This is a genomic window from Kocuria marina (genome assembly GCF_000786655.1).
Lineage (GTDB): Bacteria > Actinomycetota > Actinomycetes > Actinomycetales > Micrococcaceae > Kocuria > Kocuria marina_A.
In genome coordinates this window covers 57,672-115,342 of record NZ_JROM01000055.1, presented here as the reverse complement: position 1 = coordinate 115,342, position 57,671 = coordinate 57,672, and the positions used below count along the sequence as shown (strand labels likewise).

51 protein-coding genes (1 of these 51 only partly in view) are annotated in these 57,671 nt (G+C 70.3%); 30 read left to right on the top strand and 21 right to left on the bottom strand.

Annotated features, from left to right (window positions below):
• Positions 1-42: 42 nt before the first annotated feature.
• Entirely contained in the window at positions 43-600 is a 558-nt protein-coding gene (locus tag AS25_RS11965; RefSeq protein WP_253270574.1) for a hypothetical protein, read from the bottom strand.
• A 106-nt stretch (positions 601-706) separates the two neighbouring features.
• On the opposite strand from AS25_RS11965, the gene gatC reads away from it, so the two are divergent.
• Genes gatC through gatB form a run of 3 tightly spaced genes read left to right on the top strand, consistent with a single transcriptional unit; the run spans position 707 to position 4,112 of the window.
• Positions 707-1,003, top strand: coding sequence for an Asp-tRNA(Asn)/Glu-tRNA(Gln) amidotransferase subunit GatC (gene gatC, locus AS25_RS11960; RefSeq protein ID WP_035965365.1), 297 nt, complete (start codon positions 707-709; stop codon positions 1,001-1,003).
• Positions 1,004-1,005: 2 nt separating this feature from the next.
• Positions 1,006-2,607, top strand: coding sequence for an Asp-tRNA(Asn)/Glu-tRNA(Gln) amidotransferase subunit GatA (gene gatA / locus AS25_RS11955; RefSeq protein ID WP_035965363.1), 1,602 nt, complete (start codon positions 1,006-1,008; stop codon positions 2,605-2,607).
• Positions 2,607-4,112, top strand: a complete 1,506-nt coding sequence (gatB, locus tag AS25_RS11950; RefSeq protein WP_035965362.1) for an Asp-tRNA(Asn)/Glu-tRNA(Gln) amidotransferase subunit GatB — start codon at positions 2,607-2,609, stop codon at positions 4,110-4,112. Before gatA ends, gatB begins: the two co-directional genes overlap by 1 nt.
• Before the next feature lie 87 nt (positions 4,113-4,199).
• On the opposite strand, the gene AS25_RS11945 is transcribed toward gatB, so the two are convergent.
• Positions 4,200-5,522, bottom strand: a complete 1,323-nt coding sequence (locus AS25_RS11945; protein ID WP_084118192.1) for a CapA family protein — start codon at positions 5,520-5,522, stop codon at positions 4,200-4,202.
• Between the two features lie 194 nt (positions 5,523-5,716).
• On the opposite strand from AS25_RS11945, the gene AS25_RS11940 reads away from it, so the two are divergent.
• Positions 5,717-6,556 carry a hypothetical protein gene (locus tag AS25_RS11940; protein ID WP_035965464.1) on the top strand — a complete coding sequence of 280 codons (840 nt, stop codon included), beginning with the start codon at positions 5,717-5,719 and terminating at the stop codon, positions 6,554-6,556.
• 161 nt (positions 6,557-6,717) lie between these two features.
• Here AS25_RS11940 and AS25_RS11935 read toward each other — a convergent pair whose 3' ends face one another.
• The 3 genes from AS25_RS11935 to AS25_RS11925 form a co-directional block, all read right to left on the bottom strand.
• Positions 6,718-6,996, bottom strand: coding sequence for a DUF1540 domain-containing protein (locus tag AS25_RS11935; RefSeq protein WP_035965361.1), 279 nt, complete (start codon positions 6,994-6,996; stop codon positions 6,718-6,720).
• A 287-nt stretch (positions 6,997-7,283) separates the two neighbouring features.
• A complete protein-coding gene (locus AS25_RS11930) occupies positions 7,284-7,583 on the bottom strand; it encodes an AzlD domain-containing protein (protein ID WP_035965360.1) in 300 nt (99 codons plus the stop codon).
• 1 nt (position 7,584) lies between these two features.
• A complete protein-coding gene (locus tag AS25_RS11925) occupies positions 7,585-8,292 on the bottom strand; it encodes an AzlC family ABC transporter permease (RefSeq protein WP_035965359.1) in 708 nt (235 codons plus the stop codon).
• A 111-nt stretch (positions 8,293-8,403) separates the two neighbouring features.
• On the opposite strand from AS25_RS11925, the gene AS25_RS11920 reads away from it, so the two are divergent.
• The 7 genes from AS25_RS11920 to AS25_RS11890 all read left to right on the top strand — a co-directional run bounded on the left by AS25_RS11920 (position 8,404) and on the right by AS25_RS11890 (position 16,841).
• Positions 8,404-10,428 (top strand): S9 family peptidase, encoded by a 2,025-nt coding sequence (locus AS25_RS11920; RefSeq protein WP_035965356.1) that lies wholly within the window; start codon positions 8,404-8,406, stop codon positions 10,426-10,428.
• Between the two features lie 102 nt (positions 10,429-10,530).
• Positions 10,531-12,438, top strand: a complete 1,908-nt coding sequence (gene typA / locus AS25_RS11915; RefSeq protein ID WP_035965354.1) for a translational GTPase TypA — start codon at positions 10,531-10,533, stop codon at positions 12,436-12,438.
• 50 nt (positions 12,439-12,488) lie between these two features.
• Entirely contained in the window at positions 12,489-13,346 is an 858-nt protein-coding gene (locus AS25_RS11910) for a PIG-L family deacetylase (protein WP_253270573.1), read from the top strand.
• Complete coding sequence (locus AS25_RS11905; RefSeq protein ID WP_253270572.1) at positions 13,343-13,828, top strand: hypothetical protein; 486 nt, start codon at positions 13,343-13,345, stop codon at positions 13,826-13,828. The genes AS25_RS11910 and AS25_RS11905 overlap by 4 nt, the downstream gene beginning before the upstream one ends.
• 62 nt (positions 13,829-13,890) lie before the next feature.
• Positions 13,891-14,214: a ferredoxin gene (gene fdxA, locus AS25_RS11900; protein ID WP_035965353.1), complete on the top strand. Its 324-nt coding sequence runs from the start codon at positions 13,891-13,893 to the stop codon at positions 14,212-14,214.
• A gap of 4 nt (positions 14,215-14,218) precedes the next feature.
• Positions 14,219-15,364: a succinyldiaminopimelate transaminase gene (gene dapC, locus AS25_RS11895; RefSeq protein WP_035965352.1), complete on the top strand. Its 1,146-nt coding sequence runs from the start codon at positions 14,219-14,221 to the stop codon at positions 15,362-15,364.
• Positions 15,365-15,539: 175 nt separating this feature from the next.
• Positions 15,540-16,841, top strand: a complete 1,302-nt coding sequence (locus AS25_RS11890) for a citrate synthase (protein ID WP_035965351.1) — start codon at positions 15,540-15,542, stop codon at positions 16,839-16,841.
• 196 nt (positions 16,842-17,037) lie between these two features.
• Here AS25_RS11890 and galE read toward each other — a convergent pair whose 3' ends face one another.
• Positions 17,038-18,054 carry a UDP-glucose 4-epimerase GalE gene (gene galE, locus AS25_RS11885; protein ID WP_035965350.1) on the bottom strand — a complete coding sequence of 339 codons (1,017 nt, stop codon included), beginning with the start codon at positions 18,052-18,054 and terminating at the stop codon, positions 17,038-17,040.
• A 112-nt stretch (positions 18,055-18,166) separates the two neighbouring features.
• Positions 18,167-19,138 carry a 2,3,4,5-tetrahydropyridine-2,6-dicarboxylate N-succinyltransferase gene (dapD, locus tag AS25_RS11880; RefSeq protein ID WP_035965348.1) on the bottom strand — a complete coding sequence of 324 codons (972 nt, stop codon included), beginning with the start codon at positions 19,136-19,138 and terminating at the stop codon, positions 18,167-18,169.
• Positions 19,139-19,252: 114 nt separating this feature from the next.
• Between dapD and dapE the strand changes: the two genes are divergently transcribed.
• The 4 genes from dapE to AS25_RS14405 all read left to right on the top strand — a co-directional run bounded on the left by dapE (position 19,253) and on the right by AS25_RS14405 (position 23,069).
• Positions 19,253-20,356: a succinyl-diaminopimelate desuccinylase gene (gene dapE, locus AS25_RS11875; RefSeq protein WP_035965347.1), complete on the top strand. Its 1,104-nt coding sequence runs from the start codon at positions 19,253-19,255 to the stop codon at positions 20,354-20,356.
• A gap of 121 nt (positions 20,357-20,477) precedes the next feature.
• Complete coding sequence (locus AS25_RS11870) at positions 20,478-21,449, top strand: LOG family protein (protein ID WP_084118205.1); 972 nt, start codon at positions 20,478-20,480, stop codon at positions 21,447-21,449.
• Positions 21,446-22,720, top strand: a complete 1,275-nt coding sequence (locus AS25_RS11865) for a putative hexosyltransferase (protein WP_253270571.1) — start codon at positions 21,446-21,448, stop codon at positions 22,718-22,720. The genes AS25_RS11870 and AS25_RS11865 overlap by 4 nt, the downstream gene beginning before the upstream one ends.
• 181 nt (positions 22,721-22,901) lie before the next feature.
• On the top strand, positions 22,902-23,069 hold the full coding sequence (locus tag AS25_RS14405; RefSeq protein WP_064846068.1) for a DUF3117 domain-containing protein: 168 nt from the start codon (positions 22,902-22,904) through the stop codon (positions 23,067-23,069).
• Between the two features lie 72 nt (positions 23,070-23,141).
• Here AS25_RS14405 and crcB read toward each other — a convergent pair whose 3' ends face one another.
• From crcB to AS25_RS11850, 3 genes are read right to left on the bottom strand one after another with little or no spacing between them, the layout of a single operon-like run.
• Positions 23,142-23,513, bottom strand: coding sequence for a fluoride efflux transporter CrcB (gene crcB / locus AS25_RS11860; RefSeq protein WP_035965345.1), 372 nt, complete (start codon positions 23,511-23,513; stop codon positions 23,142-23,144).
• Complete coding sequence (locus AS25_RS11855) at positions 23,510-23,941, bottom strand: fluoride efflux transporter FluC (protein ID WP_035965344.1); 432 nt, start codon at positions 23,939-23,941, stop codon at positions 23,510-23,512. Before AS25_RS11855 ends, crcB begins: the two co-directional genes overlap by 4 nt.
• Positions 23,938-24,570 carry an O-methyltransferase gene (locus AS25_RS11850; protein ID WP_035965341.1) on the bottom strand — a complete coding sequence of 211 codons (633 nt, stop codon included), beginning with the start codon at positions 24,568-24,570 and terminating at the stop codon, positions 23,938-23,940. The genes AS25_RS11855 and AS25_RS11850 overlap by 4 nt, the downstream gene beginning before the upstream one ends.
• A gap of 316 nt (positions 24,571-24,886) precedes the next feature.
• Between AS25_RS11850 and AS25_RS11845 the strand changes: the two genes are divergently transcribed.
• Complete coding sequence (locus AS25_RS11845) at positions 24,887-25,504, top strand: hypothetical protein (RefSeq protein ID WP_156960986.1); 618 nt, start codon at positions 24,887-24,889, stop codon at positions 25,502-25,504.
• Positions 25,505-25,550: 46 nt separating this feature from the next.
• The gene (locus AS25_RS11840; protein WP_035965338.1) at positions 25,551-25,910 is read left to right on the top strand and encodes a sec-independent translocase; all 360 of its coding nucleotides are present in this window, start codon (positions 25,551-25,553) and stop codon (positions 25,908-25,910) included.
• A gap of 197 nt (positions 25,911-26,107) precedes the next feature.
• Here the strand turns inward: AS25_RS11840 and AS25_RS11835 are convergent, their stop codons facing one another.
• The 3 genes from AS25_RS11835 to AS25_RS11825 are packed head-to-tail and all read right to left on the bottom strand — an operon-like array spanning position 26,108 to position 29,248.
• Complete coding sequence (locus AS25_RS11835) at positions 26,108-27,295, bottom strand: P-loop NTPase (protein ID WP_035965337.1); 1,188 nt, start codon at positions 27,293-27,295, stop codon at positions 26,108-26,110.
• A complete protein-coding gene (locus tag AS25_RS13920) occupies positions 27,292-27,957 on the bottom strand; it encodes a DUF1003 domain-containing protein (RefSeq protein ID WP_052160962.1) in 666 nt (221 codons plus the stop codon). Before AS25_RS13920 ends, AS25_RS11835 begins: the two co-directional genes overlap by 4 nt.
• Complete coding sequence (locus tag AS25_RS11825) at positions 27,950-29,248, bottom strand: magnesium transporter MgtE N-terminal domain-containing protein (protein WP_035965335.1); 1,299 nt, start codon at positions 29,246-29,248, stop codon at positions 27,950-27,952. Before AS25_RS11825 ends, AS25_RS13920 begins: the two co-directional genes overlap by 8 nt.
• Before the next feature lie 181 nt (positions 29,249-29,429).
• On the opposite strand from AS25_RS11825, the gene AS25_RS11820 reads away from it, so the two are divergent.
• Complete coding sequence (locus tag AS25_RS11820; protein ID WP_052160961.1) at positions 29,430-30,521, top strand: YflT domain-containing protein; 1,092 nt, start codon at positions 29,430-29,432, stop codon at positions 30,519-30,521.
• A 160-nt stretch (positions 30,522-30,681) separates the two neighbouring features.
• On the opposite strand, the gene AS25_RS11815 is transcribed toward AS25_RS11820, so the two are convergent.
• Positions 30,682-32,289 carry an aminopeptidase P family protein gene (locus AS25_RS11815; RefSeq protein WP_035965456.1) on the bottom strand — a complete coding sequence of 536 codons (1,608 nt, stop codon included), beginning with the start codon at positions 32,287-32,289 and terminating at the stop codon, positions 30,682-30,684.
• Positions 32,290-32,484: 195 nt separating this feature from the next.
• Between AS25_RS11815 and AS25_RS11810 the strand changes: the two genes are divergently transcribed.
• The gene (locus AS25_RS11810) at positions 32,485-33,336 is read left to right on the top strand and encodes a PHP domain-containing protein (protein WP_035965333.1); all 852 of its coding nucleotides are present in this window, start codon (positions 32,485-32,487) and stop codon (positions 33,334-33,336) included.
• Between the two features lie 71 nt (positions 33,337-33,407).
• Here AS25_RS11810 and AS25_RS11805 read toward each other — a convergent pair whose 3' ends face one another.
• The 5 genes from AS25_RS11805 to AS25_RS11785 form a co-directional block, all read right to left on the bottom strand.
• Positions 33,408-34,283, bottom strand: coding sequence for a DNA-methyltransferase (locus AS25_RS11805; RefSeq protein WP_035965331.1), 876 nt, complete (start codon positions 34,281-34,283; stop codon positions 33,408-33,410).
• On the bottom strand, positions 34,284-35,942 hold the full coding sequence (locus tag AS25_RS11800; RefSeq protein WP_035965330.1) for a DEAD/DEAH box helicase: 1,659 nt from the start codon (positions 35,940-35,942) through the stop codon (positions 34,284-34,286).
• A 301-nt stretch (positions 35,943-36,243) separates the two neighbouring features.
• Positions 36,244-36,477, bottom strand: a complete 234-nt coding sequence (locus tag AS25_RS11795; RefSeq protein WP_035965329.1) for a DUF3107 domain-containing protein — start codon at positions 36,475-36,477, stop codon at positions 36,244-36,246.
• A gap of 90 nt (positions 36,478-36,567) precedes the next feature.
• The gene (locus tag AS25_RS15465; protein ID WP_035965328.1) at positions 36,568-37,248 is read right to left on the bottom strand and encodes a TetR/AcrR family transcriptional regulator; all 681 of its coding nucleotides are present in this window, start codon (positions 37,246-37,248) and stop codon (positions 36,568-36,570) included.
• A gap of 39 nt (positions 37,249-37,287) precedes the next feature.
• On the bottom strand, positions 37,288-38,604 hold the full coding sequence (locus AS25_RS11785) for a glutamyl-tRNA reductase (RefSeq protein ID WP_035965326.1): 1,317 nt from the start codon (positions 38,602-38,604) through the stop codon (positions 37,288-37,290).
• Positions 38,605-38,738: 134 nt separating this feature from the next.
• Between AS25_RS11785 and hemE the strand changes: the two genes are divergently transcribed.
• The 8 genes from hemE to hemL all read left to right on the top strand — a co-directional run bounded on the left by hemE (position 38,739) and on the right by hemL (position 47,768).
• Positions 38,739-39,908, top strand: coding sequence for a uroporphyrinogen decarboxylase (hemE, locus tag AS25_RS11780; protein WP_035965325.1), 1,170 nt, complete (start codon positions 38,739-38,741; stop codon positions 39,906-39,908).
• Positions 39,905-41,392 (top strand): protoporphyrinogen oxidase, encoded by a 1,488-nt coding sequence (gene hemG / locus AS25_RS11775; RefSeq protein WP_035965323.1) that lies wholly within the window; start codon positions 39,905-39,907, stop codon positions 41,390-41,392. The genes hemE and hemG overlap by 4 nt, the downstream gene beginning before the upstream one ends.
• A gap of 118 nt (positions 41,393-41,510) precedes the next feature.
• A complete protein-coding gene (hemQ, locus tag AS25_RS11770; protein ID WP_035965322.1) occupies positions 41,511-42,227 on the top strand; it encodes a hydrogen peroxide-dependent heme synthase in 717 nt (238 codons plus the stop codon).
• A 1-nt stretch (position 42,228) separates the two neighbouring features.
• Complete coding sequence (locus AS25_RS11765; RefSeq protein WP_035965321.1) at positions 42,229-43,434, top strand: ferrochelatase; 1,206 nt, start codon at positions 42,229-42,231, stop codon at positions 43,432-43,434.
• On the top strand, positions 43,431-44,375 hold the full coding sequence (hemC, locus tag AS25_RS11760; RefSeq protein ID WP_035965320.1) for a hydroxymethylbilane synthase: 945 nt from the start codon (positions 43,431-43,433) through the stop codon (positions 44,373-44,375). Before AS25_RS11765 ends, hemC begins: the two co-directional genes overlap by 4 nt.
• The gene (locus tag AS25_RS11755) at positions 44,372-45,343 is read left to right on the top strand and encodes a uroporphyrinogen-III synthase (protein WP_084118190.1); all 972 of its coding nucleotides are present in this window, start codon (positions 44,372-44,374) and stop codon (positions 45,341-45,343) included. Before hemC ends, AS25_RS11755 begins: the two co-directional genes overlap by 4 nt.
• Before the next feature lie 16 nt (positions 45,344-45,359).
• On the top strand, positions 45,360-46,367 hold the full coding sequence (gene hemB, locus AS25_RS11750) for a porphobilinogen synthase (RefSeq protein WP_035965317.1): 1,008 nt from the start codon (positions 45,360-45,362) through the stop codon (positions 46,365-46,367).
• Between the two features lie 81 nt (positions 46,368-46,448).
• Positions 46,449-47,768 (top strand): glutamate-1-semialdehyde 2,1-aminomutase, encoded by a 1,320-nt coding sequence (gene hemL, locus AS25_RS11745; protein ID WP_035965316.1) that lies wholly within the window; start codon positions 46,449-46,451, stop codon positions 47,766-47,768.
• Positions 47,769-47,934: 166 nt separating this feature from the next.
• On the opposite strand, the gene AS25_RS11740 is transcribed toward hemL, so the two are convergent.
• A complete protein-coding gene (locus AS25_RS11740; protein WP_084118204.1) occupies positions 47,935-48,702 on the bottom strand; it encodes a 3'-5' exonuclease in 768 nt (255 codons plus the stop codon).
• 315 nt (positions 48,703-49,017) lie between these two features.
• On the opposite strand from AS25_RS11740, the gene AS25_RS11735 reads away from it, so the two are divergent.
• The gene (locus tag AS25_RS11735; RefSeq protein ID WP_052160960.1) at positions 49,018-52,665 is read left to right on the top strand and encodes an ATP-dependent DNA helicase; all 3,648 of its coding nucleotides are present in this window, start codon (positions 49,018-49,020) and stop codon (positions 52,663-52,665) included.
• Complete coding sequence (locus tag AS25_RS11730; RefSeq protein ID WP_035965315.1) at positions 52,662-56,156, top strand: ATP-dependent helicase; 3,495 nt, start codon at positions 52,662-52,664, stop codon at positions 56,154-56,156. Before AS25_RS11735 ends, AS25_RS11730 begins: the two co-directional genes overlap by 4 nt.
• On the opposite strand, the gene AS25_RS11725 is transcribed toward AS25_RS11730, so the two are convergent.
• Positions 56,099-57,361 (bottom strand): macrolide 2'-phosphotransferase, encoded by a 1,263-nt coding sequence (locus AS25_RS11725; protein ID WP_084118203.1) that lies wholly within the window; start codon positions 57,359-57,361, stop codon positions 56,099-56,101. The genes AS25_RS11730 and AS25_RS11725 overlap by 58 nt on opposite strands.
• Before the next feature lie 83 nt (positions 57,362-57,444).
• Between AS25_RS11725 and nudC the strand changes: the two genes are divergently transcribed.
• On the top strand, positions 57,445-57,671 hold the beginning of the coding sequence (nudC, locus tag AS25_RS11720; RefSeq protein ID WP_035965314.1) for an NAD(+) diphosphatase. The gene runs 748 nt beyond the window's last position; the window shows 227 of its 975 coding nt (coding positions 1-227); it begins with the start codon at positions 57,445-57,447; the stop codon falls past the right edge of the window.

Below are 57,671 nucleotides of genomic sequence, written 5' to 3'. Positions count from 1 at the left end.
GTGCTGACGGGTCGTCCCGTCGGGGGAGGCGATGTCCGGGTCTCAGTCACGCACCGCGAACAACCACGGATCCGCTCGATCCGTGTGCGGATCGCCAAAGTTCACGAACGTGCGGCCCTTGGCCTCCACGACATTGTATTCCTGGATAACTTCCAGGCTGAGCCGTTCGCGGTGGGCGACCTCCACGATCACCGCGGTGGCACCGGAGCGGTCCGGGAGGGTGGCGGGGTAGGCCAGTGCGGCGACGAGCAATCCGGAGGCCTTCTCGCGCGCGATGTCCCGCAGTTCGGCCAGCACATCCTGGGGGGCCAGATCGTTCACGCGAGACGGGTCCACCGAATCCAGTTCGAACTCCCCGTCCTTGGCGCCGGTGACCAGGAAGGCCGGGAATGCTCCGTACTGGCGCACCTGTTCCTCCACGACCGCCTGGACGTGGCTCAGTGCGGTGTCCACGGTCTCCACGGCGGAGTCCGAGACCCACTGGCGCCACGCGTTGTCGTGATCCGCGCGGGCGCGCGCGGCGTCCGCCCGGGTCATCCGGGAGGTGCCCTTGGAAGGCGTGGAGCGGCGTCGTGATGAACGGGCGGAGGACTGAGCCACGAAGTGGGACCCCTTCGGGAGATCGGCGGGAGAACGGGAGTGCTGAGTCCAGGGTAGGCGCTCGCTAGACTGGATCGGAACCAATCAGCGAATACCAGGAGCATGCATGTCTGCGATCAATCGCGAGCAGGTGGGGCACCTGGCCGAACTCGCGCGCATCGAGATGTCGGACGAGGAACTGGCCCGTGTGGCCGGTGAACTCGATCTCATCGTCGAATCCGTGGCCTCGGTCAGCCAAGCCGCCGGGGACGACGTCCCCGCCACGAGCCACCCCCTGCCGTTGCACAACGTCTTCCGCGAGGACGTGGTGGGGGAGACCCTCACGCAGGAGGAAGCCCTGAGCAACGCACCGGACAGCCAGGACGGCAAGTTCCGGGTCCCGGCGATCCTGGACGGGGAGTGAGCATGAGCGAGCGCATCGTAGAACTGTCCGCCGCGGACCTCGCGGCCAAGCTGGCCTCCGGTGAGGTCTCCTCGGTGGACGCCGTGACCGCGCACCTCGAGCAGATCGAGGCCACGGACGGCACCCCGCTGGACGCCCAGGACCGCTCGCGCGGGACCGACGGGCTGAACGCGTTCCTGCACCGCAACCGCGAGGAGGCCCTGGACGTGGCCCGTGGTGTGGACGAGGCACGCGCCAAGGGTGAGCAGTTGCCCGAGCTCGCGGGTGTGCCCGTGGCGGTCAAGGACCTCATCGTGACCAAGGGCCAGCCCACCACGGCGGCGTCCCGGATGCTCGAGGGTTGGATGAGCCCGTACGACGGCACGGTGACCCGCAAGCTGCGTGCGGCGCGCATGCCCATCCTGGGCAAGACCAACCTGGACGAGTTCGCCATGGGTTCGTCCACCGAGCACTCGGCGTTCGGTCCCACGCGCAACCCGTGGGACCTGCGCAAGATCCCGGGCGGTTCCGGTGGCGGTTCCGCCGCCGCGGTCTCCGCGTTCCAGGCGCCCCTGGCCCTGGGCACGGATACCGGTGGCTCCATCCGCCAGCCCGCGGCCGTGACCGGCACGGTGGGCGTCAAGCCCACGTACGGTTCGGTGTCCCGTTACGGCGTGATTGCCATGGCGTCCTCGCTCGACCAGGTGGGCCCGTGCTCCCGCACGGTGCTCGACGCCGCGCTGTTGCACGAGGTCGTGGGCGGTCACGATCCCGCCGACTCCACTTCGCTGACGGATCCCGTGGGCTCCTACGCCCGCGCCGCGCGCGAGGGATCTGCCGAGGGCGGGCTCAAGGGGCTGCGCGTGGGCGTGGTCCAGCAGCTGAGCGGCGAGGGTTTCCAGGCCGGTGTGCAGCAGCGCTTCGAGGAGTCCCTCGAACTCCTGCGCGCCGCGGGCGCCGAGATCGTGGACGTCCAGACGCCCAACTTCGAGTACGCGCTGGGTGCCTATTACCTGATCATGTCCTCGGAGGTCTCCTCCAACCTGGCCAAGTACGACGGCGTGCGCTTCGGTCTGCGCGTCACTCCCGAGGGCACTCCCACCATCGAGAAGGTCATGAGCGCGTCCCGCGCCGCAGGCTTCGGGGACGAGGTCAAGCGCCGGATCATCCTGGGGACGTACGCGCTGTCCGCGGGGTACTACGACGCGTACTACGGTTCCGCGCAGCAGGTGCGCACGCTCGTACAGCGCGATTTCGCGGCGGCGTTTGAGAAGGCGGACGTGCTGATCTCGCCCACCGCGCCCACCACCGCGTTCGACATCGGGGGCGTGGACGAGTCCGCGGATCCCATGCAGATGTACCTGAACGACATTGCCACGATCCCCACCAACCTCGCGGGGATCCCCGCGATCTCCCTGCCGGGCGGCCTGGCACCGGAGGACGGGCTGCCCGTGGGGATCCAGTTCATGGCACCGGCGCGCGAGGACGCCCGCGTGTACCGCGCCGGGGCCGGTCTGGAGCGGTTGCTCACCGAGCAGTGGGGCGGGCCGCTGTGGCGGGAACGCGCCGACGTGACCGCCACCGTTCGTGACTTTGCGGCCACTGCCGCGCAGGGAGGCAAGTGATGAGCCAGGACGTGCTGTCCTTCGAGGAAGCCCTCGAGCGCTTCGACCCCGTCCTGGGGTTCGAGGTGCACGTGGAGCTGAACACCAAGACCAAGATGTTCGATGCCGCCCCCAACACCTTTGGGGACGAGCCCAACACCAACGTGACCCCGGTGTCCCTGGGGCTGCCCGGCGTGCTGCCGGTGGTCAACGGCAAGGCAGTGGAATCCGCGATCAAGCTCGGTCTCGCGCTGAACTGCTCGATCGCGCAGAAGTGCCACTTCGCACGGAAGAACTACTTCTACCCGGACACCCCCAAGAACTTCCAGACCTCGCAGTTCGACGAGCCCATCGCGTTCGACGGGCACCTGGACCTCGAGCTGGAGGACGGCACGGAGTTCCGCGTGGAGATCGAGCGCGCCCACATGGAGGAGGACGCCGGCAAGCTGACCCACATGGGCGGGGATGCCGGGCGGATCCAGAACGCGCAGTACTCCCTGGTGGACTACAACCGCGCAGGTGTGCCGCTCATCGAGATCGTGACCAAGCCCATCGTGGGTGCGGGGGAGCGGGCGCCGGAACTGGCCCGCGCCTACGTGGCCGCGATCCGCGAGATCGTGAAGAACCTCGGCATCTCGGACGCCCGCATGGAGCGCGGCAACGTGCGCTGCGACGCGAACGTGTCTCTGATGCCCAAGGGCGCCACGCAGTTCGGCACGCGCTCGGAGACGAAGAACGTGAACTCGCTGCGCGCCGTGGAGCGCACCGTGCGCTACGAGATCCAGCGCCACGCCGCCGTGCTCGCCGCGGGGGTGAAGGTCACGCAGGAGACCCGCTTCTGGCACGAGGACACCCGGTCCACGACCGCGGGGCGGCCCAAGTCGGACGCGGACGACTACCGCTATTTCCCCGAACCGGACCTGGTGCCCGTGGTGACCACGGCGGACTGGATCGAGGAACTGCGCGCGAGCCTTCCCGAGCCCCCCGCCGAGCGCCGCAAGCGGCTGAAGGCGGACTGGGGGTACACGGACGAGGAGTTCCGCGACGTCGTCAACGCGGGTGTGCTGGACGAGATCGAGCAGACCATTGCCGCGGGCGCCTCCGCCGCCGTGGCGCGCAAGTGGTGGATGGGTGAGATCGCCCGCCTCGCCAAGCAGCGCGAGGTCGAGATCGCGGACCTGCCCGTGACCCCGGCCCACGTGGTCGAACTCAACGGGCTGATCGACGGCGGCAAGATCAACGACAAGCTGGCCAAGAAGGTCCTCGGTTTCGTGGTCGAGGGTGAGGGCACCCCGGCGGAGATCGTGGAGTCCCGCGGGCTCGCGGTCGTCTCCGACGACGGCGCCCTCACCGCAGCCGTGGACGACGCCATGGCCCAGATGCCGGACGTGGTCGAGAAGATCAAGGGCGGCAAGGTCCAGGCCGTGGGCGCCCTGATCGGACCGGTCATGAAGGCCACGCGCGGCCAGGCGGACGCCGGACGCGTGCGCCAGATCATCCTGGGGAAGCTCGGCGTGCAGGGCTGACGCCCCCCGTCACGAGCACGGAGAAGGCCGGTTCCGGGACCCTCACGGGGTCGTGGAACCGGCCTTCTCTCGTGGACGTTCCGCCGCTCAGTCTTCCGTTTCCTCCGCGACCCGCCACTCCCGCAACCCGTTCGCCGTCGCCGAGTCCGTGGTGATGATCCCCGCGATGCGCTCGCGGATCTGCCGGTCCTCCTGCGGGGAGCGGCACACACCGTTGGGCTGGTCCGAGGCCGTGGAGCACCACTGGAACCGGCCGTCCTGGGTGTTGGAGCTCGGTGCCCAGGCCAGGTCGCTGACCCGCCACCCGCCGTCGTCCCCGCGCGCGAACTGGAAGCGCGTGATCAGACCCTGGTTGTTGTTCTCGTACGCCGGGGATGTCTCCGTGACGGTGTTGCCCAGTCCGTAGACGATCCACTTGCCGTTGTAGTGCTCGATGGGCTGCACGCTGTGCGAACCGTGACCGTACACGGCGTCGAACGCACCGGAATCGATCAGCGAGTGGGCCGTAGTTTTCTGGTCGGCGTCGGCGTCGTCCTGGTACTCGATGATCGAGTGCATGGCCGCGATCACCACGTCCGCGCCCTGCTGGCGCGCCTTCTTCGCCTGCGCCACGGCGCGGTCGATATCCTGTCGCGCGGGCTGCGGCTCCTCGGCGGGGTCCCGCAGCCGGTCCACCTGCCAGTCGTGCTCCGCCCGCTGGCCGTTGAGACTGTTGGTCCCGGTGACCACGGCCACGGTCCCGGCCGGGGTCTCCAGCAGCATGGGCTCCTCGGATGCGCGCTCGGAAGTGTACGAACCGGTGTGCTTGAGGCTCGCCTCGTCGAGGGTCGCCAAGGTCCGGTTCACGCCCTCGGTGCCGCGGTCCACGGTGTGATTGGTCGCGGACGTGCACGCGTCGTAACCCGTGTTCTTGGCCGCCACGGTGATCTCCGGCGGCACACTGAAGCTCGGGTAGGCCGAGTAGGGCCCACCCTTGGGCGCCACCGGGGTCTCCATCTCGCAGATGGCCACGTCGGCCTGGTCCAGGTACGGCTTCTGACCGGCCAGCAGCGGGTCGAAGTCGAAGTGTCTGCCTTCATTCATGGCCGGGTCCACCGCGAAGTTGCGCCACAGGCCTTCGTGCAGCAGGAGATCACCGGTCATCGCCACGGTGAAGCACGCGTCCTCGGGACACTCCGGGCCCTTACCGGGCTCGCTCGCACGGGCCGTCTCGCTCGTCGCCCGGCTGGTGGCGGACGACGTCGCTGCGCCGGGATCCTGCCCCGCGTCCTCCTGGGCATCCCCGCCCGAGGCCCCGCACCCGGAGACCAGCAAAGCCACCCCGGTCAGTGCCGCGGCCCCGGCGATCCGCGGCGAGCGTGATCGTCGGGCGGCGCGGGATGAACGGGGTCGGAGGGGTAGGGGAGGCATGCTGCGATGCTATCGCACACGTCCGTGATATGAATCACCTCCGTTTAGGTCATAAAAATCTGACCAAATTCGTCGCAAACCCTTCCGTCCACCTTTTTGAAAGGTTAGGCTTTCCTAAGTTTTGCGGATCGGGTGCGGTCGGGATGTTCTCGGCGGGCCCGGTGGGATTGGTCACAACGGAAGCGGGGACGATCGTGGGTCGAACCGACAACGGTGCACAGCTCGGGTACGTGGGCGTGCCGGGGCGAGTCGTGTCACTCGCGCACCGCATGCTCGCGGGCGCGGGCCGAGCGAACGTGGTCGCCTACCGCCTCGAGGGTCAACCTACACTGCCGTGCTTGGCGCACGGGTTCGTGCCGGACGGCCGGATGGTCATGGCCGCGGCTCCCCACCCCGATGTCGCTGCGCTGACCCCGGCGGGGCAGACCGTGGACGTGCGCGTGGACATCGCCAAGTTCGCTCCGGACCCCTCCGTACGCATCGTGGCGGCCAGTGCACACTTCCTGGCGGGTCTCGAGTGGCTGACCCCGGGCGAGACCGACGAACTCCTCATGGCGGGGGAGTTGCCGGAGCTCGTGGCGACCGTGGCCGACACGGCGTCCGGGCGACTCGCGATCGTCTCCACGGCACGGGTCGTGGTTCATGACGGTTCCGGTGCCACGCCACTGAGCGTCGACCAGGTGCGGGCGTTCGGCCGCGAGCTCGGGGATTCCATGGCCGCGGTGAACACCGAAGTCGTGGCCCTGGACGCCGCGGTGTCCGTGGATCCATTCGATCTGGCCGGGATGTGCGATGCCGCGGAGAACGGATGGATCCCCGCCCACCTGCTCACGCGTAAGCCCTCGAGCGGCGGGTGCGCTCACACCCGGAATCGGGATTTCGTGGTGGACGTGGATCTCACCGGGGTCACGGTTCTGCGCGAGGGTTCGACCGCTACCAGCGTCTACTTCGTCCCGTTCCATCGTCCGACGTCGTCCGCGCAAGACCTCGCCGACAACCTCGCATCCCTGCTGGGCACCCCCGCCGCAGCGTGACACTGCGCCGGTACCCCAGCGGCAGCGTCACACCCCGAGGCCGTCCGGCGGTCGTGTGAACCTGCCGGGGCTCGATCAATCGTTGCAGACATGAGAGGACCGCGAGTCGCATGACTCGCGGTCCTCTCATGTCTGCAGTTGTTACTCGGTGAGCTCCGCGATCAGCGGGCTTCGTAGCTCGCGCAGTTGGCGTCCGCAGTGACCTCGATCGAGGAGGCGGTGCACAATAGGTCCTTGTTGTGTACGCACTCGAGGCGCTGGCACGCGCCCACCTGGCCGTTGGCGGTGGGCAGGCCACCGCGGGCGTCGAGCGAGATGAACGTGGTGCACGAGGCCTCGGAGCCCTGGCCGCCCACCGTGATGGCGGGGGCGGTGCAGCCGTTGTCGTTGAAGGCGCAGCCGGTGGCGGTGCAAGCGGAAACAGCGGTGAGAGTGGCCATGATCTTCTCCTGTGATTCGGGTGGTGCTCTGATCGTCGGATGAACTGATATGAACACTACGGGTGTTTTTCGGGGCGCGCCAGTAAGTTGACCCTTATGGTAAAAGGTCGTTACCTAATTCGGGTTAGGTACGCCTGAGTTTGTTGAGGGTGCACTCACCGGAATAGGGAAATGATGTTTGCCCTAATGGTGCGGCCTCACCCCTAGCTCCGTGCCGCCCGTGTGCATCCACCCACGGGCAGTGGGTTGCCGCGGGTCGACGTGTTATCCGGTTTATCCCCGGCAATTCACAGGAATAAACCGGACAGCGAATACGCCGCGAATCCCGCGATGAATGCGATCAGGAAATTCTTGCTCACCACATTCACGATTACGGAAATCACCGCCGCGAGAATCAATCGGCTCAGCTGCACCCCGGAATCGGCCTCCAACAATGTGTAAGCGACCAGGATCAGCATGAGTCCGGCGGGCAGGAGGGCGGAGATCTCCCGCAGGTCCTCCCGATCGCGGAACCGGTGGGCCAACAGCACGGGGAACAAGCGCAGGGAATAGGTCACGGCCGCGCACACGATGATGGCTGCGATCATGTCAGGCACCGCCTTTCGTGATCCTCGAGCGGCTGCGGCGCGGGCGTTTGACGAGCACGACACACAAGACCGCGTAACACAACATGGCACCGAGCAGGAACAGGTCGCGGGGCAGCAGCAGCCCCACCGCAATGGAGGCCAGGGCGGCGAGCACGATCGTCCCGCGCTGCGTGGCCGCGCTCAGGGCGCTGATGAACAGCAGGGTGAACAACCCGGTCAGTGCGAAGTCGAAACCGTCGAAGGACTCGGGGATGAGTCCGCCCGCCACGGCCCCGACCGCGGCACCGAAGACCCAGTAGAACTGGGAGATGCCCTGGATCAGCATGAGCTCGTGCTGCGTGGTGGGGCGCACGCCGCTGTTGATGAGCGCGTAGGCCTCGTCGGTCAGGGCGTAGGGGCCGTAGAACTTGGCGAACGGTGAATGCAACAGGTGGGTGGGGTAGGAGAAGCCGTAGAAGACGTGCCGGCTGTTGACCAGCAGTGTGGTCACCGCGATCTGCACCAGACCGGCTCCGGCGGAGACCAATCCCACGAGCAGGAACTCGATCGATCCCGCGAAGACCACGAGGGCCGTGAGGGGCGCTAGGTACGGCGCGAATCCCAGGGAGACCGTGTAGGCGCCGAAGGCCATCCCGAGGGGCAGGTATCCCATGGCCACGGGGACCGTGACGCGCAGTGCCCACGTCAGCGTCCCCTTGTCCGAACTCATCCGTCACGCTCCCATCCGCCACCGCGACGCCACGGGGCCGAGGGCCACGTTAGCGGGTGGGGTGACACGTGGTCGCTCATGCGCGTCCGGCACGTCTATAATGTGGCTCACATGACATCCCGTTATGAAACTCCCGAACAGCTCGTGGCCACCGCTCGACTCACCGGATTGACCGCGCAGCGGAACGGCCCGGTCATCGCCCTGCGGCAGGAACTGTCCTCGGACGGCAAGCGCTACGTCAAGCACGCGTGGTCGGTACCCCACCCGAACGACGGCGATAGTGCACCTGTCCCCCTGACCTCCGGCGACCACGGGGTCCAGGAGGTGTGCCCGGCGCCGTCGGGGGAGCTCTACTTCACGTCCGACCGGCCCGTGGACGGGGACGACGAGAAGCGCTCGCGGTTGTGGCTGCTCCCCGAACACGGCGAGGCCCGCATGGTCCTGGACATGCCCGAGGGCATCTCGGACCCGAAACTGGGCGGTGACACGCTGTTCTTCCTCTCGGGCATGCACCCGAGCGCCAAGGGCGCGCCGGACGAGCTCGCCCGCAATCGTGAGTTGCACGAGTTGCGCGAGGAAGCCGGCGCGAGTCCGGTGCTCTACGACCGCGCGCCGTCCAGGTACTGGGACCAGGACCTCCCCGCCGCCGAGACCGCCCTGTGGTTCGTGGACACCGCCGCGCTCGCGGACGCCCGGGACGCCAGGGAGGCCGTGCGTCGCGTCGACCTGCCCGCCGGGCGGTTGACCCACTACTCGGTCGCCCCGGACGGCACCTGGCTGCTCGCCCAGTTGACCGCGTGGTTGCCGGAGGGCTGGGAACGGTCCCAGCTGTGGCGCGTGCCGCTCACGGCGGACGGCTGCGGGGAACCCGAGCTGTTCCGGGACGCCAATGCGGAGGACAGCTGGGAGCCCGGGCCCATGTCCCCGGACGGCAGCCGGGTCGTCCTGCAGCGGGACGTGGCGTGGCGCGACGGTACCAACATGCAGCTCTCGCTGTGGGTCCACGACCTGCGCACGGGGCGGGACACGGAAGTGGTGCCCACCGACGAGTACTGGGCGGGGGAACCCCGGTGGATCGATGACGACTCGTTCGTGTGCACGTCCGACCATCAGGGCCGCGGGATCGTCCTGCGGGTCACGTGCCCGCGGGACGCCGAACCCTCGATCGACGTCCTGGCCGGCGGTGCCGACCAGCCGTGGACCTACTCCGCGGTCCACCCCGTGGGGGACGCGTTCTACGGACTGCGGGCCACCTACGACCATCCCCTCGAAGCCGTCACGTGGTCCGGTCGTGACTTCTCTGCGGAGCCCACCCGGATCGACGGCCTCGTACCCGACGACGCCGTCCCCGGCCGCCTCGAGGAGGTCACCACGACCGCCGAGGACGGGACGCGAATCCGCGCGTGGCTCGCGCTGCCCGAGGGGGAAGGGACCGAACACCCGTTGCTCGTGTTCGTCCACGGTGGACCGTGGGCGTCCAACAACCAGTGGAGCTGGCGCTGGAACCCGTGGCCGTTCGTGGCCCGCGGCTACGCCGTGCTGTTGCCTGACCCGGCCATCTCCACGGGCTACGGGCAGGCCATGATCGACCGCGGTCAGCAGGAACTGGGCGGCGCGCCGTTCACGGATGTGATGGCCCTCGTGGAGGCCACGACGCAGCGTGCGGACATCGACACGCAGCGCCAGGCCCTGCTGGGCGGTTCCTACGGCGGGTACATGGCCAACTGGGTGGCCACGCAGACGGCGGACCGGTTCCGGTGCATCGTGACCCACGCGTCCCTGTGGAACGTGGACTCCATGGGTGCCACCACGGACAACACCGAATGGCGCGAGGCCATGGGTCCCGCCCAGGCCGCCGTGTACTCACCGCACCGCTTCGTAGAGCGGATCCAGGTCCCCATGCTCGTGATCCACGGAGACAAGGACTACCGGGTCCCGATCTCCCAGAGCCTCGAGCTGTGGTCCGATCTGCAGTTGCGCACCCGGGTGGAGGGCCACCGGTTCCTGTACTTCCCGGACGAGAACCACTGGATCCTCAAGCCGGCCAACTCGCGGGCGTGGTACGAGACCGTGCTCGCGTTCGTGGCCGAACACGTGCTCGGTGAGGACTGGCAGCGCCCCGAACTGCTCGGCTGAGCGCACGGGAGACATGCATCACGTGTGCTCCGGGGTGGTGGCGGAGGGGAGTAGAATCTCCACGATTCCCCTCTGCCTCCACTCATGAAGAGAGACTTGCGTATGTCTGAATCCACCGCCCAGCGCGCCGATCTGCGCAACGTGGCCATCGTGGCCCACGTTGACCACGGCAAGACCACCATCGTCGACGCCATGCTCCAGCAGACGAACGCGTTCTCCAGCCACGGAGAGGTCGAGGAACGGGTCATGGACTCGGGCGACCTGGAGCGTGAGAAGGGCATCACCATCCTGGCCAAGAACACCACGGTGTTCTACGACGGCCCCGCGGCCGACGGCGAGACCATCACGATCAACGTGATCGACACCCCGGGCCACGCGGACTTCGGCGGCGAGGTGGAGCGCGGTCTGTCCATGGTGGACGGCGTCGTGCTGCTCGTGGACGCGTCCGAGGGCCCGCTGCCCCAGACCCGGTTCGTGCTGCGCAAGGCCCTAGAGGCCAAACTGCCCGTGATCGTCGTCGTCAACAAGGTGGACCGCCCGGACGCCCGGATCGACGAGGTCGTCTCCGACACCATGGACCTGCTGCTGGGCCTGGCCTCGGACATCGCCGAGGACCACCCGGACCTGGACCTGGACGCCGTCCTGGACGTGCCCGTGGTCTACGCCTCCGGCAAGGCCGGCCGTGCCTCCACCGACCAGCCCGGCAACGGCGAGCTGCCGGACAACGAGGACCTCGAGCCGCTGTTCCGCACCATCATCGAGCACATCCCCGCGCCGTCCTACAACCCGGACGGCGTGCTGCAGGCGCACGTGACCAACCTGGACGCCTCCCCCTTCCTGGGTCGCCTGGCCCTGCTGCGTATCTTCAACGGGACGCTGAAGAAGGGCCAGACCGTGGCGTGGGCGCGTCACGACGGGACCCTCAAGAGCGTGCGCATCTCCGAACTGCTGGCCACCAAGGGCCTGGACCGGGTGCCCGCGGAGAGCGCCGGGCCCGGTGAGATCGTGGCCGTGGCCGGGATCGAGGACATCACCATCGGTGAGACCCTCACGGACCTCGAGAACCCTGAGCCGCTGCCGCTGATCACGGTGGACGATCCCGCGATCTCCATGACCATCGGGATCAACACGTCGCCCTTGGCAGGACGCGTCAAGGGCGCCAAGGTCACCGCGCGCCAGGTCAAGGACCGCCTGGACAAGGAGCTCATCGGCAACGTCTCGCTGCGCGTGCTGCCCACCCAGCGTCCCGACGCGTGGGAGGTGCAGGGCCGCGGCGAGCTGGCCCTGGCCATCCTCGTGGAGCAGATGCGCCGCGAGGGCTTCGAGATCACTGCCGGCAAGCCGCAGGTGGTCACCAGGACCGTGGACGGCAAGGTCCACGAGCCCTACGAGCACATGACGATCGACGCCCCGGACGAGTTCCTGGGTGCGATCACCCAGCTCATGGCCGCGCGCAAGGGCCGCATGAAGGGCATGAGCAACCACGGCACCGGGTGGGTGCGCATGGAGTTCAAGGTCCCCTCGCGCGGTCTGATCGGCTTCCGCACCAAGTTCCTCACGGAAACCCGCGGTGCGGGCATCGCGTCGTCGTACGCGGACGGCTACGAGCCGTGGGCCGGCGAGATCGAGTACCGCACCAACGGTTCCATGATCGCGGACCGCGCCGGTGTGGTCACCCCGTACGCCATGATCAACCTTCAGGAGCGCGGCTCGTTCTTCGTGGAGCCCACCTCCGAGGTCTACGAGGGCATGATCGTGGGTGAGAATTCCCGCGCGGACGACATGGACGTGAACATCACCAAGGAGAAGAAGCTCACCAACATGCGCTCGTCCACGGCGGACAGCTTCGAGAACCTCACGCCCCCGCGCAAGCTCACGCTCGAGGAGTCCCTCGAGTTCGCGCGCGAGGACGAGTGCGTGGAGGTCACCCCGGAGGCCATCCGCATCCGCAAGGTGGTCCTGGACGCCAACGAGCGCCTCAAGGTCGCCCGGCAGCGGGCCCGCGCCTGATCGTGGCCGATCCTCGATACCCGGGCGGGGGACACGCGACCGAGGGGGCGGTGGAGACACTGCTTCCCGGGGACGTGGACCCCGCCCGGGCTCGCGTGTTGTGGGTGCACGCCCACCCGGACGACGAAGCCATCGTCACCGGCGCATCCATCGGATACTACGGCGCGCTGGGCGCCACCACGGTGTTGCTGACCATGACGCGCGGCGAACGCGGCGAGGTCATTCCGCCCGCCCTGCGTCACCTGGAGGTGGGCCAACCCGGGTGCCCGGACACCGACGGCACCGCGCTGGGGCTCTACCGCGTCGGTGAGCTCGACGCCGCCGCGGCCGCCATGGGGCTCGCGGACCGGTTCTTCGCGGGGGAGCCCCCCGCCCACGATCCCGCCGTGGGTTTCGCCAACGGCGCGGACAAGTACCTGGATTCCGGGATGAGCTGGGGGCCCGACGGCCGCCCGCAGCCCGCCGAGGACGTCTCACCCGCAGCACTCACGGCGGCGGATCCGCGGGAGGCCGCCGCCCACGTGGCCGCGGTCATCCGTGCGGTGCGTCCTCACGCCGTGATCACCTACGACGACGACGGCGGGTACGGTCACCCGGACCACGTGGCCACGCACGGGGTCACGCTGCGCGCCGTGGACCTCGCCGCATCAGCACCGGACACCGCCCACGACGCGTGGGACGTCCCCCTGACGTGGGGGATCGAGAGCGACGTGAACCCCTCGGACGAACGGCCGCAAGCGGCGATCCACGGTGACCTGGCCGTGAAGCGGGCGGCGATGGCGGCGCACGCCACACAGATCATGCTGGGCGAGGATCCGCAGGACACCACGTACGAGCTGTCCAACGGTGTGCCGCAGACCCTCGGCACCACCGAGACCTTCCGCCTGTTGCGTCGGGGCGGACGATGAACGCGTCCGGACCGCACCGCACCGCCCCGTGGGAGAGCACCCCGGCCGCGCAGACCGCCGGCGACCACGCGCCCGGGGGAGCCGAGAAGCAACGGCCGGGAGCGGCGTCGTCGTTGGTGACGGCCCTGCTCACGGGACTCGCGGCGGGAGCGGTGGCCACGGCCATGCACGCGAACATCTGGTACCTGGACGGCTGGTGGCTCCCGTGGGGGCTCGTGTTCTCCGGGGCGCTGCTGTTGTGCGCGAGCGTGTGGTGCGGTACCGCGACCCGGCGCGTGTGGGCGGCTGCCGTCCCCGGGCTCGTGACATACGTGATCGCGTGGGCAACCGCATACCTGCGGGAGGGCTCGGCACTCGTGGTCACCACGTGGGCCGCGCCCGTGGGGATCGTGGGGTTGCTGTGGTTCGCCGTGATCTTCGTGGCGGTCATGGCCTCCGTGATTGTTACGGGGCGTTGGCTGGTGCGCTCGCGGGCGCGGTAGCCTCGAATGCCCGCCGCTAGAATGGTCGAGGACTCGGGAACAGAAGGAGAGGTTCGTCAACCGTGACTTACGTAATTGCGCAGCCGTGCGTGGACGTCAAGGACAAGGCCTGCGTGGAGGAATGTCCCGTGGACTGCATCTACGAGGGCGAGCGCTCCCTGTACATCCACCCGGACGAGTGCGTGGACTGCGGTGCGTGCGAACCGGTGTGCCCCGTGGAGGCCATCTACTACGAGGACGACACCCCCGAGGAATGGGCCGAGTACTACAAGGCGAACGTGGAGTTCTTCGACGATCTGGGCTCTCCGGGTGGGGCCGCCAAGCTCGGCAACACCCACAAGGACCACCCCATGATCGCGGAACTGCCCCCGCAGAACCAGGACTGATCCGGTGAGCGAGGCCCGCGAGTTCGGCCTGGACCTGCCCGACTACCCCTGGAACTCCCTCGCGCCGTACCGCCGGACCGCGCAGGAGCACCCGGACGGTGTGGTGGACCTGTCCATCGGGACCCCGGTGGACCCCACGCCGCTCGTGATCCAGGACGCGCTCGCCGCCGCCGCGGACGCCCCCGGGTATCCCACGACGCACGGGACCCCCGCGCTGCGGGAGGCCGTGGCCGCGTGGTTCGCCGATCGTCGCGGCGTGCCCGATCTGGACCCGGACGCCGTGATGCCCACGGTGGGTTCCAAGGAACTCGTCGCGTGGCTGCCGCTGTTGCTGGGTCTGGGCCCGGGCGACGTCGTCGTGCGTCCCGTGGTCGCGTACCCCACGTACGACATCGGGGCACAGATCGCCGGTGCCGAGGCCGTGGCCGCGGACTCGTTGGACGAGCTCGAGCCCTCGGTGCGTGAGCGCGTGCGCATGGTGTGGGTCAACTCGCCGGGCAATCCCACGGGCATCGTCCGTGATGCCGCGAGCCTGAAGCAGCTCGTGGACCAGGCCCGCGCGCAGGGGGCCGTGGTGGTCTCCGACGAGTGTTACGCCGAGCTCGGCTGGGGCCAGTGGGATCCCGCATGCGGTGGCGAACCCGTGCCGTCCGTCCTGGACTCGCGCGTGAGCGGCGGGGACCCGTCCCTGCTGTTCAGTGCGTACTCGCTGTCTAAGCAGTCGAACCTCGCGGGCTACCGCGCGGCGTTCCTCACGGGTGACCCCGCGCTGATGCCCTCGCTCATCAACTCGCGCAAGCACGCCGGGATGATCGTGCCCTATCCCGTGCAGGAAGCCATGCGCGTGGCCCTGGGGGACACCGCGCACGTAACGGCGCAGAAGAACCTCTACCGGCAGCGGCGCGAGGCGCTCAAGCCCGCCGTGGAGGCCTTCGGCCTCACGATCGAGCACTCCGAGGCCGGACTGTACCTGTGGGCCACCGCCGGTGAGGACACGTGGGACACCGTGGAACGCTTCGCCCGCCTGGGCATCGTGGTGGGTCCCGGGACCTTCTACGGGGACGCCGGGCACGGCTACGTGCGGCTGTCCCTGACCGCGAGCGACGAGCGCATGGCGGCTGCCGTGCAACGGCTCTCCGGCGCCGTCTGAGCCCGCCGCACACGGGTGGGCAAGTGGAATCCCGATCACACCAACGGGTAGGTTGGTGGGGAATGACACCGTGTTCCCGCCCGGTGCGCACCGACCCGAACCGCCACGACGGCGTGGGGGTGAACCGGACCGCGAACCCATCGTGGAACACCTAGCGAACCGTGAAGGACACATCATGGCAGAGGCCAAGAAGACCGCAGACAAGGTGGAACTCACCTACGAGAAGGACAAGTCCCTGGACCTTCCCGTGCTGGACGTGACCGAGGGCAACAAGGGCTACGACATCGGCTCCCTGCTCAAGGACACCGGCAACGTCAGCTTCGATCCCGGGTTCGTGAACACCGCGAACACCCACTCGTCCGTTACCTACATCGACGGCAACCAGGGGATCCTGCGCTACCGCGGGTACCCCATCGAAGAGCTCGCGGAGCACTCCAACTTCCTGGAGACCGCGTACCTGCTGATCTACGGCGAGCTGCCCACCCGTGAGCAGTACGAGGACTTCCAGCACCGGATCACCACGCACACCATGGTGCACGAGGACATCAAGATGTTCTTCAACGGGTTCCCCCGTTCCGCGCACCCCATGCCCGTGCTCTCCTCCGCGGTCTCGGCGCTGTCCACGTTCTACTCGGACTCGTTGGACCCGTTCGACAAGGAGCAGGTGGAGATCTCCACCATCCGGTTGCTCGCCAAGGTCCCCACCCTGGCCGCGTACGCGTACAAGAAGGCCGTGGGTGAGCCGCAGCTGTACCCGCAGAACAACCTCAACTACGCGGAGAACTTCCTGCGCATGTGCTTCGGCGTGCCCGCCGAGGACTACGAGGTGGACCCCGTGGTCGCCAAGACCCTGGACATCCTGTTCATGCTGCACGCGGACCACGAGCAGAACTGTTCCACCTCCACCGTGCGCCTGGTGGGTTCCTCCCACGCCAATATGTTCGCGTCCGTGTCCGCCGGGATCAACGCGCTCTACGGCCCGCTGCACGGCGGCGCCAACGAGGCCGTGCTGGACATGCTCGACCAGATCCAGAACCGCGGGCTGTCCGCGGACGAGTTCATGGAGAAGGTCAAGAACAAGGAGGACGGTGTCCGCCTCATGGGCTTCGGGCACCGCGTCTACAAGAACTACGACCCGCGCGCCCGCATCATCAAGGGCTACGCCCACGACGTCCTCGCCAAGATGGGCGGCAGCAACGAGCTGCTCGACCTCGCGATCGGACTCGAGGAGAAGGCCCTCGCGGACGACTATTTCGTGGAGCGCAAGCTCTACCCGAACGTGGACTTCTACACGGGTCTGATCTACAAGGCCATGGGCTTCCCCGAGAAGATGTTCACGGTGCTCTTCGCGATCGGCCGCCTGCCGGGCTGGATCGCCCAGTGGCGCGAGATGATCGAGGACCCCGAGACCAAGATCGGCCGTCCCCGCCAGCTCTACGTGGGCGAGGCCGAGCGCCACTACCCGACCGCCAACTGAATTCCCCGGTCAGGTCAACGAGCCCCGATCACCGTTCGGTGATCGGGGCTCGTTCGTGAGTGCGGGGCGGTGACGCGCCGGTCCCCGCCGCTCGGTAAGCGTGGGCGGGGTACGACGCCGCCGCGCGGCGGCTCCGGTGGGCCGGGCCGTCGTCAGCGCGCGCCGTGACCGCTACCCGACGACGCCGCCGCGTGGCTCAGCCGTCGTAACCGTTCGGGTTGTTCTTCTGCCAGTTCCAGTGGTCCCGGCACATGGTGTCGATGTCCCGGTCCGCGGACCAGCCCAGCTCCGCGAGGGCGGAGGCGGGATCGGCGTAGGACACGGCGGCGTCGCCGGGGCGGCGCGGGGCGATCTCGTAGGGGATCTCCCGGCCCGAGGCCTTCTGGAACGCCTCGCGGACCTCCAGCACGGAGTACCCGCGGCCCGTGCCCAGGTTCCATACGTGCACCCCGTGGTCCTGGGTGATCCGGTCCAGCGCTCGCAGGTGCCCGTCCGCGAGGTCCACCACGTGGATGTAGTCGCGCACGCCGGTGCCGTCCGGGGTGGGGTAGTCGTCTCCGAAGACCATGAGCTTCTCGCGCCGGCCCACGGCCACCTGCGCGACGAACGGCATGAGGTTGTTGGGGATGCCCGAGGGGTCCTCACCGATGCGCCCGGACTCGTGCGCGCCCACCGGGTTGAAGTAGCGCAGCAGGGCCACGGACCAGCGGTCGTCGGAGGCCGCGAGGTCCGCGAGCATGTCCTCGATGTGTTCCTTGGTGCGCCCGTAGGGATTCTGCGCGTCCATGGACAGCTTCTCGGTCAGCGGCATGGTCTCCGGGGCGCCGTAGACGGTGGCCGAGGAAGAGAACACGATGCTGCGGCACCCGCTCTCCTCCATGGCCCACAACAGGTTCACGGTCCCGCTGACGTTGTTCGTGTAGTACCACAACGGCTTCTGCGCCGATTCCCCCACGGCCTTGAGCCCCGCGAAGTGGATCACGGCGTCCGGGCGGTGCTGCGCGAACACGCGGTCCAGACCCTCGCGGTCCAGCAGGTCCACCTCTTCGAACGCCGCGACGTCGCGTCCGGCGAGTTCCGCCACCCGCTCGAGCGACGTCTTGGTCGAATTGGACAGGTTGTCCAGGACGACGACGTCGTGCCCCGCCTCGAGCAGCGCCAGAACCGTGTGCGAGCCGATGTACCCGGTTCCCCCGGTGACAAGAATCTTCATGGTCCTCACCCTATCCAGTGGACCTCACGAAAACGCGCGGCCGGGCCCGCGAGCTGCGGGACCCGGCCGAGCGGCGTCGTCGTCGCGATCCGTGGACGCGCGACGGCGGGGATCAATTGGCGTGTAGTGCGGCGTTGAGCTCCACCGTGCTGCCCTGGCGGGGCAGCGCCTCCACGGCGCCGTTGGTGGAGTTGCGGCGGAACAGCAGGTTGTTCACCCCGGAGAGCTCGGACGCCTTGACCACGCGGGGCTCGGCGCCGCCCTCGATGAGGCTCACGCGGGTACCGGCGGTGACATACAGGCCGGCCTCGACGACGCAGTCGTCACCCAGGGAGATGCCCACGCCCGCGTTGGCGCCCAGCAGGCAGCGCTGGCCCAGCGTGATCCGCTGCTTGCCGCCGCCGGACAGCGTGCCCATGATGGATGCGCCGCCGCCCACGTCCGTGTGGTCGTGGACCACGACGCCGGCGGAGATCCGGCCCTCGACCATGGCCTCGCCGAGCGTGCCGGCGTTGAAGTTCACGAACCCCTCGTGCATCACGGTGGTGCCCTCGCCCAGGTAGGCACCGAGGCGCACGCGGTCCGCGTCACCGATGCGCACACCCGAGGGCACCACGTAATCGACCATGCGCGGGAACTTGTCCACGCCAAGCACGGTCACGGTCCCGCCGGCGCGCAGGCGCAGCAGGGAGCGGGTCAGTTCCTCCGCGAGCACGGGACCGCGGCTCGTCCACGCCACGTTGGCGAGCTTGCCGAAGACACCGTCCAGGTTGAGGGTGTTGGGCCGCACCAGACGGTGGGACAGCAGGTGCAGGCGCAGGTAGGCATCCGCGGTGTCCTGGGGTGCGTCGTCCAGGTTGATCACGGTGGTCACGATCTCGGACCGCACGTTGCGATCCGGGTCCGTGGTGGCGGCCACGCGCAGATCCGCCTCGTAGCTCGTGTCCGGGTTGGCGCTCAGGCTCGGCGCCGGGTAGAAGACGTCCAGCACGGTCCCCTCCCGCTCGCCGGAGTCCACCACGGTGGCCAGCCCCACTCCGGAGGCGATACGGGAATTCTCTGTGCTCTCGCTCGTTGAAGTCATGGGCCCATCCTAAAAGATGCCCCGTGACCCCCGACGGCACATGACTGGGGACCGTGTGGGCAATGAGGGCGGTGCCCACGGCGGGGCGCAGGGCCGAACTGTAGGCTGGCACGCATGAGCTCAGACACTTCCGTGACCCTCGACCTCACCATGGATCCCGCGGATCTGACCGCCGCTCTGGTGGACGTGGAGTCCGTGTCCGATCACGAGGGCCCCCTGGCCGACGCCGTCGAAACAGCCCTGCGCGCGCTGCCCCATCTCAACGTTCACCGGGACGGGGACACCGTGATCGCCCGCACGGACCTCGGCCGGGACGAACGGGTGATCCTGGCCGGCCACCTGGACACCGTGCCCCTGCCCACCGTGGAGGGATCGCTGGGCGGGGTCCCGGCCACGCGGCGTCGGGAAGCGGAGGGTGACGTGATCTACGGCCGCGGCACCACCGACATGAAGGGCGGCGTGGCCGTCCAACTGGTGCTCGCGCACGAACTCACCGAGCCCAACCGGGACGTCACCTACGTGTTCTACGACCACGAGGAGGTCTCGCGCGACGCGAGCGGGCTGGGCCGCGTGATGCGCAACAGCCCCGAGTTGCTCGACGCGGATTTCGCGGTGCTGCTCGAACCCACGAACGGGACGGTCGAGGGCGGGTGCAACGGCACCATGCGTTTCCGGATCACGACCCACGGCAAGGCCGCCCACTCCGGGCGCTCGTGGATCGGGGAGAACGCGATCCACAAGCAGGCGGACGTCCTGGCCCGGCTCAGTGCGTACGAGGCGCGCACCGTGACCGTGGAGGGCCTCGACTACCGCGAGGGACTCAACGCGATCCGCATCGGCGGGGGAGTCGCGGGCAACGTGATCCCGGACACCGCGTGGGTCGAGGTCAACTACCGCTTCGCCCCGGACAAGTCCCTCGAGCAGGCACAGGACCACATGCGCGAGGTCTTCACCGGGTACGAGCTCGAGTGGCAGGACCTCTCGCCGGCGGCCCGTCCCGGGCTGGACCGGCCCTCCGCCGCGCAGTTCGTGGCCGCCGTGGGGCGGGAGCCCATGCCCAAGTACGGCTGGACCGACGTCGCCCGCTTCTCGGAGGCCGGGGTGCCTGCCGTGAACTTCGGCCCCGGGGACGCCCTGCTCGCCCACACCGACGACGAGCACGTGTTCGATGACGCCGTCCGGGCCTGCCACCGTGCGCTCGCGTCCTGGTTGTCCTGAGCGGGGGGGGTGATCGGGTATCCGATCCGCGGCGGGGGAGCTTGGCTCGAGTACTCACCGCGTTGCCTGCCGCAGGGGAGTTCTGCGGCGTCGTGCAGCACGAGAACGTAGCCTGGTGGGCATGCACACCCCTGAGACACCGCACGAACGTTCCCTACCCCCCGAGCGTCACAAGGGGCCGGTGGTGCTGCGCCGCAAACAGCTGCATCGGCGCACGTCCGACCAGCGTTTCCTGGACCAGCGCCCCGCCGAACCGGACGACTTCACCCGCACCGACCCGTGGCGCGTCCTGCGGATCCAGGCGGAGTTCGTTGAAGGCTTCGACGCACTCGCGAACCTGGGCCCCGCCGTCTCGATCTTCGGGTCGGCGCGCACCGCGCCGGGGCACCCGGAGTACGAGCTCGCGCGCGAGCTGGGCCGGGAAATCGGCAAGGCCGGCTACGCCGTGGTCACGGGCGGCGGCCCCGGTGTGATGGAGGCCGCGAACAGGGGAGCGGTGGACGTGGGCGCGCACTCGGTAGGGATCGGCATCGAGCTGCCCCACGAACAGCGCCTCAATGACTGGGTGGACCTGGGCATCAACTTCCGCTACTTCTTCGCGCGCAAGACCATGTTCGTGAAGTACAGCCAAGGCTTCGTGGCGCTGCCGGGCGGCTTCGGTACGCTCGACGAACTCTTCGAGGCACTGACCCTCGTGCAGACGGGCAAGATCACGCGTTTCCCGGTGATCCTGGTGGGCACGGACTACTGGGGCCCGTTGCTGGACTGGATCACCACCACGCTGGTGGCCGACGGCAAGGTCTCCACCGCGGACCTCGAACTGTTCCGGGTCACGGACAGCGTGGCCGAGGTCGTGGAGATCCTCACCGCGGTCCACGCCGACGACGACGGCATCCCGGTCTCCGACCCCGCCCCGGGCGCCTCTCCCGTCCCGGGGAAGGCAGCGGGCGACGCCGCGGCGCCCGGTTCCAGGGGCGACGACGCCGCTCCCGCGGATGCCGCGCGCGGTTCCGTGCGCGGCGACACCGACCCTGGCACCGCAATACCCCGTTCCAGGGGCGACGACGCTCGCGCCCCCGGTTCCGGCGCGTGAGTTCCACGGCGGTGGCGGACCCCGCGCGCAGCGCGCACGACTCTCGTGCGGGGAGGATGCGTCGACTGTGGGCGGCTGCTCCGTGGTGGCTCGCCGTGCTCGTGGTCTACGGGGTGTCGCGGGTCTGGGGCTGGGCGGTGTTCACGGTCGTGGGTGCCCAACAGGGTCCCGGGCCGTGGGGCAACGGCGCCCTGGGGTACCTGGATTTCGTGAACACGTGGGACGCCGACTGGTACCACACCATCTTCCGGGAGGGGTATCCGTTCCAGGTGCCCCGGGACTCGCTGGGCACGGTGTCGGAGAACGCGTGGGCGTTCTACCCCGTGTTCCCGCTGCTCGTGCGCGGCATCGACGCACTGACCGGGACCGGGTGGGCCGTCACGGCCGCCACGGTGTCCCTCGTGGCCGGTTTCGGCGCGGCCCTCGTGTTCTACCGGCTCGTGTGCGTAGCACCCGTGATGGCCGGTCCCCGCACGCCCGGGGGAGTCTCACGCCCTGCGCTGTGGGCCGTGGGGGTGTTCGCATTCAACCCCGTGGCACCCGTGCTGCAGACCCCGTACGCCGAGGCGCTGAGCATGGTGTTCCTGCTGAGCGCCATGCTGTGCGTCGTGCGGGACCGGCCCGTGTGGGCCACCGTGTTCGTGGTGGCGCAAGCACTGACCCGACCCACCGGCGTGGCCCTGGCCGCGGCGCTGGGCGTGTGGTGGTTGTGGCGCAGCGTGCGGGACGTGCTCGCGCGACGTCGTGCGTGGTACCGGTGCCTGGACCGCTGGCTCGCGGTGGCGCTGATCGCGTGCGCCGCCGCCCTCGCGTGGCCGGCCATCGCGTGGGCCGTCACGGGAGAACCCACGGCCTACACCGAGACGGAGGCCGCGTGGCGCGGTAGCCAACACGTGATCCCCGTGCTGCCGTGGTTCCACGAGGCCACCGATCTGCTGGGCCCGATCGCCGGACTCATCGCGCCCGTGCTGCTCGTGGCGGCGGTCGTGATGCTGTTGCGTTCGAGCACCGTCAAGCGAGCCTTGCCGTTCTTCGTGCGCGTGTGGATCGCGGCCTACGGGTGCTACCTGCTGCTCGTGCTCAATCCGCAGAGCTCCACGTTCCGGTTGCTGTTGCCGTGGGCACCGCTCGCCGCGGCCCTGGTGCACGTGAGCGACTCGCGCGCCTACCGGGTGCTGCTCGTGATCTTCGGGGCCGTGCTGCAGCTCGTGTGGGTCGGGTGGCTGTGGCACTGGAAGCAACTGCCCGGTGGTGGCGACTACCCGCCGTGATCCGAGGTGCCACGGCTCGTATTGCGTACCCCATCCGTCGAGTCCTGTGCGCTGTCCGTCGAGTCCGGCGCGCTACGGAACGGATGATTCCGACCGCTCGCGCGTCGTGTGCCGGGTCACGGTACTGGCCGAGCGTTCGATAAGATAGCGACCGTAAGTACTCACGAAGAGGAGCTCATAAATGGCGGCCATGAAGCCGAGGACGGGTGACGGACCCATGGAGGTCACCAAAGAAGGACGCAGTCTGATCATGCGGGTCCCCCTGGAAGGCGGAGGGCGTCTGGTGGTGGAACTCAAGTCGGACGAGGCCGCGGAATTGCGCGAGTGCTTGGCTTCGGTGACGCAGTAGCACCGACACCCCCCACGCCCGTGTCGCGAGGGCCCCTCACATCGAGTGAGGGGCCCTCGCGACGTTGGGGGTTCAGGACGCCCAGTGGGTCCCGAGGGTGAGCCCCGCGGCCACGGCGAGCAGACTCCACAGGACGGTTCCGAGCACCGACACCACTGCGGCCCCGGCACGCTGCGCCCGCGCGAGCCGTACGGCGTCCACCATGGCCGTGGAGAACGTGGTGTAGCCACCGCACAGCCCGGTGCCCAGGGCGAGCGTCCACACGGGTCCGAGCACCGCGCTCAAGCCGGTGACCACACCCAGCACGAACGAACCCGTCACGTTGATCAGCAGTGTGGCCGCGGGGAAGGTGGGAGCCCACCGGGCGGTGATCCCGCGGTCCACAAGGAAACGCAGGACCGCTCCCACGGCGCCTCCCAGGGCCACGGCGAGCGCCGCGCTCACCGCGCCGCTCCTGCGGTGGGCGTGCCGCGGCGTCGTCCCCGGAGCCAGGCGCCCACCGCAAGACCCGCGGCCGCCGCGGCCAGCCCCGCGACGAGCATGAGCACCGCGTCACCGAACGCGGCCGCGCTCGCCTCGGAGCGCACGCGCTCCCACAGCTCCAGTGCGAAGGTCGAGTAGGTGGTGAACCCGCCGAGAAGTCCGGTGCCGAACAGCACGCGCGTGGTGTGGGCGCCACGGCGCTCGCGGCCGGGGCGGGTGAGTGCTTCGAGCAGCAGCCCGAGCAGGAAGGCGCCGGAAGCATTGACCGCGAACGTGGCCCACGACCACCCGGGTCCTGCCGGAAGCACGAGGGACACCCACCAGCGGGCCAGACTCCCGGCCGCACCACCGGCGGCCACGAGCAGCGCGTCCGTCAGGGTGCGGTTCACAGCCGGACGGCCAGCAGCACACCCGTTCCCGTGGGCACCACGGCCGTGGACAGCCGCGGTTCGTCCCGCAGGGTGCGCACGACGTCCCGCATGATCACGGTCTCCTCCTGGCGCTGCGCGGGCTGGGGGACCAGGTCCTGGTGCAGGGCGTCGTTGACCACGAGCATGCCGCCGCGACGCAGCAACCGGGCGCCCTCGATGACGTACTCGGCGGTGTTGACCACGTCCGCGTCGATGAACACCATGTCGTACGCGTTCTCGGTGAGCCGCGGCAGCACCAGGGAGGCCGCACCGGAGATCGTGCGGGTGCGCTTGGTCTCGAAACCGGCCTCGCGGAACGTGTCCCGCGCGGCGCGCAGGGCGCGGATGTCGGTGTCGATGGTCGTGAGGACGGACTCGGAGGGCATCCCGCGCAGCAGTGCGAGCCCCGAGACACCCGCGCCGGTGCCCACTTCCACCACGGTCGCGGGGCGGGACGACGACGCCAGGACGGTCAACAGCGCCGCGGTGGCCGGGGTCACGGGGTCCAAGCGCAGGGCCAGGGAGCGCTCGCGCGCACGGAAAGCGGTTTCGTCTTCCGTGGCGTAGGCCTCGCAATAGGCCCAGCTCGTGGTTTTATCCGTGCTCATGGACGCGGCGTGCCCTTCACTGCTGTGTGTTCCCGGATCCCCGCGGACCCGGCGCTTCGACGTGGCGGGCCCGGCGTCATGTCCGGGCTCACGGTGCTTCAGCTTATCGCGGTCCGCGGGCGCCGCCGGGAACGCCCGGTCGGTGTCCAGATCGCTGTCAGAATCCTGCCGCACAATTGGGGCGTCGAACGCGGCCGCCGCAGGGCGGTCGCAGCAGGGGACGAACAGGGAAGGGGACGGGGTGTCCACACGGGTCGCGGGTCGCAGCAGGGTGCATCGGCCCTGGCGCCGGCCGAGTCGGCGGGCCGTGGGTCTCATGACCGCCTTCGCGGCCTGCGTGTGCGTCGCCCTGCTGACCACCGCCGTGTGGAGCGTGGGCAAGCAGGTCCAACAGCGTCAGATCGCGGACGCGCGGTCGGAGGCCACGTGGTCGCCCGGTCCCCGGGGAATGGTGGACACCACCTCGGAGGCCGACATCCAGAGCCTGCGCGCCCGGGGGTGGGCCGTTCCGGGTCTGGCCGCGGAGGGGTACTCGGTCGCGGACATCCAGCAGTCGCAGGTGGGGGGCCAGCCCGTCGTGGCGGTGACCCTGCACAACGATCACGGCTCGGTGACCATCGTGGAGCAGCGCGGTCACATCAACCCCGACAACCCCACGGACGGCATCACCGGGCTGCCCGTGGGCGCCGAGGGCATGCACCGGTCGGTGCTCGACGGCGCACGGTTGTGGGTGGACCGTTCCCAACCGTGGCGCGCGGTGATGGTGCGCCCGGACGCCGTGTACACCCTCACCTCGGACACCGCACCGGCCACCCTGGCCCAGACGGTGAGCGCCGTCGTGGCGGAGGACCGGGGCCGGGTCAGCCTGCCCTCGCAGAAGGACGAGAGTTTCGGGGCCACGGTCGCGGACGGACTTAGGGAAATTTTCGGTTAAGGATCGCCCCCACCGGGGTGTTCCACGACGTTGATAGGCTCAGCGGGTGTTCGGGATTTCAGGCGGGGAAGCCATCATCATCCTCATCGTGGCCCTGGTGATCATCGGGCCCGAGCGGTTGCCCGAGTACGCCGAGAAGCTCAAGGACATGGTCAAGTCCATCCGGCGCTACGCCACGGGTGCCACGGACGACCTCAAGGAGACTCTCGGCCCGGAATTCTCGGACCTCGACTGGCGCAAGCTCGACCCCCGGCAGTACGACCCGCGCGTGATCGTGCGCCAAGCGCTGCTCGAGGACGACGAGGAACAGAACCGCCACCAGTACGAGGCCTCCACCGTGGCCGCACCCACGGTGCGACGGCTCGCACGAGGCGAGCGTGCCCCGTTCGACACCGAGGCCACGTGAGCCGTCGAAACCCGTGTGAGCAGCCGAGCGCCGCGTGAGCAACCGACCGCCGCGCTATCGGCCGCGCGCCGCGTGAGCTGACCGCCGTCCCGTGATCGGACCGACACCGCGCACAGGTCAACGCCGCGTGAGCAGGCACGTAGGTGCCGAGCGAGCGGGACCGGGCCGTGCGGCGTCGTCGTCGTGAGGGAGACCGCTCAACCGCGCGGCGTGATGCCCAGGCTCTTACCGGCCAGCCCGCGGCCCTGCTGATCCAGGGCGCGCGCGACGGCCCACAGCTGCTCGGCGGCGGGGGAGTCCGGCCGGTCCCACACCGCGGGCACGCCGCGGTCCGAGGCCTCCCGCACGGTCACGTCCAGGGGGACGCTGCCGAGCAGGGGGACGGGGTAACCCAGGCGCTCGGACAGCGAGCTCGCGATCGTCTCGCCGCCGCCCGCGCCGAAGACCTCCATGCGCGTGCCGTCCGGCATGACCATCGCGGACATGTTCTCGACGACGCCCGTGACCTTCTGCTCGGTCTGCTCGGCGAGCGTCCCCGAACGCTGGGCCACGCTCACGGCCGCGTGCTGTGGCGTGGAGACCACGACCACGCCCGAGCGGGGCAGCAGCTGGCCCACGGAGATCGCGATGTCCCCCGTGCCCGGGGGCAGGTCCAGGAGCAGGTGGTCCAGGTCCCCGAAGTGCACGTCCGTGAGGAACTGCTCCACCGCGCGGTGCAGCATGGGCCCGCGCCACGCCACGGGCTGGGCGGGATCCACGAACATGCCGATCGAGATCACCTTGAGCACCCCGCGTGAGCGGTGACCGGCTCCGGCCGCACTGTCCTCGGGTCGGCGGTCCGCACCCTCCGGGACCTCCACGACGGGCGGTAGGATCATGTCCCCCACGCGCGTGGGCGGTTGCGTGATCCCCAGCAGACCGGGCACCGAGAAGCCGTGGATGTCCGCGTCCACGATGCCCACGGTGCGTCCCATCGCGGCCAGCGCGGCGGCGATGTTCACGGTCACACTGGACTTTCCCACCCCGCCCTTGCCGCTCGTGATGGCGTGCACGCGGGTGAGCGAATGCGGGTCCGCGAACGGGTTGGTGCGGTGGTGACCGAGCTTCTCCTGCAGTTCCTGGCGCTGTGCCGGGGTCATCACACCCACGTCCACGGCGACGTCGCGGACGTCCGGGAGCTCGCCCAGGGCGGCACGGAGGTCCGCTTCGATCGTGGTGCGCATGGGGCACCCGGACACCGTGAGCAAAACGGTCACGCGGGCCGTGCCGTCCTCGAGTGTGGCCTCGGGGATCATCCCGAGCTCGGTCACCGGGCGGCGCAGCTCGGGGTCGATCACGCCGTCCAGGGCCGCGCGCAGTCGGGGGTCGATGGTGCTCCCGTTCACTGATGCGGTCCTTCCTGCTCGGGGTCCTCGGGCTCGATCTTCTTCGGGCGCGGGGCCTTGGAGGAGCCGTCGGACTTCTTGCCCTCGGACTTCTTGGTCTTGGACTTGGTGGCCTGGGACTGCGCGGCGGCCTGATCGGCGGCGCGGCGGTCCTGGTCCTCGAGGATCTCCTCGAGCAGCCCGCGCAACTCGGAGCGGACGTAGTCGCGGGTCGCGACCTCGCGCAACGCGATGCGCAGGGACGCGATCTCGCGGGTGAGGTACTCGGTGTCCGCGAGGTTCTGCTGTCCGCGTTTACGGTCCTCCTCGGCGACCACGCGGTCACGGTCGTCCTGCCGGTTCTGCGCGAGCAGCAGCAGGGGAGCGGCGTAGGAGGCCTGCAGCGAGAGCATGAGGGTCAGCAGCGTGAAGTTCAACGCGCGCGGATCGAACTGCATGCTCTCGGGCGCCAGGGTGTTCCACGCCAACCACACCGTGACGAACACGGTCATCCACAGCAGGAACTGGGGCGTACCCATCCAGCGGGCGAAGGACTCCGTGAGCCGCCCGAACGCGTCCGGGTTGGGGCGGAAGCGGGTCAGGTACCCCGGGCGTTTCTCGCGCGGTTGGTCCAGGGGACCGGGCGAATACTGCGAGGACGCGCTGCGCCGGGGATTACTCATACCGCTTACCCACCTTCCGGACCGGGGTTCCGTCGTCGTACGTGCGCCAGTCCTCGGGCAGCAGGGCGTCCAGGACGTCGTCGATCGTGACCGCACCCACGAGCCGGTCCTGGTCGTTGACGACCGGCAGGATCGTGAGGTCGTACGTGGCCAGTTCGCGAGCGACGTCGGCCAAGGACGCCTGGTCCGAGACGGGCTCGATGGACCGATCGATTAGGTTACCAATCGCCTCGGGCGGCGGGTAACGCAGCAGTCGCTGCGTGTGCACGAGACCCAGGTACTTACCCGTGGGGGTCTCGAGCGGCGGGCGGCACACGAGCACCGCGGACGCCGCGGCCGGGATGATCTCCTCCTGGCGGATGTGCGCGAGCGCTTCCGCCACGGTGGCCTCCGGGGGCAGCACGATGGGTACGGGCGTCATGAGCGAACCGGCCGTGCCCTCCTCGTACTCGCGTAGGCGCCGGACGTCCTCCGCGTCCTCGGGTTCCATCATGGTGATGAACCGCTCGGCCTCCGCTTCCGGCAGTTCGTTGAGCAGGTCGGTCGCGTCGTCGGGGTCCATCTCGGCGAGCAGCGTGACGGCGCGCTCGTTGTCCAGGTGGGTCAGAATGAAGACCTGGTCGTCCTCCGGCAGCTCCTCGAGCACGTCCGCGAGCCGCTCGTCCTGCAGTTCCGCCGCGATTTCGAGCTTGCGCTTGTCCGGCATGTCCCGCAGCTCGTCCGCGATGTCCGCGGCCTGGTCCTCCTCGTGCTGCGCGATCCACTGCGTGGCCGGTTGCGGCCCCGCGTTGGACGGGTCGTCCGCGTCCTCCCAGTCCACCACGAGCGTCTGATTACGACGCCGGATCAAGCCTCCCGTGGCCTGCGACCTGCGCACGAACAACTGCGAAATGACCCAGTCACCCCGGTTGTTGCTCTTCTCCATGGCCACGTCCTCGATCGTGGCGGTCCCGGAACCGTCCAACAGCACCACGGTGCGGTCGAAGAGCTCACCCACGGCCAGCGTCTCGGCACCGCGCTGCTCGAAGCGGCGCAGGTTCACGAGCCCGGTGGAGATGATCTGCTCCGCGTCGATGCTCGTAACACGCGTCATGGGCACGAACACACGCTTCTTCCCGAGCACCTCCACCACGAGACCCACGACGAGCGGGCGGGTGCGCACCGACGGTTTGCTCCCCGGGCGTAAGAGCACCACGACGTCGCGCAATCGCCCCAGGCGGTCGCCCAACGGGTCGAAGACGTCCAGGCCAATGAGTCTCGCGACGAAGATCTTGGAAAGGTTTGTGCTCACCCGCCCAGCCTAGTGAACCGTGCTGTGCGGTCCCATTCCTGGAGTGGGGGATCAGAACCCGGGCGATACCGGTTGCTGGGCACCCGATCCGGGGTGTGTTCACCGGCCGCCGTGTTCACCCGCTGCGATGATCCAGGGTTTTCCCGGCGGGCTCGTGGGTGACTACGGGACAATGGATGGCATGAGCAACTCGAAACGAGGCCCCGCCCAACTGTCCATCGCCCCGGAAATGCCCCGCGGTGAGGTGGTGGGCCGTTACCGGACCTACGCCCTGGCGCAGAAAGCCGTTGACTACATGGCGGACGAACACTTCCCCGTGGCCATGGTCTCGATCATCGGCAGCGACCTCAAGTCCGTGGAGCAGGTCACCGGTCGGCTCTCCTACCCCAAGGTCGCCCTGCAGGGTGCGCTCAACGGTCTGGTCTTCGGCGCGTTCTTCGGCCTTTTGATGTCCCTGCTGGGCGGGGCCAACATGGCTTCGTCCCTGTTGCTCACCATGATCCTCGGTGGCGCGTTCTGGATGCTCATGGCCACCATCACGTACGCCATGTCCCGCGGCAAGCGGGACTTCACCTCGACCAGCAGGATCGTGGCGGGCAGCTACGAGGTCCTCGCCGCCCCGGAGGTCGCGGGTCAGGCCCGCCAGGTGCTCAACGGCATGGAGGGCGGCCACACGGTGGGCCCGGGGGCGCAGAACCAGGGCTACCGTGGTCCCGCCGGACCCCAGAACGGTCAATGGGGCGGACCGGGTGCGCCGCAGGGCGGCCCGTACCACGGTGGCCCGCAGCAGGGCGGCTCGCAGCACGGGGGGCCGGGCGGTCCCCGGTACGGTGCGCCGGTTCAGGGTGGCCCCGGTCAGAACGGACAGCCGGGCGCTCCGGTGCACGGGGGACCCGTTCAGGGTGACCCCCGGGGCCAGAACGCTCCCGCCGGTTCCGAACCGCGCTACGGACAGTTCCAGCCCGGTGCCGACCAGCAACAGGAGGACACCAACCGCTCCGCGAAGTTCCCCGACCTGCCGGACGGCCGCCCGCAGTACGGGATCCGGCTCGAACCCTCCGACGCCGCTCCCGCCGATGGGCAGCCCGCACCGCAGGCCCCCGCCAACGACGCCGCCCCGGCCCAGCCCGCCGCCGGCGCTCCCGCCCCCTCGGCGGACCGCGCAGCGCCGTGGACACAGTCCGGTGCTTCCGAGGCACCGCGCGAGGGCGGTTCCACACCGCACGACGCCGACAACGCGGCACAGCGGCAGCACACCGACGACCGTCGCTGACCCCCGGTACACGCCGGCGATATGGTGGGCACCCTGAGGCCAGAAAAGGGGCCCGAATGTGGCGCCGGAGTGACCGAGAGTTTGGCGGCGTCACGCACAGAGAGCGATCCCCGGGTCCCGACATGCCGGCCCGGGGATCGCTCTCTACGTGTTCCGGGGGTCAGGCCGCGGGGCCCGCGCTGGGGCCCACGTTCTCGTCCCGGTTCCAGATGCCCTGGATCCACGACTCCACGTCGTCGGGGTTGCGGGGCAGGGCCTCGGAGAGGTTCTCGTTGCCCTGCTCGGTGATCAGCACGTCGTCCTCGATGCGCACACCGATGCCCCGGTACTCCTCGGGGATCGCGAGGTCCTCGTCCTTGAAGTACAACCCGGGCTCAATCGTGAACACCATCCCCGGCTCGATCACAGCGTCCAGGTAGAGCTCACGCTTGGCCTGGGCGCAGTCGTGCACGTCCAGTCCCAGGTGGTGGCTCGTGCCGTGCGGCATCCAGCGGCGGTGGTGCTGACCGGCCTCGGACAGGGAGACCTCCGCGGACACCGGCAACAGCCCCCATTCCTCAAGCCGCTGGGCGAGCACCTTCATGGCCGCGGCGTGGAGGTCCCGGAACTTGTTACCGGGAACGGCGACGTCGAACGCGGCGTCCGCGGCGTCGAGCACGGCCTGGTAGATCCGGCGCTGCACGTCCGTGTAGCTGCCGGTCACGGGCAGGGTGCGGGTGAGGTCCGCGGTGTAGAGCGACTCGGCCTCCACACCCGCGTCCACGAGGATCAGCTCGCCCGGCTTGACCGAGCCGTTGTTGCGGATCCAGTGCAGCACGGTCGCGTTGTTCCCGGACGCCGCGATGGTGTCGTAGCCGAGGTCGTTGCCCTCGAGGCGGGCGCGGGAGAAGAACGCGCCCTCGACGACGCGCTCGCCGCGTTCACCGCCGATCGCGCGCGGCAGCACGGAGACGATGTCCTCGAAACCGCGGATCGTGGCCGCCACGGCCTCGCGCAACTGCCCGATCTCGTACTCGTCCTTGATGAGCCGCAGCTCGCTCAGGGCCTCGGCCAGGGTCGCGTCCTTGGTGTCCGACTGCTCGAGGTCCACGCCCGTGTTGATCCGGGAGGTGTCCACGAGCGCGTCCATGTTCAGGTCCACGTCCCGCACCAAACGAATGCTGAGACCACCCAGGGCGGTGTTGCCGGCGTCCTTGGTGACCGCGGTCTCCAGGGCGGAGAGGTCCTCGGTGGGCAGCGCGAACTCGTCACGCAGTTGCGCCAGCGTGGGGCGAGGACCCACCCAGAACTCACCGTTCTTGGCATCCGCGTAGAACTCCGCGGAGTCCCGCCCGGCCATGGGGTGGAAGTACAGGGTGGAGGTGTGGTCGCTGCCGTCGTCCCCCTGACCCTGCTCGGTGGGTTCCATGACCAGCACGGCCTCGGGCTCGTGATCCACGCCCATGCCCGTGAGGTGCGCGAACGCGGAGTGCGGACGGAAGCGGTAGTCGGTGTCGTTCGAGCGCACCTTGGGGGCGCCCGCGGGGATCACGAGGCGCTCGCCGGGGAACATTCGGGAGAGCCGGGCACGGCGCTGGGCGGCGAACTCCGCGACCTCGGCACGCGGCGCGGTCGTGTGCTCCGGAGCGGCCCAACCCGAGGCCATGAACTCGCGGAACTCGGCGTTGTCGGGGCGCTGCGAGCGGTTGTCCACCCGCTCGTCCATGGGCTGCGCGGCGTCCTCGCTCGCGTGATGGGAAGCGGTGGGGTGTGCTGAGCCTTGGCTCATGGACGCGGTCATCTCCTTCGGGGCGCGGGCTCCCGCGCGGGTCGCGATGCTGGCGGAACGTTCTCGTCCATGGTGCCACGCCGGTCAACCCTGGCCCGGGGCAGCGAGGGCCGAGCGATCGGCGGGGGCTCGGTCACGTCCGGTCGGCACGCATCGCGGGCTGACCCGCCGTGGCCCGCGGGTATCGTGGAGGTGATGAGAATCGACCTGCACACCCACTCCAACGCGTCGGACGGCACGGAGTCCCCGGCGGACGTGGCCCGCGCGGCACACCGGGCCGGGCTCAACGTCTTCGCGCTCACCGATCACGACACCACCGCGGGGTGGCAGGAGGCGGGGGACACCGCGGTGTCCCTGGGGGTCGCGTTCGTACCCGGCATGGAGATCACGTGCACCACCGCGGACGGTATCTCGGTGCACATGCTCAGCTATCTGCACGACCCCGACTACGAGCCACTGCTGGACGCGATCGAGGAATCCCGGCGCAGCCGGCTCTCCCGCGCGCACAAGATGGTGGATCTTCTCGCGCAGGACTACCCGATCAGCTGGGACGACGTCATGGCCCACGTGAGTCCCGAGGCCACGGTGGGCCGCCCTCACATCGCGGACGCCCTGGTGGAGCTGGGCGTCGTCCCAAACCGCTCTGCCGCGTTCTCGGACATGCTCTCCGGCCGCTCCAAGTACTACGTGCGGCACATGGCCCTGGACCCGGTGCAGGCCATCAAACTAGTGCGCGCGGCGGGCGGGGTCCCGGTGTGCGCGCACCCCATGGCCCCGTTGCGCGGTCGCGTGGCCACCCCGGCTGATTTCAACGCGATGATCGACGCCGGTCTGGCCGGCGTGGAAGTCGCCCACCGGGACAACCCGGACGAGTCCCGCGCGGTGCTCATGAAGCTCGCCGCGGACCACGATCTCATCGTCACGGGATCCAGCGACTACCACGGCGCGGGCAAGCCCAATCGGTTGGGGGAGAACTCCACGTCCGTGCGTTCGCTCACGAGGATTTGCGAACAGGCCACCTCCGGGGTGGAGGTCCGCTGGCCGTGAGGCCGGGGCGCACGGCGCGGTCCTGACGACGTGTCGAAGAACAGTCGGGATGCAGCGGCTCGTGAACCGGATCAGGACGCGCTGAACACCGCCGTATCCGGCAGGCGCCGACGCATGACGTCCACGGCCTCGGGGTTGGAGTCCACGCACACGAACTTCCGGCCCAGTTGCTCGCTGACCGCGCCCGTGGTTCCCGAGCCTGCGAAGAAGTCCAGCACCCAGTCCCCGGGACGCGAGGACGCCGTGACGATCCGGCGCAGCACCCCGGCGGGTTTCTGCGTGGGATAACCGGTCTTCTCCTTGCCGGTGGGGGAGACGATCGTGTGCCACCACACGTCCGTGGGAAGCTTGCCGCGCGCGGCTTTGACGGGACCCACGAGCCCCGGGGCCATGTACGGCTCCCGGTCCACGTCCGCGGAGTTGAAGTGGTAGGCGGCCGGATCCTTGACGTAGACCAGGATCGTGTCGTGCTTGGCCGGCCACCGTTTGGCGGTGCGCCCGCCGAAGTCGTAGGCCCAGATGATCTCGTTGAGGAAGCACCGGCGGCCGAACAGCGCGTCGAGCAGCACCTTGACGTAGTGCACCTCGCGGTAGTCCAGGTGCACGTACAGCGTCCCGTGCGTGGCCAGCACGCGCCGGGCATGCATGAGCCGGGGTTCCAGGAGGAAGCCCAGGTAGTCCGCGAACGAGTCCTCGTAGCGCAGCAACGAGCCCATGATCGTCTCGTAGGAACGCCCCGCGAAGCCCACGCGGTCGCCCTCGCCCGCGGCCACGGGAACGGAGCGCGTGGTGCGGCGCACCTGGTCCCTGCCCGTGTTGAACGGGGGGTCCAGGTACACCAGGGAGAACGCCTCGTCCGGGAGGCCCTCCAGGACGGTGAGGTTCTCACCATGCACGATCGCGCTGGTGCCCTCCGCATCGAACGCGAAGGGCTCCCACTGCGCCATCTACTCTCCCGCTGCGGAGGACTGCTGCGCCTGCTGGCCGCCCTGGGCGGCTTTGTTCTGGCCCGAGGAACGACGACGCTGCCGGCGCCGCTTGGTGCCCTCACCCGTGTTCTCCACGGACGTCTCCCGGGAGCGCTCACCCTTCTCGGAACGGGGCCGCTGGTTCTGCGAGTCGGAGCGCCCCGCGGAGCCGTCGCGGGAGTCGGAACCGCCCGAGCGGCGTCGTGCGCCGGAGCCGTTGCGGCCACCGGAACCACCGCGACCGCCGCGGCCCGAACGCTTCTCGGAGTGGTGCGGCTTGCCGTCACCGAGGTCCTCGAGCTCCTCGGCGTCGAGGCCCTCGAGCGTGCGCTGCGACTTGGGCAGCTTGCCCTTGACGCCGCGCGGGATGTTCAGATCCGTGTAGAGGTGATCGGAGGACGAGTAGGTCTCCACGGGCTCGGGCACGCCCAGCTCCAGCGCCTTGTCGATCAGGCGCCAGCGGGGGACGTCGTCCCAGTCCACGAACGTGATGGCCGTGCCCTTGTTGCCCGCGCGCCCGGTGCGCCCGGTGCGGTGCAGGTAGGTCTTCTCGTCCTCGGGGCACTGGAAGTTGATCACGTGGGTGACGTCCTCGACGTCGATGCCTCGCGCGGCGACGTCCGTGGCCACGAGCACGTCCACCTTGCCGTGGCGGAACGCGCGCAGCGCCTGCTCGCGGGCGCCCTGGCCCAGGTCACCGTGCAGGGGAGCGGCGGCGAAACCGCGGTGGATGAGCTCGTCCGCGAGCTTGGCGGCCGCGCGCTTGGTGCGCGTGAAGATGATCGTGCGTCCGCGGCCCTCGGCCTGCAGGATGCGCGCGACGACCTCGTCCTTGTCCAGATGGTGGGCGCGGTAGATGACCTGACGGATGTCCTTCTTGGTGCTGCCCTCGTCCGGGGCGGCCGCACGGATGTGCATGGGCCGGGACATGTACCGCCGGGCCATGGCGACCACGGGGCCGGGCATGGTCGCGGAGAACAGCATGGTCTGGCGCACCTGGGGAACCGTGGCCAGCAGCTTCTCCACGTCCGGGAGGAAGCCCAGGTCCAGCATCTCGTCCGCCTCGTCCAGCACGACCATGCGCACGTGGCTCAGGTCCAGGAAGTGCTGCCGGTTGAGGTCGATCAGGCGCCCGGGGGTGCCCACGACGACCTCCACGCCCTTCTCGAGCTCGGCGATCTGGGACTCGTAGGGGCGGCCACCGTAGATCGTGGCCACGCGGGCGTTGCGGGTCTTGGCGGCGATCGCGAGGTCGCTGCCCACCTGGACCGCGAGCTCTCGCGTGGGGACCACGATCAGCGCCTGGGGGGCGCCGGGCTTCTTCAACTGGGCCCAGCCGTCGTCGTCACGGCCCACGGCGCGCTGCAGTGCGGGGATGCCGAAACCGAGGGTCTTGCCGGTACCGGTCTTGGCCTGGCCGATGATGTCCTGGCCGGACAGCGCGATGGGCAGCGTCATGGCCTGGATGGGGAACGGGGAGGTGATGCCGTGCTCGGCGAGCGCGTCCACGATGTCCTGGCGGACGCCGAAGTCCGCGAACGAGGACTCGGTCACGGGTTCGGCGGTCTCGACCGCCTGGGTCCCGGCCTCGTCCGGCTCGATGATGTCCTGCTCGGGTGTTGCGGTGATGTCAGTCACGAATGTCCTTCACGGGTCGGCGCGGGGCACCACACCGGATCGTCGGCCGGGCCGTCCCGGAGGACGGAGCGGCGCGAAGCGGGGGCCGCCGCGCTGTGAGAGGAAGCCGATCGTGAAACGCACCCCGCCCGGGCGCTCAGCGGAAGGCGCGGGACCTTCCGGGCGCGGTACCGAAGCGGGTGACAAGTGAACGTGACGGTCTCATGGGACGACCGGTCATCCTGATAAACACCTCCAGTGTACCCGCAAAACGGTGAGGCCCCCGGACACGGGGGTCCGGGGGCCTCACGACGAGGGTGACTCAGCCGAGGGGCAGCGGGGTGAAACCCACCTTGCGCTTGGTCTCCTGGCCGGTCTCCACGTAGCCGATGCTCGCGGAGGGGACCACGGTGGTGGAACCCTTGGTGTCCTGCAGCACAAGCGGTGCGCCGGAGCTCAGTGCCTCCGTGACCTTGGTCTGCACCTCGTCCGCGGAGAGGTCGGCGTTGACCACGAGCTCGCGGGCCACGTTCTGAATCCCGATCTTGATTTCCATGAGTACCTCCTGCGGCGTCACCGGCCCACGGTGATCACGGGCCGGACCATGTCTTCCAGGTGCCGCGCACCCCGGTGAGGGGCGGGCGCGTCAGCCTCGGTCGTTGCCGATCAGTTTAGGAGCAGGTTCGCGGCGCTCCTCGTCGAGCGTCCTGATTCCGCCCCAGGCTAAACGGAAGATCCGGTCCTGGACCTCCTCGCGCGTGCCCGCTTCCGGGTGGCGGGTCCAGAACACCGCGGAGGTCTGGACCAGGTGCACGAGGCCCCGGGACAGCATGGTGGCCTGGGCCGGGGGCATGCCCGCCCTGGGTCCGAGCACCGCGGCCACGGCCACGGCGATCCCCTGGTAGAACTCGTCCAGTTGCGCCGCGACCTCGGGGAAGGACATGAGGTCCGCGCTGAACACGAGCCGGTGGGCCTCCGGCTGACTGTTGACGAACTCGAAGTGGGTGTCGATCACGTTCTGCACGCGCGCCTTGTTGGTCTCGGCGTTGGCCAGGGACCGCTCGAGCTTCTCGGACAGTTCCGAGAGCGTGAACTGCACGAGCGCCAGGAACAGGTCCCGCTTGCCCGGGAAGTGCTGGTAGAGCACCGGTTTGGAGACCCCCGCCGCGGCGGCGATCTCGTCCATGGAGGTCGAGTGGTAGCCGCCCTCGGAGAACACCCGCAGTGCCGTGCTCAACAGCTGCTCCCGCCGCTGGTCCCTGGTCATCCGAGGGGCCCGCGTATGGCCGGTGGGCGCGGGCGCGTCGCGTGGATCGGGAGCGTTCATGGGGTCCTCCTCTGTGACGGGCCCTCGCCCGCCGTGGCATCAACCGGCCGCGCGGGGACGCGGGGTGTCTGAGGGGGATCGTTCAGCGGGGGGATCCTGATCGGCGGGGAGGGTCTGCGGTGGCGCGACCTCCAGACCGAACAGCGCTTCCAATCCGGAGATGTATTCGTCCGCGCGGCCCTCGGCGGCGAGCTGACGGGCACGGACGGTGGGGATGTGCAGCAGTGAGCGGACCATGCGGCGCATGGCCATCTCGATCTGTTCCTCCGCGCCGGTGCAGCCGTGGTGGGCGCGGACCTTTTCAAGTTCGGCGTCCAGCACGGCCATGGTGTGCTTGCGCAGCGCCACGATGGCCTGGTCCATGGTGCGGGCGTTCTGCGCCGCCGCGAAGCCCTGGGCGGCCTCGTCCACGATCTCGCGCGCCGCGCTCACGGACTCGCGGGTCTCCTCGGGTGCGGCCACGCGCACCGATTCAAGGGTGATCAGCTCCACGTCCGGCAGGTCCGCGACGGCGGGGTCGAAGTCCCGCGCGAGCGCGAGGTCGATCACGGTGCGCGGTCCGCTCGGGAACGCGGACGCCGGCATGGGGGCGGAGCCGCCCGAACAGCCGATCACGACGTCCGCGCGGCGCAGTGCCGCCGGCAGCTCGACCTCCGTGACGGGGGAGCCGCCGCGCTGGTCCGTGAACTGCTGGGCGCGTCCGGAACCGGAGTAGACCTCGATGTCCGCGCAGCCGCGGTCGCGCAGAGCGGCCATGGTGGCGCCGGCGTACGCGCCGGTGCCGAAGATCAGGGCGTGCCGGTCGGGCCAGCTGCCGCGGGTGATGTCGTCGGCGAGGTCCAGGGCCACGGACACGATGGAGCGGCCCCGCTCACCGAGGCCGGTGCGGGCACCGACCTCGCGCGCGGTGCGGGCGGCTGCCTCGAACAACTGCACGAGGTGTCCCGAGGCGGTGCCGGACTGGCGGGCCTGGTTCAGGGCGCGGCGGACCTGTCCGGTGATCTCGCGCTCGCCCACCACGGCGGACTCCAGACCGGAGACCACGGTGAACAGGTGTTGCGGGACCTCGGTGCCGTGGTAGGTGTCCATGGTCTCCAGGACGAAGCGTTCGTCCAGCCCCGCGCGCTCGGCCACGCGTTCGGCGAGCTGCTGCTGGGCCAGGGCGACGTCGTGGGTCTCGTCCTCGGGGAGCTCACCGTAGAGCTCGAGCCGGTTGCACGTGGACAGCGTGATGGCCCCCGAGAGCGCACCCTGGGACACGGCCTCCTCGGCCACCCCGAGAGCCCCCGTGCTCAACCGTGCGACGGTGTTGAGGTCGACGGAACGGTGCGATGCGACAAGACAGAAAAGAACCACAATCCGGCCATCCTAGACGAATTCATCCTGGCTCGCTCAGCATAACCACTGGGCGCGCCCGGCGCAGAGATTGCGTTCCCGGCGGACACTACGTCACCAAAACCCGCGGACTCCTTTGGCACAATGGGGCCATTATGGCTTCCCAGAATGATCGCACCGTAGAATCCCGCCGCGCCGAGTCCCCCCACGATCCCGCCGCGGCCACGGAGCCCGGCGGCGATCACGCATGGGAGCAGCGCATCGCAGCGCTTCCCACCGAGCACCCGCTGCGCTCGGCGGGGGTGGCCGACTCCCCGCTGATCAGGACACTGCGGGGACTGCCCGCCGCGCACACACCCGTGTGGTTCATGCGTCAGGCGGGTCGCTCGCTGCCCGAGTACCGCGCCGCCCGGGAGGGCACGGGGATGCTCGAGGCGTGCCTGACCCCGGACCTCGCCGCGGAGATCACCCTGCAGCCGGTGCGCCGCCACGGCGTGGACGCGGCCATCTTCTTCTCCGACATCGTGGTGCCCATGAAGCTCGCCTCGGTGGCCGTGGACATCGTGGCCGGGCGTGGCCCGGTGCTCGAGCACCCGGTGCGCACCGCCGCGGACGTCGCCGCGCTGCCCGAGCTGCCGGACTCGGCGCTGGACCCGATCCGCGAGGCCGTGGCCCGCACGGTCGCCGAGCTCGGTGACACCCCGCTGATCGGTTTCGCGGGCGCGCCGTTCACGATCGCCGCCTACGCCGTGGAGGGCGGGCCCTCGCGCGACCACTTGCGCCCGCGCACCATGATGCACGCGGATCCGGCGTCCTGGACCGCCCTGGCCGAATGGGCCGCGCGCACCTCCGGGGCGTTCCTGCGCGCCCAGGTGGAAGCCGGGGCCTCGGCCGTGCAGTTGTTCGATTCGTGGGCGGGCTCGCTCTCGCTCGCGGACTACGAGGCGCACGTCCAGCGCCACTCCGCGGACGCGCTCGCCGCCGTGGCGGACCTGGGTGTCCCGCGGATCCACTTCGGCACGGGCACGGGCGAGCTGCTGGCCGCCATGCGGGACGCGGGAGCGGACGCCGTGGGTGTGGACTACCGCGTCCCGCTGGACGTCGCATCGCAGCGTCTGGGTGGGCGTACCGTGGTGCAGGGCAACATCGATCCCGCGCTGCTCGCCGCCCCGCGGGAGGTGCTGCACGAGCACGCCCTCGACGTCCTGCGCCGCGGCCGCAGCGCCCCCGGTCACGTGGTCAACCTGGGCCACGGTGTGCCGCCGGAGACGGACCCGGACGTGCTGAGCGAACTGGTGACCTTCATCCACAAGGAGACTCGGTGACAACTTCCCCCGGTGCCCAGCGGCGCACCGCGCCACGGCGTCCTCGCACGGCCCTCGTGGTGGGCGGCGGCGTCGCCGGGTTGACGGCCGCCCGTGACCTCGCGCGCGCCGGTCTGCGCGTGACGCTGGTCGAGGCCTCGGACCACTTCGGCGGCGCCGTGGGTGCCCACGAGGTGGCGGGGCTCGTCCTGGACTCCGGTGCGGAATCCTTCGCCACGCGCTCGGAGGCCGTGCCCGATCTGCTCGAGGAACTCGGGCTCTCCGATCGCGTGGTCACTCCCAACCCCGCGGGCTCTTGGTTGCAACTGCCCGAGGGTGCGGTGCCCGCCCCCAAGTCCGGGGTGCTCGGGATCCCCGCGGACCCCACCGCACCGGAGCTGCGCAAACCCCTCGGCCGGGCCGGCGTGGCCCGTGCGCGCATGGACAGGGCGCTGCCGGCCCGCGTGGGCGCGGGGGAGCGTTCCATCGGCGGCCTCGTACGCGCCCGCATGGGTCAGCGCGTGCTGGACCGGTTGGTCACCCCGTTCGTCTCCGGGGTCTACTCGACCCACCCGGACGAACTCGACGTCGACGCCGTGGCCCCCGGTCTGCGCGCCCGCTTGCGCGAACTCGGCAGCCTGGGCGCGGCCGCGGGTGCACTGCGCACGGCGAGCCCCGCGGGTGCGAACGTGGCCGGTCTCGACGGCGGGATGAACCTGCTCAGCGAACGGCTCGTGCGGGACGCGGAGCGGTTGGGCGTCAAGCTCGTGACCCGCTACGACGTCATCGCCCTGGACCGTGACCCCCGCAGGCCCGGGTGGATGGTGATCCAGCGCCAACCCGTGAACGGGGACAAGACGGCCGTGGCCCGCGGAGAACTGCTCGTGATGGCCACGGACGGACCCACCACGGTGCGCTTGCTCGGCACGCAGGTCAGCGACGTCCAGAACTTCACGCCGCGCTCGGGGCCCCGGATCGCGCTGGCCACCCTCGTGCTGGACTGCCCCGCCCTGGACAGTGCACCCCGCGGGACCGGTCTGCTCGTGAGCGACGACGTGCGCGAGGTGCGCGCCAAGGCCCTGACCCACGCCACGGCCAAGTGGAAGTGGGTGGCCCGCGAGGCCGGGGAGCACCGCCACGTGGTGCGGTTATCCTACGGCCGGGCCACCCCGCGTGGATCGGGCCCCTCCCCGGAGGTCACGCTCGAGGACAAGCACCTCATCTCGCTCGCCCTCGGGGACGCGAGCACACTGCTGGGCGTACCGATCGAGCCGGAACAGCTCGTGGGCGCGGACGTCGTGCGGTGGCACACCGCCCTGCCGCGCACGGACGCGGGTCACAGCGCCCGCGTCACGGGGTTCCGCCGGGCGCTCAAGGACGTCCCGGACGCCGCGGCCGTGGGGGCGTGGCTGTCCGGTACGGGACTCGCGGCGGTCGTCGCGGACACCCGCCACCAGGTCAGGACCCTGCTCAAGCACCACGGGTTCGACGTGACCCCGAACTGAGGGACCGCCGCGCGCGGGACCGAGCCGTGCGACGTCGTCCGCGCAGCCCGGGCAGTTCTGCGCGGGACGAGAACCACCGGACGTGAACAGAACGAGAAGTCGAAAGGGAGCACACACGATGAGTGAGCACGCAACCGAGGCACGCCAGGACGCGGCACAGGGCGGCGGGGACACGCTGTACTGGGCCGGTTACACGGTGTTCGAGCGGACGGGTGAGCGCCCGCGGGACGCGGACTCGCAGGCCAACCGCAGCGCGTTCGACGAGCTCGTGAAGGACCTCGAGGGTCGGGGCGTGACCGTGCGCGGTGTGTACGACGTCTCCGGGATGCGCGAGAGCGCCGATCTGATGCTGTGGCTCACGGGCAAGGAACCGGACGCCCTGCAGGCCGCGATCCGGCAACTGCGCCGTCAGCCGCTGCTCGCGGGCACCCGGCAGTCCTGGAACGCCATGGGCGTGCACCGCGAGGCGGAGTTCACGTCCAACCATTCGCCCGCGTTCGCGCGCGGTGCGGAGGCTGGCGCGTGGGTGTGCGTCTACCCGTTCGTGCGCTCCTACGAGTGGTACTACATGAACCCGCAGCGCCGCGGGGAGATGCTCAAGAACCACGGCATGAAGGCCCGCGAGTACCCGCAGGTGCTCGCCAACACCATCGCGTGCTTCGGGCTCAACGACTTCGAGTGGCTGCTGGCCCTGGAGGCCCCGGAGCTCGTGGACCTGGTGGACATCATGCGCCACTTCCGCAACACCGAGGCACGCCTGCACGTGCGTGAGGAGACCCCGTTCTACACGGGGCGCCGGATCACCACCCACGAGATTGCCGAGGTGCTTGACTGAGATGACTGACACCCGAGAGACCAATGCCCTGAGTGCCGAGCGCGCCAACGCGCCGCACAGCTTCGACGCCCTGATCCTCTCCTCCTTCGGCGGGCCGGAGGGTCAGGAGGACGTGATCCCGTTCCTGCGCAACGTCACGCGCGGCCGCGGCATCCCGGACGAGCGGCTCGAGGAGGTGGCCACCCACTACCGTGCGAACGGCGGCGTGAGCCCCATCAACGCCCAGAACCGGGCGCTGCGCGATGCGCTCGAGGCCGAGCTGCGGCGTCGTGGTGTGGAGCTGCCCGTGCTGCTCGCCAACCGCAACTGGGACCCGTACGTGGCGGACGTTCTGCGCGAGAGCCACGAGCGAGGGTACCGGGACCTGCTGGTGCTCGCCACGAGCGCGTACTCCGGGTACTCCAGCTGCCGCCAGTACCGGGAGGACTACGGCGTGGGCCTGGAGGAGACGGGGCTGCAGGACGAGCTGCACGTGGAGAAGATCCGGCAGTACTACGACTCCGAGGGTTTCCTGCGCCCCTACGCCACCAAGCTGCGTGAGTCACTGGAGGCTCTGCGGCAGCGCACGGACGGTGCGCTCCGCGTGCTGTTCACGACCCACTCGGTGCCCATGACGGACGCGCATGCCGCGGGTCCCGAGCGCATGGACTTCGAGGGGGACTCCGCCTACGTGGCGCAGCACCTCGCGGCCGCGCGCTGGATCGTGGAGCAGGTGGGCGAGCCCATGAACGGGGTGGAGTGGGAGCTCGTGTACCAGTCCCGCTCCGGGCCCCCGCAGGTCCCGTGGCTCGAACCGGACATCTGCGACGTCATCCAGGAGCTGCCTGGTAAGGGCGTCACCGGCGTGGCCGTGGTGCCCCTGGGCTTCGTCTCGGACCACATGGAGGTGCTCTGGGACCTCGACACCGAGGCCCGTGACGCCGCGGCCGAGGCCGGCCTGGAGTTCGAGCGCATCCCCACCGCCGGCACCGATCCCGAGTTCGTGGCCGCGCTCGCGGACCTCGTGGAGCAGCGGCTGGGCACGCCCACCGCGCCCCCGCGGGTATCCGCCTGCGCCCAGGGCACGTGGTTCGACACGTGCGCCCCCGACTGTTGCGTCAAGATTCTGCGCGGTCAGGACGCACCCCGTCCCACGATCGCCCAGCGACCCGTGGGGGAGTCCATCCCCGTGGGCCTGGACGAGTCCGGGGACGTGACCTACCGATGAGCGGTGCCGATTTCACCGTGGGTACCCGCGGTTCGCAGCTGGCCATGACGCAGAGCCGCTGGGCCGCCGAGGCCGTGGCCAGCGCGGGCGGACTCGACTACGAACTGGTCACCGTGCGCACCGAGGGCGACGTGCTCACCGGGCCGCTGTCCCAGTTGGGCGGTACAGGGGTCTTCGCCACGGCGTTGCGGTCCAAGGTGCTCGACGGCGCCGTGGACCTGGCCGTGCACTCCCTCAAGGACCTGCCCACCGCGGCGGTCACGGGGCTCACCATTGCCGCGCTGCCGCAGCGTGAGGACCCGCGGGACGCCCTGTGCGCCCGTGACGGTCTGACCCTCGACGAACTGCCGGAGGGCGCGGCCGTGGGCACAGGCTCGCCGCGGCGCGTCGCGCAGTTGCGCGCCCTGCGCCCCGACCTGCGCATCGTGGACATCCGCGGCAACGTGGGCACGCGGCTCAACCGCGTGGCTCCCGGGGACCCGGGGGACCTCGACGCCGTGGTGCTCGCGGCGTCGGGCCTCAAGCGCCTGAGCCTCGAGGGGCGGATCACCGAGTACCTGGATCCGCACCGGATGCTGCCGGCCCCGGGCCAGGGTGCGCTCGCGCTCGAGGTCTCGGCGGAACTCGCGGCGGACTCGGGTCTCGCGACCGGTCTGGCCGCGGTGGACCACCTGCCCACGCGGCTCGCGGTCACCGCGGAGCGCTCGGTGCTGGCTCGCCTCGAGGCGGGCTGCGCCGCACCTGTGGGAACCTTCGCACGCCTCGTGGACGGTGATCTCGAACTGGACGTCGTCGTGGCGAATCCGGACGGCTCCGATGTCATGCGCCGCACGGAGTCCGCGCGGGAACCCTCGGTCGAGGCCGCGCGGGCTCTCGGTCAGCGGGTCGCGGATGACCTGTTGGCCCACGGCGCGGACCGGTTGGCACGGTTGAGCCTGTGACCGCGGCGCGCGTGCTCATCACCCGCGACCCCGCTTCCGCGAGCGCCCTAGCGGTGCTGCTGCGGGAGCGCGGGTACGAGCCGTGCGCCTCGCCCCTGCTCGAGGCCCAGTTGCCGTCGGACGTGGAATCACTGCGGGAGCTGCTGGCCGAGGCCACCGGCCCGAGCGGTCCCACGTGGTTGTGCGTGACGTCCGCGACCACGGTGGCGGCGCTCGCCGCGGTCGCCCCCACCCCGCAGTGGGGTGCCGCGCTCGACGCCGCTCGGCGGCCCTCCGCTCGTCACCGCACCGAGGCCGGTGAGCCCGCGCTGCGGGTCGCCGCGGTGGGCGAGGCGACCGTCCGCGCGCTGGGGGAGTATGGTGTGGGCGTGGATTTCGTCCCCGCGCGCGTCTCGAGCGCGGCGGGCATGCTCGCCGAGTGGCCCGAGGAGCACCCGGGTGCATCCGGGGCGCCGGTGCGGGCCCTCGTACCGGTCTCGGCGCTCGCGTCCGACGCCCTCGTGAGCGGACTGCGGGAGCGGGGGTACGACGTCGTGCGGATCACCGCGTACGACACCGTCCCGGCCCCGGCGGACCGCCCGTTGCGCGCCCCCGGTGCCGGGACCGCAACCACACCGGAAGCCCCCGAGGAATGGGGCGCCGACGCCGCTCGGGCCGCGTGCGCGTCCGGTGAGCTGGCCGCGGTGGTGGTCACGGCGCCGTCGCGCGCGGACGCCCTGCTGGAGGGCATAACCCCCGCGGCCGCCACGGCGTGGATCGCGATCGGGGAACCGACCGCCCGCGCGCTGCGGGCCCGCGGAGTCGACCCGATGACCTCCGCGCAACCGACCCCAGCGGCCCTGGCCGACGCCGTGTCGCGGGCGCTGGGTGAGCCGCACACTTCGGCGCCGGAGCGGGACGATCACGCCGAGCCCGCAACGACGACGCCCGCGACGACCCGCCCCGCGACGACTCAAAGATTTCGATGATCAGGAGATGTGAACCATGACCGACCATGACGTGTCGTACGACCTCGTATCACGGCCCCGCAGACTGCGCAGTACCCCGGCCATGCGCCGGTTCACCGCGGAGACCCGCGTGACGCCGTCCGAGCTGATCCTGCCCGTGTTCGTCAAGGAAGGACTCGACGAGCCGCAGCCCCTGGCCTCGATGCCCGGTGTGGTGCAGCACAACATGGACTCTCTCAAGCGCGCGGCCGCCGAAGCCGTGGAGCTGGGGCTGGGCGGCTTCATGTTGTTCGGGATCCCGCAGACCCGCGACGCAGAGGGCTCCGCCGCGCTGGACCCGGACGGCATCCTCAACCGCGGGATCCGTGCCGTGCGTGACGAGGTGGGGGACGACATCGTGGTCATGTCGGACCTGTGCCTGGACGAGTTCACCGATCACGGCCACTGCGGTGTGCTGGATGATCAGGGCCGAGTGGACAACGATCGCACCCTGGAGATCTACGGCCGTATGGGCCTGGCCCAGGCCGAGGCCGGCGCCCACATGCTGGGACCCTCCGGGATGATGGACGGCCAGGTGGGCGTGATCCGCGCGGCACTGGACGCTGCGGGCCGCGAGGACGTGTCGATCCTCGCCTACAGCGCCAAGTACTCGTCCGCGTTCTACGGCCCGTTCCGCGAGGCCGTGGACTCCACGCTCACGGGTGACCGCAAAACCTATCAGATGGATCCTGCGAACCGCCGGGAGGCCCTGCTGGAGCTACAGCTGGACCTGGACGAGGGCGCGGACATGGTCATGGTCAAGCCGGCCATGAGCTATCTGGACATCCTGCGCGAGGTCGCGGACGCGTCCCCCGTGCCGGTCTCGGCGTACCAGATCTCGGGTGAGTACGCGATGATCGAGGCCGCCGCGGCGAACGGCTGGATCAACCGCGACGCCGCGATCCTCGAGTCCGTGCTGTCCATCAAGCGTGCCGGGGCCAACTCGATCCTGACTTACTACGCGACCGAGCTCGCTCGCTGGTTCCACGAGGAGAACGGCAGGTAACCCCAGAACCCCCGCGCCCGCGCCGTCGCGCGGCACGGTCCCACCGGGAGAGCCTCCCGGCGAAAGGAATGAAGTGATCTCATGAGTGTTTCGCAAGAACTGTTCGACCGCGCCCAGCGCGTCATGCCCGGGGGCGTCAACTCGCCCGTGCGCGCGTTCAACTCCGTGGGCGGTACCCCGCCGTTCATCGCCGCGGCCAAGGGCCCGTACCTCACGGACGTGGACGGGCGCGAGTACGTGGACCTGGTGTGCTCGTGGGGCCCCGCGCTGATCGGTCACGCGCATCCCGTGGTCACGGAGGCCGTCCACGAGGCTGTGGAGCGCGGTCTCGGTTTCGGCGCCACCACGCGCGGTGAGACCGAACTCGCCGAGCTCGTGGTGGACCGCGTGGCCCCGCTCGAGGAAATCCGCATGGTCTCCACGGGCACCGAGGCCACCATGACGGCGCTGCGCCTGGCCCGCGGGTTCACGGGCCGCGACCTGGTGGTCAAGTTCGCCGGGTGCTACCACGGTCACGTGGATTCGCTCCTGTCGGAGGCCGGTTCCGGTGTCGCGACCCTGGCCCTGCCGGGTTCCGCGGGGGTCACCGAGGCCACCGCCGCCCAGACGCTCGTGGTGGCCTACAACGACGTCGCGGCGCTCGAGACCGTCTTCGCCGAGCACCCCGGTGAGATCGCCGCGGTGATCACCGAGGCCGCTCCGTGCAACATGGGCGTGGTCACCCCAGAGAACGACTTCAACGAGCACATCCGTCGGATCACCCGGGACAACGGCGCCCTGATGATTCTGGACGAGGTGCTCACGGGCTTCCGCGTCCACGAGGCCGGTTACTGGGGGCTCAGCAACCAGAACGGCGAGGACTGGGTCCCGGACCTGTTCACGTTCGGCAAGGTCATCGGCGGGGGACTGCCCACCGCCGCACTGGGCGGGCGCCGCGAGATCATGGAGTACCTGGCCCCCATGGGCCCGGTGTACCAGGCGGGCACGCTGTCCGGGAACCCCGTGGCTATGGCCGCGGGGATCGCGACGCTCAAGTGCGCGGACCGGATCGCGTATCAGACCATCGACCGCCGTTCCGAGCAGCTGCAGGTGGGGGTGCACGAGGCCCTCGATGCCGCCGGGGTCGATCACTCGATCCAGGTGGCCGGCAACCTGTTCTCGGTGGCCTTCGGCACGGGCGCCCACGGGGTCCACAACTACGCGGACGCCAAGGCCCAGGAGAGCTTCCGGTACACGCCGTTCTTCCACTCGATGCTGGACGCCGGGGTCTACCTCCCGCCCTCGGTCTTCGAGGCGTGGTTCCTCTCCGCGGGCCACGACGACTCCGCCATGGACCGGATCCTCTCGGCCCTCCCCGCCGCGGCTCGTGCGGCAGCAGAGGCTCGACCCGTCGAGGCCTGATCCGCTCCGCCTTTCCTGTACGAATTTTCCTGTACGACGACGGCGCGGTACCGCCCGGGTGGTTCCCGGCGGTGCCGCGCCGTCGTCTTTGTCCGCTGAGACGGCCGCGGTCGTGTGCGTGACGGTCGCGGTAGCGGTGCGGGTGGGGTCAGGGGCCTGAGCGGTCTCAGGGGCGCGGGTGGACCGGCCACGTGCCGTCCACCACGGCCTCGGGATCCCGGCGCCGGAAGTACTCCTGCAACGACGCCGCTTGCTCGGCCGCCCAGCCGATCTGCAGTTCGTGCAGGTCCTCGGCGGGTCGTTCGAGCTCCGCGAACCGTTCGGCCAGGGCGGTGGCGAGCCGCTCGGTGGCCAGTGCGTCCGCGGCGGAGGTGTGGGCGGCATCCAGGACCACGCCGTACTCCTCGCACAGTGCGCCCAGGGTCCGCTTGCCGCGGCGGTAGCGGTGCACCTGCTTGTTGAGCACGAACGGGTCCAGCACGGGCATCGCGGCCGGGGCGGGCAGACCGTGGCGCTCGCTCTCGCGGGCGAGGACGGTGAGGTCGTACGCGGCGTTGAACGCGAGCACCGGGATTCCCGCGCGCCACAGCCCGCTCAGGACGTCGTTCAGTTGTGCGGTGACCTCCGCGGCGGGGCGGCCCTCGGCGCGGGCCCGCTCGGTCGTGACGCCGTGGACCGCGGCGGCCTCCTCGGGGATCTCGATCCCGGGATCGGCGAGCCACTCCCACTCCCGCGTCACGGTCCCGGTGGCGTCCACGAGGACCACCGACGCCGTCACGATCCTGGCCTCCTGGGGGTCCCGCCCGGTGGTCTCGAGGTCGAACGCCGCGCGCTCTCCGGCGGTCCACGACGGCGCCGTGCCGGACTCCCTGGGAGCTACCCCCTGGGGTCCGGTTGCGGCGGGCGCGGTCGGCGCTGCGGGCTCAGTAGGCACGGTGGGCTCGGCCGGCTCGGCGGGCGCAGCGGCGTCGTCGTCGGCGGCCTCGTGTGTTCCGGACGTGCGGTCGGGAGAGGGCGCGGAGCGGGCGCCGTTGTCCTGCGCGGGCTCGGGTGCGGCGTCGAACAGCGTGGGCTGCTCGGGCTGCGGCGCGGCGGGTTCCTCGGGGCCCGCCGCGGGTGGCGGGGGCGGCACGTCGAAGAGGGCGGGTTGTTCGGTGTCACCTGTGTGCTGCGGGGAAGCCATGCGACCACGGTACCGGTCGGTGCGCGGGCCGTTATGCGTGTCGGATCACCGTGATGTGATCACCACATGCGAACGCAGCGTGAACCGTCCTGGCGCGTCCTCCCGCCCCGCGGCGTCGAATCCGGCGGGGCGGAGCCGGAGTTGGACCCCGCGCAGCGCACCGTCGTGGAGCTGCCGGCCGGGCACGGGCCGGTCCTCGTGCTGGGAGCGCCCGGGACGGGGCGCAGCACGGTGACCGTGGAGGGTGCGGTGCGACGGATCGTCGAGGGAGCCGATCCGCAGCGCCTGCTCGTGCTCGCGCCGTCGCGCGAACTGGCGGCCACGCTGCGGGATGAGATCAGCCGCCGTGCGCGCGCGACCATCAGCACGCCGCTCGTTCGCGCGTGGCAGGCATACGCGTTCGACGTCCTGCGCCGCGCCCAAGCCCAGGACCTGTTACCCGGGGTCACCACCACGCCCGTGTTGTTGTCCGGACCGGAACAGGACGCGTTCCTCGCGGAGATGATGCGCGGGCACGCCGCCGGGTACGGCAGCCCCGTGGTGTGGCCCGCCGAGCTCGATCAGGCCCTCGGGACGCGCGGCTTCCGCGGCGAGTTGCGCGAGCTGTTCGACCGCATGAACGAGTACCGCCTGGCTCCAGACGTCCTGGCGCGCTGGGCGCAGCCCCTCGGCCGCCCGGAATGGCGCAGCGCGGCGGCGTTCCGCGCCGAGTACCAGCAGATCCGTGCCCTGCGCATGCCCAATGCCTTCGACCCGTCCGAGCTCGTGGACCGCGCGGCCCGCGTCCTCGAGGAGAACCCGGATTTTCTCGCCCGGGAGCAGGACCGGCTGGACGTCGTGCTCGTGGACGACCTCCAGGACGCCACCCCATCCGCGCACCGGCTCATCGGGGTACTCACCCGGGGGCGGGACGCCGTGTTCACCGCCAACCCGGACACCACCGTCCAGGGGTTCCGCGGCGCCCGCCCGGACCTGTTGCGCACGCTCGAGGACCGGGTGGGCACCCCTGCTCGTCCCGTGCAGCGCTTGCAGCTGGGCACGAGTCACCGCATGCCACTGCGGGTCAACGAGGCGTGGCAGCGTGTGGCCCGGGCCATCTCGGTCGTGCCGGGGGCGCGCGTCCAGCGCGCACCCGAGCAACCCCGTGCGGCTGAGGACCACGCGTCTCACCCCGCGGGGGACACCTACGCCGCCGAGGACGCCCACTCTGTCGACGACCTCCACGCCGCCGACGACGCCGCAGCACCGGGTTCGGTGCGCGCGGCGCTCTTCGATTCGCCCACCGCCCAGGCGCGGTGGTGCGCGGACCACTTCTTGCGTTTGCATGTGTTGCACGGTGTTCCCTACCGGGACATGGCGGTGATCGTGCGCAGCGGTTCCCAGTTGTCGGCGCTGACCCGGCAGTTGTCGGCGCTGGGCGTCCCCACGACCACGTCCGCCGCCGAGACCCCGCTGCGCGAGGAACCCGCCGTGATCCCGCTGCTGCATGCCCTGCGCTTGTTGCTCGCGGCGCAGGATGCGGTCGCGGAACCGGACGGAGCCCTTGATCAGGAAGCACAGGGGGCCGCCCCGGGCCGGGACGGGCAGCCGGGCGACGATCCCGATTCCCGTCCCGAAACGACGGTGGAGGGCTCTGAGGCCGACGCTGAGGATGTCGGCCGCACGTCGGAAGCCGGGGTCGAGGGGGCGGGCCTTACTGCCGAGACCGACTCCGAGGGGGCCGGCTCGGATTCCGGGGCCGAGGACGCGGACCGTGAGCGGGCCGCCCACCGATCCATGCTCACGGCCAGTGCCGCGGTGGCCCTGTTGACGTCGCGGATCGGCGGGGCGTCCCCCATGGAGGTGCGCCGGATCCGCCAGAAACTGCGCGGTTACGAACTGCGTACCGGTGGTGGACGTACGAGCGACGATCTCCTGGTTCAAGCGCTTGCCGACGGTGTGTTGCTCGAGCTCGCGGAGGTGCACTCGGACTCGGCGGCGCGCGTCGCGGACATGCTCCAGGCCGGTCAGGAGGCGCTGGACGAGCCCGGCGCCACCGCCGAATCCGTGCTGTGGGCCCTGTGGGACGCGTCAGGGGTCGCGCCGCGCTGGCGGCGTCGTGCCCTGGCCGGGGGAGCGGAGGCCGTGCGAGCGGACCGGGACCTGGACGCCGTCGTGGGGCTGTTCGAGGCCGCCGAGCGGTTCGTGGACCAGGTCCCAGGCGCCACGGCGCGCGCGTTCATGGACTACATGGACCACCAGGAGCTGCCCATGGACACCCTCGCGGCCCGAGCACCCGCGGAGGACAACGTCTCCGTGATGACCCCCGCGGGGTCGGCGGGGCGGCAGTGGGCGCACGTGGTCGTCGCCGGGGTGCAACAGGGGGTGTGGCCCAACACCGCCCTGCGCGGTCAGTTACTGGGAACGGACGTGCTCACCGATGCCCTGGACCACGGGCCGGAACAGGCCACACAGTTGAGCGCGGTGGATCGGTTGCGGCAGGTGCGCTTCGACGAACTGCGGCAGTTCGCCACGGCCGTCTCCCGCGCCACGGCCGGCCTCACGGTCACCGCGGTGGCCAGCCAGGACGAGCAACCGTCCGAGTTCGTGGACCTCGTGGCCGGTGGGAGCCGCGACGATCCCGGCATCTCCGTCGAGGAACTGAGCGCACCCGAACCCCTCACGTTGCGCCAGCTCACGGGTGCGCTGCGCCGCACCGTGCAGCAACCGGACGCGGCCGCCCACGAACGCGAGGCCGCCGCGCGTCTGCTGCATGATTTCGCCGCACTCGCAGAGCCCGTACCGGGCGCTGCACCCGAGCAGTGGTGGGGCCGCAACGCACTATCCACCGAGGAAGCACTGTTCGCACCGGACGAGGCGGTACGCGTGTCCTCGTCCAAGATCGAGACCATCCACCGCAGCCCGCTCGACTGGTTCGTGAGCGAGGCCCATGCCACCGAGGTGACCGATCTGCGGCGCAGCCTGGGAACGCTCGTGCACGACATCGCCGAGCACCTCCCGGACGCCGACAGTGTCGAGTTGATCGCGCACCTGCGCCGCCGCTGGCCCTCCCTGGGCATGCCCCACGGCTGGACGGGGGAGCAGGAGCTCGAACGCGCGGAGAAGATGTTGCGTAAGTTCGCGCAGTATTCGCGGGAGATGCGCTCCGAGCACGGGCGCGAGCTCGTCTCGGTGGAGGGCAGTTTCGAGGTCCTCGTGCGCAGCGAGGCCCGGGACGCCCTGCTGACCGGGCGCGTGGACCGGCTCGAGGTGGACGCCCACGGGCGCCACGTCGTCGTAGACCTCAAGACCGGCAAACACCAGCCGACCAAGAAGGACATCCCCGAGCACCCGCAGCTGGGCGCGTATCAGGTGGCCCTGCAGGCCGGTGCCGGGCGGGCCATGCAGGAGGCCTCCCGCACCGAGGACCTGCATGAAGCCCGACGCCCGGAACGCATCGAGCTCCCCGAGGGCGCCGTGTCGGCCCAACCCGGGGGAGCGCTGCTCGTCCAGCTCGGCGGCCCCGCGGCATCGCCCGGTGTGCAACTCCAGGACCCCCTGGACGAGGAACATCGCTGGGCACGGGACCTCATCACGCAAGCGGCCCTCCTCGTGGCGGGCACCCGATTCGAAGCGCGGCACACCGCGGACCAGGAGGCCGGATTCGGGATCCGGTGCTCCGTCCCGTGGCTGTGCCCGCTGTGCGCCCAGGGAAGGCAGGTCACGGAGAAATGACCCAGCAGGATTCCGTCCCCCAGTCCCGCACTCCGCAGGACGTCCGGTACTCCCCGTACGAGATCGCGGAGGCGCTCGGGGACTTCCCACCCACCGAGCAACAGGCCGCGGTGATCGCGTCCCCGTTGACCCCACGGCTGGTCGTGGCGGGCGCGGGTTCCGGCAAGACGACCACCATGTCCGATCGCGTCGCGTGGCTCGTGGCCAACGGACTGGCCCGCCCGGACGAGATCCTCGGTGTCACGTTCACGCGCAAGGCCGCGGGTGAGCTGTCCCAGCGGATCAACCAGAAGCTGCGGAACCTGCGCCGCGCGGGCCTCATCGACGAGCCCGAGGACGACGACGCCCCGGCCGCCGCGCAGGAGCCCACGGTCAGCACGTACCACTCCTACGCGAACTCGCTCGTACGCAGTTACGGGCTGCGGCTGGGCGTGGAATCGGACACCGTCCTGCTCGGTCAGGCCCAGGCATGGCAGCTCGCGCACGACCTCGTGCAGAGCTGGGACGGCCCGTTGCCCGCGACCGTGCCCGCCGCATCCACGCTCACCACGGGTCTCATGCAGTTGGCGTCCGAGGCCTCGGAGCACCTCGTGGAACCGCGCCGGATCCACGAGTTCGTGGGCCGGCTGCGGGCGATGTGCCTGGACACCCCTCCGGACGGGCGGAAGAAGTCCCCGGGACGCAAGGTGCAGGACGCCGTGCGCCGGATGGAGCAGACGGAGGTCCTCGCGCAGCTCGTGGAACGCTTCCGCGCCGCCAAGCGCGTGGACTCCGCGCTCGACTACGGCGATCTGCTGGCCCTTGCGGCACGGATCGTGCGGGTGGACCCCCACGCGCGCGCGGTCGAGCGGGAACGCTTCTCGGTGGTGCTGCTGGACGAGTTCCAGGACACGTCCCACGCCCAGCTGGCGTTGTTCTCGGGACTGTTCGGGGAGGGGCACTGCGTCATGGCCGTGGGCGATCCCCAGCAGTCCATCTACGGCTTCCGGGGGGCGTCCTCCGGCCAGCTGTTCAGTTTCGTGGAAAACTTCCCGGTCCGGGGGTCCTCGGACGCGGAGCGGGCCCGGTTCGCGGACACGAGCTTCCTCACCACGGCGTGGCGCAACAGCCTCGCGGTCCTGGAGGTCGCGAACGCCGTGGCCGAGCCGCTGCGCACCCCGCCCGCGTGGAGCCGTTCCGCGGCCGCGGTCGAGGTCCCGCCGCTGGACCCGGCGCCGGGTGCGGTGCGCGGTCGTGTGCGGGTGAGCCGCTACTTCACGGACACCGAGGAGGCCCAGGCCGTGGCCGCGTCGATCCACGACCAGCGGGCCGCGCATCAGGGCCAGGCCTCGGACGAGATGCCCACCATGGCCGTGCTGTGCCGCAAACGCGCGCAGTTCGAACCCCTCCGCCTGGAACTCGAGGCCCGGGACATCCCTTACGAGGTGGTCGGACTGGGCGGGCTGTTGCACACCCCGGAGGTCGCCGACGTCGTCGCGATGCTCCACGTCCTCACCGATCCGGGCCGCTCGGACGCCCTCGCCCGGTTGCTCGCCGGTGCCAGGTGGCGGCTGGGTGCACGCGACCTCGCGGCACTCGGCGACTGGGCCGCGGCCCTCGAGCGCGGCCACGAGCGGGCCGCGCGCGGCGAGGATCCGGAGCCCGGCGACGACGCGGCCACCACCGGCGAGGATGCCGAGGAGCCGGTGGTCATGGCGGACATCGTGGACCGCGCGAGCCTGATCGAGGCGCTCGAGACACCGCCCCCCGAGGGCTGGGTCTCCTCCCGCGGTCGCGGGATCAGTGCCGAGGGCATGCGCCGGTTGCGCGCACTGCGCCGGGACGTGCGAGACCTGCGCAGTGTGCTCGGGGACGAGCTGACCACCGTGATCCACGAGGTCGAGACCGTGCTGGGCCTCGACATCGAACTCGCCGCGCTGCCCGGGGAGGATCCCGTGCACGCGCGGCGCAACCTGGACGGCTTCCACGACCAGGCGGTTCAGTTCACGGCCACGACCCGCACGCACGACGTCGCCGCGTTCCTGGACTGGCTCGAGGCCGCGTCCCACGAGGAGAACGGCCTGGAACTTCCGCCCGCGCACACGCGCCGGGACGCCGTGCAACTGCTCACGGTCCACGCCTCCAAGGGCCTCGAGTGGGATCACGTCTACGTCCCCGGGCTCAACAAGAACGACTTCCCCTCCAAGAAGTCCTCCGCGTGGACCCTGGAAGCGGCCAAGCTGCCGTGGCCGTTACGGGGCGACGCCGCTCAGTTGCCGCAGTGGGACGCGCGCGTCTCGGACGTGCGCGAGCTCGAGAGTTCGTACGAGGAGTTCGCGAAGGACGTCGAACAGTACGACCTCGCCGAGGAACGCCGGTTGGCCTATGTCGCGTTCACGCGTGCCAAATCCCTGCTCGAACTCTCCGGCAGCGTGTTCCGGGGCACCGCCCAGGAGGTCAAGGAGGCCTCACCGTTCCTGCTCGAAGCGCGGGAGTTGGTCGAGGGATCGAGTCCCGGGTTCGAGGCGGGCCCGTGGGTCGAGCCGGCACCGGATGCCACCAACCCGCAGCGGGACACCCGGGTCAGCGCGCTGTGGCCGTACGACCCCGTGGAGGGACCGGAACTCGTGCGCACCGAACGCTCCGCGGACGGCGAGCTCACGGAAACCGTGATCGCTCCGGCGCACCGGGGCCGTCGAGAGGTCATGGAACGCGCTGCCCGTGCCGTGGCCGAGCGCGGTTTCCCGGACACCCGCGAGCTCACGGACGAGGAGTTGGCACAGGGGCCCTCCGGTGACGTGGTCACGCGGTGGCGGCGCGAGGCGGAGCTGCTGCTGGGTCGCCGCGCGGCGTCCGAGGAGGACCGCAGCGTGCACATGCCCTCCCACGTCTCCGCGTCCGCGCTCGTGGCCATGGACACCGATCCCGAGGGGTTCATCAGCAATCTGCGCCGACCCATGCCGCGCAAACCGGGTTCCGCGGCCCGGGCGGGCACGGCGTTCCACACGTGGGTCGAGAACTACTTCGGGGACTCCGCGATCTTCGACGCGGACGAACTGCCCGGTTCCGACGACTACGTGGACGAGGACCTGGACCTGCCCCGGCTCGCCGAGACCTTCCGGAACAGCCCGTGGGCGTCGCTGGAGCCCTACGCGATCGAACTGCCCGTGGAGACCCCGGTGGGGTCGCTCACGGTGCGCGGTCGGATCGACGCCGTGTTCCGCACCGCGGACGGCTGGGAACTCGTGGACTGGAAAACGGGGCGAATCCCGCACGGTCAGGAGCTCAAGCGCAAGTCCGGGCAGCTCGCACTGTACCGGTTGGCGTTCGCGCGGTTGCACGAGGTCCCGGTGGAGCGGGTTTCGGCGGCGTTCTACTACGTGGCCGCGGACCAGGTGGTGCGCCCGCATGACCTCGCGGACGAGACGGAACTCGAGGCCGTGGTGAGCTCGCTCTACGAGGTGGGCGTGACGGATCCGGACGCCGCGGAGGAGCCGCCCTCGCCGGAGTGATGGCCGGGGGACAAGCCGTCGTCGCTGGGGTGACCGTCCGGGGCGGAGCCGCCGTCGAGGGTGCGACCGTCGGAGTCAGCGCGGTCCACCGAGTCATCGGCGGAGTCGCCGGTCCGATCCGCACCGGACGCGGCGGCCGACGCGGTCGAGGCGGGTGACGCCGGCGGGGCGGGCGAAGCGGCCGAGGCGGGCGGCGCCGGTGGGACGGGCGGCGGACCGGCCACCCCCGGGGACGGTGACGCGCTGGCCCGCACGTCCGCCGCGAGGGTCGCGAGCATCCGCTGGGCGTTGTCCACCATGGACGTGATGCCCCGGTCCACACCGCGCACGAGCCATTCCGCGAGCGCGAACTCGGCCTTGAGGTGTGCCCTGCGCAACAGATGACGGTCCGGGGGTTGGACGGCCGCCACGGAGTAGGCCTCCAGCACGGTGTCCGCGAACGCGGGGTCGGACATGCCCACGAGCCACGAGAAGTCCACCGCGGGATCACCCACGTGCAGATCACTCCACCCCGTGAAGGATGCGAGTGAACCGTGGTCCACGGTGATGTTGTCCTCGTGCAGGTCCCCGTGCACCACGCGCGTGGAGAACTGCCACAGGGTGGTGTCCTCGAGGGCCTCCTCCCACCGGCGCAACAGGTCCCCGGGGATCAGCCCCGTGGTCGCGGCCTGATCGAGGTCGTGGAGCATGCGCTTGCGGCACTGTTCGGCGCTGTAGGCGGGCAGGTCCGCGTCCATCACGAGCGCACGGGGCAGCGAATGAAGGCACCCGAGCGAACGGCCCAGTTGCACGGCCAGGGGAGCGCGCGGCGTCGCACTCGGGGAGGGGGCGTGCACGGGAGGTTCGGGATGTTCGTTCTGCCGCTGGAACTCCCGCAGGCTGAGCGTGTGACCCGGCAGGTGCGAGTACACGAAGGTGCGCAGCCCGTCCTGCGCCACGGACCCCGCGACCGTGGGTAGGTGGAACGGCAATCGCGAGCGCACGGACGGGGTGAACGCCTGCAGCACCAGGTGCTCGGTCTCCAGGCGCATGCTCGCTTCGGTGTTCAGGGGACTGCGGACGCGCCAGCGGCGACCCTCGGAGTCCTGGACCACGCACGAGCGGAAATCCGCGGCGTCGTCGGGAGAAGGACCGGTGGCCACAGGGGCCACCCCGGGCACGGCCGCGGCCGCGACGGCGGCCAGCAATTCGGGGGTCGTTCTCACCACACCCACCCTACCGGCCCGCCCCGGGAGGGGGCTGTGTACGCAGGGACATGGGTGTCCGGGGGCCGGTCTACAGTGGGCGGGTGACTTCTTCCCAGGACCCCTCCACCGCCCCGGCACCACGGCTGCGCCCCGCCGATCTGCCCTTCGCCGGCCGCCCGTTCGAGCGCGGCGCGGTGGAGCGGGAACGCGAGGATCTCGTGGCCCGAGCGGTGCAGGACCCTGACACGCGCGTGCTCGTCCTGCGGGGTGCGCACGCGCCTACCAACGGGGACCGGCTCCTGCTCGTCCCGGTGAGTGACGTGCCGCC

Bases quoted from the DNA above. Each gene is read 5' to 3' on its own strand.
- AS25_RS11810 (WP_035965333.1), top strand. From the start codon at position 32,485: ATGAGAATCGACCTGCACACCCACTCCAACGCGTCGGACGGCACGGAG.
- gatB (WP_035965362.1), top strand. From the start codon at position 2,607: ATGAGCCAGGACGTGCTGTCCTTCGAGGAAGCCCTCGAGCGCTTCGAC.
- gatC (WP_035965365.1), top strand. From the start codon at position 707: ATGTCTGCGATCAATCGCGAGCAGGTGGGGCACCTGGCCGAACTCGCG.
- AS25_RS11850 (WP_035965341.1), bottom strand. From the start codon at position 24,570: ATGAGCACGGATAAAACCACGAGCTGGGCCTATTGCGAGGCCTACGCC.
- AS25_RS15465 (WP_035965328.1), bottom strand. From the start codon at position 37,248: ATGAACGCTCCCGATCCACGCGACGCGCCCGCGCCCACCGGCCATACG.
- AS25_RS11935 (WP_035965361.1), bottom strand. From the start codon at position 6,996: ATGGCCACTCTCACCGCTGTTTCCGCTTGCACCGCCACCGGCTGCGCC.
- AS25_RS11795 (WP_035965329.1), bottom strand. From the start codon at position 36,477: ATGGAAATCAAGATCGGGATTCAGAACGTGGCCCGCGAGCTCGTGGTC.
- AS25_RS11890 (WP_035965351.1), top strand. From the start codon at position 15,540: ATGGCAGAGGCCAAGAAGACCGCAGACAAGGTGGAACTCACCTACGAG.
- hemQ (WP_035965322.1), top strand. From the start codon at position 41,511: ATGAGTGAGCACGCAACCGAGGCACGCCAGGACGCGGCACAGGGCGGC.
- AS25_RS11820 (WP_052160961.1), top strand. From the start codon at position 29,430: ATGAGCAACTCGAAACGAGGCCCCGCCCAACTGTCCATCGCCCCGGAA.
- hemC (WP_035965320.1), top strand. From the start codon at position 43,431: ATGAGCGGTGCCGATTTCACCGTGGGTACCCGCGGTTCGCAGCTGGCC.
- AS25_RS11765 (WP_035965321.1), top strand. From the start codon at position 42,229: ATGACTGACACCCGAGAGACCAATGCCCTGAGTGCCGAGCGCGCCAAC.
- AS25_RS11905 (WP_253270572.1), top strand. From the start codon at position 13,343: ATGAACGCGTCCGGACCGCACCGCACCGCCCCGTGGGAGAGCACCCCG.
- AS25_RS11920 (WP_035965356.1), top strand. From the start codon at position 8,404: ATGACATCCCGTTATGAAACTCCCGAACAGCTCGTGGCCACCGCTCGA.
- AS25_RS11735 (WP_052160960.1), top strand. From the start codon at position 49,018: ATGCGAACGCAGCGTGAACCGTCCTGGCGCGTCCTCCCGCCCCGCGGC.
- dapE (WP_035965347.1), top strand. From the start codon at position 19,253: ATGAGCTCAGACACTTCCGTGACCCTCGACCTCACCATGGATCCCGCG.
- galE (WP_035965350.1), bottom strand. From the start codon at position 18,054: ATGAAGATTCTTGTCACCGGGGGAACCGGGTACATCGGCTCGCACACG.
- AS25_RS11870 (WP_084118205.1), top strand. From the start codon at position 20,478: ATGCACACCCCTGAGACACCGCACGAACGTTCCCTACCCCCCGAGCGT.
- AS25_RS11730 (WP_035965315.1), top strand. From the start codon at position 52,662: ATGACCCAGCAGGATTCCGTCCCCCAGTCCCGCACTCCGCAGGACGTC.
- AS25_RS11845 (WP_156960986.1), top strand. From the start codon at position 24,887: ATGACCGCCTTCGCGGCCTGCGTGTGCGTCGCCCTGCTGACCACCGCC.
- hemE (WP_035965325.1), top strand. From the start codon at position 38,739: ATGGCTTCCCAGAATGATCGCACCGTAGAATCCCGCCGCGCCGAGTCC.
- AS25_RS11930 (WP_035965360.1), bottom strand. From the start codon at position 7,583: ATGATCGCAGCCATCATCGTGTGCGCGGCCGTGACCTATTCCCTGCGC.
- AS25_RS11925 (WP_035965359.1), bottom strand. From the start codon at position 8,292: ATGAGTTCGGACAAGGGGACGCTGACGTGGGCACTGCGCGTCACGGTC.
- hemL (WP_035965316.1), top strand. From the start codon at position 46,449: ATGAGTGTTTCGCAAGAACTGTTCGACCGCGCCCAGCGCGTCATGCCC.
- gatA (WP_035965363.1), top strand. From the start codon at position 1,006: ATGAGCGAGCGCATCGTAGAACTGTCCGCCGCGGACCTCGCGGCCAAG.
- AS25_RS11945 (WP_084118192.1), bottom strand. From the start codon at position 5,522: ATGCCTCCCCTACCCCTCCGACCCCGTTCATCCCGCGCCGCCCGACGA.
- AS25_RS14405 (WP_064846068.1), top strand. From the start codon at position 22,902: ATGGCGGCCATGAAGCCGAGGACGGGTGACGGACCCATGGAGGTCACC.
- dapD (WP_035965348.1), bottom strand. From the start codon at position 19,138: ATGACTTCAACGAGCGAGAGCACAGAGAATTCCCGTATCGCCTCCGGA.
- typA (WP_035965354.1), top strand. From the start codon at position 10,531: ATGTCTGAATCCACCGCCCAGCGCGCCGATCTGCGCAACGTGGCCATC.
- AS25_RS11815 (WP_035965456.1), bottom strand. From the start codon at position 32,289: ATGAGCCAAGGCTCAGCACACCCCACCGCTTCCCATCACGCGAGCGAG.
- AS25_RS11805 (WP_035965331.1), bottom strand. From the start codon at position 34,283: ATGGCGCAGTGGGAGCCCTTCGCGTTCGATGCGGAGGGCACCAGCGCG.
- hemB (WP_035965317.1), top strand. From the start codon at position 45,360: ATGACCGACCATGACGTGTCGTACGACCTCGTATCACGGCCCCGCAGA.
- AS25_RS13920 (WP_052160962.1), bottom strand. From the start codon at position 27,957: ATGAGTAATCCCCGGCGCAGCGCGTCCTCGCAGTATTCGCCCGGTCCC.